Genomic DNA, 55620 nt, shown 5'->3' on the forward strand with positions numbered 1-55620 from the left:
GCGGCCCGAGACATAGGTGACATTTCGTACCGGACACATGGGTTACACTTTCCGCTTTTGTTCTGCGGGAGGTGTAGATGCCGTGGAAAGCGAGTTCGGTGATGGATGAGCGCCTGCGGTTTGTCGCCCGGCTGTTGGACGGCGAGGCAATGACGGACGTATGCCGGGAGTTCGGCATATCGCGGAAGACCGGCTACAAGATCTTTGGCCGGTACAAGGAACACGGGCTCGAGGCCCTGACGGACCGGTCGCGACGGCCGGTGCGCTACGCCAACCAGCTGCCGCAGCAGCTCGAAAGCGAGATCGTCCGCCTGAAGGCGGAGAAGCCACATTGGGGAGCCCGCAAGATCCGCGAGCTCCTGGTCCGGCGGCTGGATGGTGACGTCAGGGTGCCGGCCAAGAGCACCATCCATGCCGTGCTCGATCGCCACGGCCTGGTCAAGCGCGCCCGTGAACGGAACAACCGCGCGCAGGGCACGCGGTTGTCGGCCGCGGTTGCGCCCAATGACCTCTGGTGCGCCGACTTCAAGGGCGAGTTCAAGCTCGGCAACGGACGCTACTGCTACCCACTCACCGTGACCGATCAGGCTTCGCGGTTCTTGCTGATGTGCGAAGCCATGGAATCGACGCGAGAAGAACTGGCCGTGACGGCGTTCGAGCGGCTGTTTGCCGAACGCGGGCTGCCGCTGTCGATCCGCTCCGACAATGGCGTGCCGTTCGCCAGCCCCAATGCGCTGTTCAACCTGTCAAAACTCGCGGTCTGGTGGCTTCGCCTCGGCATCGCGATCGAGCGCATCAAGCCTGGCCATCCGCAGCAGAATGGCCGTCACGAGCGCATGCACCTGACGCTGAAGCAGGAGGCGACCCGGCCGCCAGGGGCGAACATCCTGCAGCAACAAGGCCGCTTCGATGCCTTCGTTCACGAGTTCAACACGGAAAGACCGCACGAGGCGCTCGGCATGAAGTGTCCGGCGGAATTGACCCATTCGGCCCGAAGCCCGTTACCGATGTCTCCGGTCCGACATCGTCGCTCTGACGCCACTCTTGCTCATTCTCGGCATGGCAGCTCCCTTGCTTGGCCGCGCTGAGCGGTCAACCCCCGAAGCCCGCAGGGGCGCGCCCCTTGGCGCGCGGGGTTGACGGCGATAGCGCGGGCCGAGCAAGAATAGGCCGTGCCATGAAGGCGTGGAGTGACCTGCAACCTTCGACAACCCGTTCGGCACGAGGTTGTCACCCATGTCTCAGGTACGATTCGTTACCTATGTGTCCGGGCTGGACAGCTGCGGGATGGCGGAGAGGGAGGGATTCGAACCCTCGATACAGCTTGAGACCGTATGACGCTTTAGCAAAGCGTTGCCTTCAGCCACTCGGCCACCTCTCCGGTGCGAGCCTTATGCATCTATTTGCTCGGGCTGGTCAATTTGGAAGCGCGTGTTTTCGCTCGAATATTCCCAGTGATTTGCGAAACGAAACGGGTTTGCGCTCGGACGAGGGCATGGCGCTGAATTTGCGAGGAAATTCAGAGGTGCGAGGAAGGCCTAGCACCTCTGCGTCCCGGCTCGCCGAGCTGTCCGGCCGATCATCCCCGCGGCCGTGACCTCCTTATAGAGAGTGAGAGAGAGCGTGACCCGGTGTCCGAGGCATTGCAGCCTAGCGTCAGATTGCGGCGGGGACGCGGTCGATGCCTGCCCATGAGTCTCCTTCTGATTCCACGATTCGAGCGCCTCAAAGCTGGTTCAAGGCGAGGTCTCGCGCCCCGCGCCTCATGTGGGGAACTTTGATGGCGGTTGGAACCGTCCAGAAAACATCAACGTAAACAACGTGTTACGAGAGCGGTTTGATCACATCTGCGTGTTATTTGTGCAACACCCATCGGAAAACACGCTTCACCGGCCCGTTTCGGAGCGTTCTCTTGTTGTGTGTGCAAGGACGTTCGGTAATTGTGACTGAGCGACGGAGGGGGGCATCCCGAGGTCGTCCCGTTTAGGTCGTTCGCTTAAGTCCCTCGCGTTCATGCGGGTGTGTCCGAAGGCGCGAAGGGGCCAAAGGCGGTGATTTAGAGGGGGTTTGGGGAATTGGCCGTCCGGTCAGTGACCTTCCCTGAAGAGCAACTTGGAGGTTTAACATGAAGTTGGTTAAGAGCCTTTTGCTCGGCTCAGCGGCGGGTCTGATCGCCGTGGGCGGAGCTCAGGCAGCCGATCTCCCCGTGAAGGCCAAGGCGGTCGAGTACGTGAAGATCTGCTCCCTGTACGGTGCTGGATTCTATTACATCCCGGGCACCGACACCTGCATCAAGCTCGGTGGCTACGTGCGCGCTGACTTGCTGCTCAACACGAACAGCGACTACGGCATTGGCCAGGGCGCTCCCGCCGGTGGCAACAACCGTCTGGACAACTACTACCAGACCCGCGCTCGTTTGGACTTCAACATCGATACGCGCACGGCGACCGAATATGGCGTGGTCCGCACTTACGCCGATACGGTCTTCACCTGGGATACGCAAAGCGTCACCGGCAGCAACCCGTCGACGCTTTCGGGCACGCCCAACACTTCGGCCACGCTCGGTCTGTACCATGCGTTCATCCAGTTCGCCGGCTTCACCTTCGGCCGCACGGTCTCGATCTTCGACGCACCGTGGCAGAGCTATCCGGCTGGCGGTCCCGACTTCCTTCCGGGCGGCAGCAACAACGTCACCGGTGTGAACCAGGTCGCCTACACGGCGGACTTCGGCCAGGGCGTCACCGCTTCGGTTGCATTGCAGGATCTGACGACCGCCGCTGGCGGCCAGTCGAACCTCTGGAACGTGTCGTCGGGCACGGCCGCTCAGTTCATCACTGGCGTCTATGGTGCCAACGATTGGGGTGGCACGCGTTCGCCCGACATCGTCGGTGCGGTTCGCGTCGACCAGGCTTGGGGTCTGGCCCAAGTGTCGGTCGCGGCGCACAACTTGCACACCGCCTACTATGGTACGACCGAGCTGACCGGACATCCCGACGACAAGTGGGGCTGGGCCGTGCAGGGCGCCTTGTCGATCAAGAACATCCCGACCGGCGCGGGTGACTCGATCAACTTGCAGGCCGTCTACACTGACGGTGCTTCGCGGTACAACTTCCAGAGCCTGTTCCCGCAGTCGATCTTCATCTACGGCGGCAGCGGCATCGCCTATCAGAGCATCGGCTTCGCCGGTATCGCTGATGGCGTGTTCGGTACCGCCACCGGCATCGACACGGTCAAGACCTGGGGCGTCCGTGGTGGTTACACCCACAACTGGTCCCCGAACTGGTCGTCGGGCATCTACGGTGCTTATGCTCAGCTGAAGTACGGCACCACGGGCAAGGCTCTGATCTGCGCCAACTTCGCTGCTGCTCTGGCGCCTTCGGCTGGTTCGACCTGTAACCCCGACTTCAACCTCGCGGTTATCGGCGGCAACGTGGTCTGGACTCCGGTCAAGGGTCTCGCCTTCACGGCTGACGTGAGCTACGTCTGGCTCGACCAGAAGTACTCGGGCACGATCGCGGCTCCGGCGAACCTCACTGTTGCCAAGCCCGCAGCGACCTACGAGCTGAAGGATCAGGGCAACCTCCAGATGCTCCTGCGCGCTCAGCGCAACTTCTAAGTTCAATCCTGAACTGACGCCAAGGACCCCCAGCGATTTCGCTGGGGGTCTATTTTTTTGCGTATTACATTGCCATCCTCGCCGCGCGAAGGATCGAAAGCCAAGCGAGGTGGCATCGCGCGCGAACTGGCAGACGCAGGTCATTTCGTGCCTTGCAGCGAGACGGCGCAGCCGTTGTTCTCTCCAGCAAAGGCGCCTAGAGTTTTTTCACCAGTTCACGAAAAGACCGGCCCTCGTCGGGGTGCAGAACCCAATCAGATGTCGCAGCAAAGCCGCAACAAGGGAGCCTCGGCTCCCTCTTCACCCCATCTGTCGGTTATTCTGGACCAGGCGATTGCGGCGCACCGTTCGGGCAATCTGGCGGAAGCAGAACGGGCCTACACAACCATCCTGAAGGGAAGCAAAACGCAACCTGTCGCGCTGCATATGCTGGGGCTATTGCACGTGCAGCGGGGTGATTTCGCGCACGCCGAGCCATTGCTCAAGAAGGCTGCCCGCATCAATCCCGGCGATCCCCACATTCTCTTCAACTATGCCAACGTGCTGCGCGCTTTGAACAAGACGGACGATGCGCTCGCTTGGTTTGCGAAGGCGATTGCCCTGTCGCCGAACATGGCCGATGCGCATCTCAATCGCGGAGCCATCCTGCTCGCACGGCGCGAGCTTCGGGAAGCTATCGCGGAATTCGACCGCGCCATTGCGATCGCGCCGTCGAGCGCAGCGTTCGCAAACCGAGGCAGCGCGTTTCGCGAGCTCAGTCAGCTCGATGAAGCGCTTGCCAGCTACCAACGTGCCGTCGAGCTTGCGCCGTCGAATCCACAGATGCATTTCGTCTTGTCTGAGGTCCTCACCCAAATGGGCCGACACGACGAAGCGATCGGAGCGCTCGAAAGAACTGTCGCGCTGAACAAGGCTTTCCCCTTCGCGTTGAGCAAGCTCGTTGATTCCAGGCGGCAGCGCGCCGACTGGCGCAGTTTCGAACGTGAACAGGCCGGCCTGGACGAGGCCGTCGAATCCGGCGTGGCGGTCGATCCCTTCACATTCCTTCATGCTTCGTCGTCTCCCGCACTCGAATTGGCCTGTGCGAAGGTATTTGTCGCCACCGTCGCTCCGGAGCGAGATCCCGCGAGACCCAGAACGCCGTCACCGGCTGCCCGGCTGCGCATCGCATACCTGTCTGCCGATTTTCGCAATCACGCCACCGCGAATTTGATGGCCGGAGTTTTCGAGGAGCACGACCGCGCGCGCTTCGACATCACCGCCATCTCCTACGGACCGGATGACGGCAGCAAGATGCGCGACCGCCTGAAGGCCGCATTCGAACGCTTCGAAGACGGCAGCCATCTGACCGACGAGGACGTGGTGAAGCTGATACGCCAGCTCGACATTGAGGTTCTCGTCGATCTCGGAGGCTTCACTGCAGGCGCGAGGCCGAAAATTCTTGCGCGTCGGGCGGCTCCCATCCAGGTCAACTATCTCGGCTTTCCCGGCACGATGGGCGCTTCCTATATCGACTACATCATGGCGGACCGGATCGTCATTCCCGAAGGCGAGCAGAAGCACTACGCCGAGAAGGTGATTTATCTCCCCCATACCTATCAGGCGACCGACGCGCGGCGGCCGCTCCCGGCAAATGGACCGCCCCGAAGTGAGGTCGGACTGCCGGACGATGCATTCGTCTACTGCGGGTTCAACAGAACTTCCAAGATCACGCCCCCACTGTTCGACGTCTGGATGAGGCTGCTTGCCAAAACCGCCGGCAGCGTTCTCTGGCTGCTCGACGGGGGCCCGATCGCCAGGGAGAACCTGAGGCGTGAAGCCGTTGCGCGCGGCATCGCCGCCGAGAGAATCGTGTTCGCCCCACAGGTCCCAGCCGACCAACACTTGGCGCGCCACCGGCTCGCGGATCTATTCCTGGACACATTGCCATACAATGCTCATACCGCGACCAGCGACGCCCTTTGGGCTGGCTTGCCAGTCCTGACTTGCCTCGGCACCGCCTTTCCGGGACGTGTTGCAGCCAGTCTCCTGAACGCGGTCGGCCTTCCCGAGCTGGTGACGCGATCGCTGGATGAATATGAGGGCTTGGCGCTTCGGATCGCGCATGATTCCGAACTTCGAACCGCACTCACGAGCAAGCTGGCGACGCATCGGTCCACTTGGCCTCTGTTCGATACCGTCGGCATGACGCGACACTTGGAAAAGGCCTTCGTTGAGATGTGGCGCCGGCATTGCGCCGGCGAAGCGCCGGCCTCGTTTGCCGTTTAGACATATCGTTATGAGGCCGCCTTGGCGCGACACCTCATGTCATTCCATCATGGTCTTCACTGCGCATGACTGACAACGAACCCGACCTTCTGAACAATCTCCTCCGGCCGGCACGGCTGACCTCGGTGATCGATGTCGGCGCCAATCCGATCGATGGCGAGCCGCCTTACAAGGCGATGCTGCAACGAAGACTTTGCACGGTCGTCGGCTTTGAACCGCAGGAGGAGGCGCTCGTAGAGCTCAACGCCCGCAAGAGCGACCTCGAGAGCTACTATCACTATGTCATCGGAAATGGGCACAAGGCAAAGCTGCGTCTCTGCCGGCTGCCAGGGATGACAAGCTTGCTGCTCCCGGATCAGAATGCGCTGTCGCATTTCGCGAAATTTTCCGAATGGGGCAGTGTGGTCAGCGAACATCCGGTCCAGACCCGCCGGCTTGACGATATTGCCGAAATCCGGCACCTGGATTTTCTGAAAATCGACGTTCAGGGCTCGGAACTCGCTGTGTTCGGGGGCGCGCGGCAAAAGCTGAAGCAGGCGGTCGTCGTCGAAACGGAGGTTTCGTTTCTTTGCCTCTACAAGGACCAGCCGACGTTCGGAGACATCGATGCCGAATTGCGCAAGCAGGGTTTCGTTCCCCACGCCTTTACGGCAGTCAAACAGCGCATGATCGCTCCATTGAGCGACCCGTCCAATCCTCATGCGGCTATGAACCAGCTACTCGAGGCCGATATCGTCTATGTACGAAACTTCATGCGGCCGGCTGACATGACGGTCGAGCAGCTCAAGCATCTGGCAATGATCTCTCATCATTGCTATCGCTCATTCGACCTTGCTGCGAACTGTATTCACCACCTGATTGCGCGCAAGTCGATCCCTGATCAGTCGATCCACGACTACATGGCGTCCATCCCGCTTCCGCGACGCTGACCTGAGCTGGTCGTGCCGGGGGTCAGAGGCATTCGGACCGGATCGCTGCTCCGGCCGTCGCTGCCGCTGCCAAGGCGGCTGCGGTGCATGGGCCAGAGGGGGCTCTATTCCACGCTGCCGGCGCCGCGGCGCAGATCGGCTTCGATCTGCAAGCGGGTGCCGCCGCCGAAACGGGCGCGGTAGACCTGAAGGTTCTCCATGATCCGCTGCACGTAGTTGCGTGTCTCGGAGAACGGGATCAGCTCGACCCAGTCGACGGCGTCGACCTTGGGGTCGCGCGGATCGCCGTAACGCTCGACCCACTTCTTCACGCTGCCGCGGCCGGCATTGTAGGCGGCGAAGGTCATGATGTAGGAGCCGCGGTAATCCTCGAGCAATCCGCCGAGCTCGGCCGAGCCGAGCGTGGCGTTGTAGACCGAATCGTTCTTCAGCCGCCCCAGGTCGTAGGTCGCGCCGTGGCGCTTGCAGACGTAGCGGGCGGCATCCGGCGTGACCTGCATCAGCCCGTAGGCCTGCGCCGGCGAGACCACCGAGGGGTTGAACGCGCTTTCCTGCCGCGCGATGGCGTAGATGATGCTGCGCTCGACCTCGGGACCGATCGGCGTGAAGTGCGGAATGCCGTTGACGGGGTAGGCGTAGAAGTCGAACGGCAGGCCGCGGTTGAGCGCGGCCTTGCCGAGCAGCAGCATGCCGCGCGCATCGCTGTAGCGCTGCGTCAGCTCGCCGAGGCCCGCAAGCGCTTCGGGATCGCCGTTCTCGCCCATGTCGGCGAGCATGGGCACCGCGAGCTCGCGCTCGTCGAGTTCGTAGAGCAGTTGCGCGGCGCGCACGATCTCGAGCCGCTCGGCGCCGCGCCCGCGCGGCTGGCTGTTGAGCTCGATCTGCGGCAGGCCGAGCTTTGCCCGCGCGAGCTGGCCGTAATAGCTGGTCGATTGCTCGGCCGCCCGCGCATAGGCGTTGCGTGCCTCCTGCTGCCGGCCCATCGCCTCCGCAGCGCGGCCCTGCCAATAGCCGGCACGCGCCAGCGTGGTCGGATTGACGCTGCCGACGCCGATGCGGGCGAAGTGCTGGGCGGCGGTCGCGGGATCGTTGAGGAAGCGCAGCGCGATCCACCCGGCGGTGAACTCCTGCTCGGTCTTGTAGATGTCGCGCGAGGGCAGGGCGGCGTCGCGCGCGATCAGATAGGCGCTGCGGAACTCCTCGGTGTCGATCATCTTGCGCGCCAGGAGGCGCCGCTCGATCCACCATTCGTCGAGATTGTGCAGGCGTCCCGGATCCTTCGGCGCGGACAGCATCAGCTGGGCGGCTTCAGCGAACTTCTCTTCGCGACGCAGCAGCTGGATCTTGCTGAAGATGAAGCCGGGATCGCTGTGCAGCTCGCGCGGCACCGCATCGAGCAGCGCCCGCGCGTTCGGCGCCTTCTTGACCGCGGCGATACGGGCCTTGGCGAGCGCGACATAGCCGGCGCCGAGACGCTTGGCGGCGCGCAATGCCGCCTCGTTCTCGCTGCCGTAGAGCAGGTTGTCCATCCGCGCTTTCTGGTCGCCCGGCGTGAGCAGGGCGCCGAACTGGTCGAGCGCGTTGTTCTCGGTGTCCTCCGACATCGGATCGCCGCGCCAGGCCTCGCGCACCAGCCGTTCGGCATTGGCGCGGTCGCCGCGCGCCAGCATCGCCCTGGCGAGCGTGAAGCGGCCCTTGGCGGAGATCGGAGACTCGTTCTCGAACCACGACCACGCGACCGACTCGTCGCGCCTGTCGTCCCACATCGCGGCCTCGAGGCGCCGGCGCAGGAAGGTCTGCGACGGCCAGCTCGGATTGGCGGAGAGGAAGGCGCGATAGCGCTCCACGGTCGCGCCGTTGTCCTCGCTGCGCAGGATGATCCATTCGGCGAGCTTGCGGGCGACCGGATCGGAGATGCCGGCCGCGGCATTGGTGGCGTCGCCGGCCTTGCGCTTGCGCACCAGCTCGATGACGCTCTCCAGCGTGTCCTTGTCGGCCTGCGAGGTCGAGGACGTCGCAGCGACGGCGGCCGGGATGACCGGCTTGCGCGGCGTTGCATGCTGCCGCGTTGCAGGCGCCAGCATGGGAGCTGCGGCCGGTCTGGCTGGGGCTGGCGCGGTCGGTTTGATGGTGGCGGTCGCGGCCGGGGCGGGGGCTGCCCTGGATGGCGCGCCGCTTGCAGTCGGCGCTGCCTTGGGTGCAACTGCAGGAGCTGCGGCCGCAGGCTTGGGCTTGTCTTTGGGCTTGTCCTTCGCCGGTTCCTTGCTGGCGTTCTTACCGGCGTCGGGCTTCTTCGCGGCGTCCTTGGCGGGGGTGCCGGGCGCACCCTTGCTCGCAGCCTTCGCAGCGTCCTTGCCGGTTCCCTTGGCTGTGTCCTTCGCTGGTTGCTTGGTCGCGCCCTTCGCCGTGTCCTTTACGGCCGGCTTGGCGTTATCCTTGGTCTCCGCGGCCGTCTCGTTGGACTTCTCGTTGGACTTGGCGAGGGCGGCGCAGCCCATCGACAGCCCTGCCATCAGGCACACGGCCATGCCGAGGGATCGCCACGCGGCAGGAGCAAAGGAGGTCACGGCGTTTCGTCGCCCCGAATCAGTGAAGTGGCTCAAGACCTAGCTGAATTTGCTTGAATATGCGGAGAAAATACCAACAGCCGCTTACCTCGGGCCGATTTGCACCAGCACCGCGGCAAAATCGCGGCCTAAACCCAGCCTCGCGCCGAGGCCGGGCCTTTTACCGGCGGGATAGACCCGATATGAAGGGGGCTTGCTCAAGAGATCGCCGCGTACGGAGGAAGTCCATGGCAGCCAAGACGAAATTCCGAGGGTCGTTCACCGCCTTGGTCACGCCGTTCAAGAACGGCGCGCTGGACGAGGCGGCGTTCCGCTCCCTGGTCAACTGGCAGATTTCCGAGGGCACCAACGGCCTCGTTCCGGTCGGCACCACCGGCGAGAGCCCGACGCTCAGCCATGACGAGCACAAGAAGGTCGTGGAATGGTGCATCGCGGAAGCCAAGGGCCGCGTGCCCGTCATCGCCGGCGCCGGCTCCAACTCGACCAAGGAAGCGATCGAGCTTTCCCAGCACGCCGAAAAGGCGGGCGCTGATGCCGTGCTGATCGTGACGCCCTATTACAACAAGCCGACGCAAGAAGGCATGTACCAGCACTTCAAGGCGATCAACGATGCGATCGGGATTCCGATCATCATCTACAACATCCCGCCGCGCTCGGTGATCGACATGTCGGTCGACACCATGAAGCGGCTGTGGGAGCTGAAGAACATCGCCGGGGTCAAGGACGCCACCGCCAGCATGGTCCGCGTGTCGCAGCAGCGCGCGGCGATGGGCGAGGATTTCAACCAGCTTTCGGGCGAGGACGCCACCATCATCGGCTACATGGCCCATGGCGGCCATGGCTGCATCTCGGTGACCTCGAACGTCGCGCCGCGCCTGTGCTCGGAGTTCCACGCCGCCTGGCAGAAGGGCGACACCAAGACGGCGCTCGCGATCCACGACAAGCTGATGCCGCTGCACAACAACCTCTTCATCGAGAGCAATCCGGCGCCGATCAAGTACGCGATGTCGCTGCTCGGCAAGCTGGACGAGACGCTGCGGCTGCCTATGGTTCCGATATCCGAGCCGACGCGGGTTGCCGTGCGCAGCGCGATGGTTCACGCCGGTCTGATCAACTGACGCATCAGCCGTTGGGGGAGCCTTATGAGCGTGGAGGAAAAGGGCGCGCGGATGCTCAAGGAGTTCCGCGAGTTCGCCATGAAGGGCAACGTCGTCGATCTCGCGGTCGGCGTCATCATCGGCGCGGCCTTCGGCGGCATCGTCACGTCGCTGGTCGGTGACATCATCATGCCGATCATCGGCGCCGTCACCGGTGGCCTCGACTTCTCGAACTACTTCATCCCCTTGTCGAAGGCGGTCAGCGCCACCAACTTAGCGGACGCCAAAAAGCAAGGCGCCGTACTTGCTTACGGCAGCTTCCTGACGCTGACGATCAACTTCATCATCGTCGCATTCGTGTTGTTCCTGGTGATCCGCGCCATGAACACGCTAAAGCGCAAGGAGGAGGCGGCGCCCGCCGCTCCGCCAAAGCCGTCGGCCGAGGTCGAGCTGCTGACCGAGATCCGCGATCTCCTCAAGAAGTGACGCGCCCACTTCATCCGAACTGTTAGAATCCGAGCGCATCTCGATCAGGTTTGCCCGTCATGGCCGATAAGAACGAACGTCCGATCAAGGTGATGGCGGAAAATCGCAAGGCGCGTTTCAACTACGCCATCGAGGACACGATCGAGGCGGGCATTGCGCTGACCGGCACCGAGGTCAAGTCGATCCGCAACGGCAAGAGCACGATCGCGGAATCCTATGCCGATTCCAAGGACGGCGAGATCTGGCTGATCAACGCCACCATTCCCGAATATCTGCAGGGCAACCGCTTCAACCATGAGCCCAAGCGGCCGCGAAAGCTGCTGCTCCACCGCCGACAGATCAACAAGCTGATCGGCGCGGTCGACCGCGAGGGCATGACGCTGATCCCGCTCAAGCTTTACTTCAACGAGCGCGGCCGGGCCAAGCTGCAGCTGGCGGTTGCGAAGGGCAAGAAGCTGCACGACAAGCGCGAGTCCGAGAAGAAGCGCGACTGGAGTCGAGAGAAGGGCCGGCTGCTGCGCGCGAGGGGATGACGAGATGAATCAACGGAACCTGCTCGAGGTCGACTGGAGCCAGATTCCCGCGCCTTCCGACGACGGCGCCGCTGCGCATCTTGAGGGCATGACGTTGCCGCCGATCGGCCTGCGCGCGACCGACGACACATCGGTCACGCTGTCGGCGCTGCGCGGCCGCACCGTGGTGTTTGCCTATCCCCGCACCGGCGAACCCGGCAAGATCGCGCTGGTCGACGATTGGGACATGATCCCGGGGGCGCGCGGCTGCACGCCCCAGACCTGCGCATTCCGCGATCTCTACGCCGAGCTGAAGGCCGCCGGCGCCGCGCACGTGTTCGGCCTCTCGACCCAGAGCAACGACTACCAGATCGAGATGGCTTCGCGCCTGCATCTGCCGTTCCCGGTGCTCTCGGACGAGAAGCTGGCGCTGACGCGCGCCCTAGATTTGCCGACCATGGAGGTCGCGGGCCTGACGCTGATCAAGCGCATCGCGCTGATCATCGATCACGCCAGGATCACGCACGTGTTCTATCCGGTGTTTCCGCCTGACCGGAACGCCGGCGACGTGCTGGCCTGGCTCAAGGCGAATCCCGTCAATAGCTAATCGAGATCCGCCTTCACCTTCGCGAACACGGATCTGAACATGTCCGGCGTCAGCACCCCAGTGTTCGTGTTGTAGCGGGAGCAGTGATAGCTGTCGTAGAGCCGGAACGCGCCGGCCTGATGCACTGCGCCGTGGCCGAAGGGGGCTTGCGAAGCCTTCAGGTTCAGCGGCTTGAGCACGCTATCGTGCGCAATCCGCCCGAGTGCGACGATCGCGCGTAGGTTCGGCATCGTCGCGAGATTGGCCACGAGGAACTGACGGCAGGTGCTGATCTCGATCGGCAGCGGCTTGTTCTGCGGCGGCACGCAATGCACGGCATTGGCGATCCGGCAATCGACAAGTTTCAGGCCGTCGTCGGGGCGGGCCTGATACGTGCCTCTGGCAAAGCCGTATTCGATCAGCGTGGCGTAGAGCAGGTCGCCGGCATAGTCGCCCGTGAACGGACGCCCCGTGCGGTTGGCGCCCTGCATTCCCGGGGCGAGGCCCACGATCAGGAGGCGGGCCTTGATATCGCCGAAGGGCGGAACCGGCGCATTGTGCCACGATGGCTCGCGCGCGCGGTTCGCCTCGCGGAAGGCGGCCAGGCGCGGACAGAGCGGGCAGTCACGGTCGGGAACGATTGTGGGAGGCTGGCGGCTTGACCGGGCCGCCTCACTCCTCGAAGTCGTCATCGCCCCTCGGCGCCATCGTGGTCGCGCGCTGGAGGAATTGCGGGGCGTGGTGACGTTCGCCGCGCTCGCCGCGGTCGCGCGGGGCGGGGCGCTCGGACGGATCGCGGCCGAGCTTGGACTGCAGCTCGACGAGGTCGGTGAAGACGTCGGCCTGGCGGCGCAGCTCGTCGGCGATCATCGGCGGCTGGCTGGCGATGGTGGAGACCACCGTGACCCGCACACCGCGGCGCTGGACGGCCTCGACCAGGGAGCGGAAGTCGCCGTCACCCGAGAACAGCACCATCTGGTCGATGTGCTCGGCGAGCTCCATGGCGTCGACGGCGAGCTCGATGTCCATGTTGCCCTTCACCTTGCGGCGGCCGGAGGCGTCGATGAATTCCTTGGTTGCCTTGGTGACGACGGTGTAGCCGTTGTAGTCCAGCCAGTCGATCAGCGGGCGGATCGAGGAGTATTCCTGGTCTTCGATGATGGCGGTGTAATAGAACGCCCGCAACAACGTGCCGCGGCTCTGAAACTCCTTCAGCAGGCGCTTGTAGTCGATGTCGAAGCCGAGGGTTTTCGCCGTCGCGTAGAGGTTGGCCCCGTCGATGAAGAGCGCGATCTTGTTGGTAGGAGAAGGTGACATTCAGTTTGCTCGCGTAGTGTTCGTGATTGATCGTTTTTTGTTGGCGCGGCGACAATAGGCCGCGCAGTTCTAGAGTGCCGCAGAGACCCGTCGAAACCGCAAATCCGGAAAAGTCGGGGCAATCAAGGTATAGTTATGGCGGACTTGCATACACCCGAGGCCGCCCCCAACGGCAGCCCGGAAAACCACCCGTCCCAGCCCCAATGTGGGGGTAGCAGAGCCGTTTGGCGAGGCCAAATCACAAAATGGTCTTGCGAAACCGTCCCGGCCCCTATAACTAGCCCCAATCATCCACATAGTTCGTCCCACCCACAACGGAGCGACAGTCCATGGCTCGCGTCACCGTAGAAGATTGTATCGACAAGGTCGACAACCGGTTTGACTTGGTCCTGCTGGCTGCCCACCGTGCCCGCATGATCTCGTCCGGTTCACAACTAACGGTTGACCGCGATAACGACAAGAACCCTGTTGTGTCTTTGCGCGAAATTGCGGAGACGACGATCTCGCCGGAGGACCTCCGCGAGGAGCTGGTCCACTCGCTCCAGAAGTTCGTCGAGGTGGACGAGCCCGAGCCGGATACCGTGCCGCTGATCGGTTCCGCGGGCGCAAGCGTCGATGCCGACGACACCGAGGTCGCGGTGGAACGCATGACCGAAGAGGAGCTGCTGAAGGGCCTGGAAGGCCTCGCCCCTCCCGAGGAGCAGCCCGAGGAAGACGAGTAATTCCTCCATCGCGATCATCTTCTTCTTGTGATCATATCAAAGGCCCGAACCGCTGTTCGGGCCTTTGCTTTTGTTGACCTTTTCGTGGTTACCATAGCGCTCCCGGTTGGCGCTACGAGCGCGACCGGAGTTAGGATGTATGCAACGGGCCGCCTCGAGCCCGTTTGAAGGCAGGACGGCATGGTATATCGGCGCCGCAGATCCACGCAGATGCAGGCCGCAACCGAATCGGTTGCCGTGGCCCCGACTGCGCCGGTCGCGCGCCCCGCCAGGCCCCGTGCCCGCATGATGCGTCAATATGACCTCGTCGAGCGCGTCAGGTCCTACAATCCCAACACCAACGAGGACCTGCTGAACCGGGCCTACGTCTACGCCATGAAGGCGCACGGCTCGCAGACCCGCGCCTCGGGCGATCCGTATTTCTCGCACCCGCTCGAAGTGGCGGCGATTCTCACCGACCTTAAGCTCGACGACGCCACCATCGTGGCCGCGCTGCTGCACGACACGATCGAGGATACCGAGGCGACGCGGGCCGAGATCGACCAGATCTTCGGACCCGAAATCGGCGCGCTGGTCGAGGGGCTGACCAAGCTGAAGCGGCTCGAGCTGGTCTCGCGCGAGGCCAAGCAGGCCGAGAACCTGCGCAAATTGTTGCTGGCCATTGCCGACGATGTCCGCGTGCTTCTGGTCAAGCTCGCCGACCGCCTGCACAACATGCGCACGCTGGATTTCGTGCCGACGGAATCGCGCCGGCGCATCGCCGAGGAGACGCTCGACATCTACGCGCCGCTGGCCGGGCGCATGGGCATGCAGGAAATGCGCGAGGAGCTGGAGGATCTGTCCTTCCGCACCCTCGATCCCGAAGCCTATTCGGTGGTGATGCAGCGTCTCGACGCGCTCGCCGAACGCAACCGCAACCTGATCGGCGAGATCGAGGACCAGCTCTCCAACAATCTGCGCCACCGGGGCTTGGGGGCGCGGGTCTATGGCCGGCGCAAGAAGCCGTTCTCGATCTGGACCAAGATGGAGCGCAAGTCGGTCGGCTTCGAGCAATTGTCCGACATCTTCGGCTTCCGCCTCGTCGTCAGCGATATCGAGGCCTGCTATCGCGCGCTCGGGATCGTCCACACCACCTGGCCGGTCGTGCCGGGACGCTTCAAGGACTACATCTCGACGCCGAAGCAGAACGACTACCGCTCGATCCACACCACCGTGATCGGCCCCGGTAACCAGCGCGTCGAGCTCCAGATCCGCACCGAGGCGATGGACCAGATCGCCGAGCGCGGCATCGCCGCGCACGTCTTCTACAAGGAGGGCGTGGGTTCGCCGACCGAATTCCTCAAGCGCGAGTCCAACGCGTTCGCCTGGCTGCGCCACACCATCGGCATCCTCTCGGAAAGCGCGAACCCGGAGGAATTCCTCGAGCACACCAAGCTCGAGCTGTTCCACGACCAGGTGTTCTGCTTCACCCCGAAAGGCAAACTGATCGCGCTGCCGCGCCATGCCAACGTGATCGACTTCGCCTATGCGGTGCACACCGACGTCGGCAACAGCGCGGTGGGCTGCAAAATCAACGGCAAGTTCGCGCCGCTGTCCTCGGAGCTTCAGAACGGCGACGAGGTCGAGGTGCTGACCTCGGAGGCGCAGTCGGCGCCGCCCTCGGCCTGGGAAACGCTGGCCGTCACCGGCAAGGCGCGCGCCGCGATCCGCCGCGCCACGCGCACCGCGGTGCGCGATCAATATGTCGGCCTCGGCCGGCGCATCGTCGAGCGCCTGTTCGAGCGCGCCAAGATCGAATACGCCGACGACAAGCTCAAGGGCGCGTTGCCGCGGCTCGCGCGCACCTCGATCGAGGACGTCATGGCGGCGGTGGGGCGCGGCGAGATCAAGGCCTCCCACGTCGCGCGCGCGATGTACCCGGACTACAAGGAAGAGCGCATCGCGCGCTACGGCGTCAAGAAGGGGCTTGCGGCCAAGCTCAAGGAGAAGGGGGTCTCCGAGCCGGCGCGCAGCCCGGTCGCGATCCCGATCCGCGGCATCAATTCCGACCTTCCGGTGAAGTTCGCGCCGAACGGCGGCGCCGTCCCCGGCGATCGCATCGTCGGCATCGTCACGCCGGGCGAAGGCATCACAATCTATCCGATCCAGGCGCCGGCCCTGAAGGATTTCGAGGAGGAGCCGGAGCGTTGGCTCGACGTCCGCTGGGACATCGAAGACTCCGCGCCGCAGCGCTTCCCCGCCCGCATCAAGGTCGAGAACGTCAACGAGCCCGGCGCGCTGGCGCAGATCGCGACCGTGATCGCCGAGCACGACGGCAATATCGACAACATCAGCATGCAGCGGCGCTCGCCTGATTTCACGGAGACGACGATCGATCTCGAAGTCTACGACTTGAAGCACCTGAGCGCGATCCTGGCCCAGCTGCGCGCGAAGGCGGTCGTCGCCAAAGTCGAACGTGTTAATGGATGATGCTTGTCGTTGCCGGCTTGACCCGGCAACCCCATCTCTTCAAAGAAGATGGATGCGCGGGTCGAGCCCGCGCATGACGAGTTAGGAAATGTCACTTCGCGAGTCTTGAAATGCCTGCACCTCCGCTCCGCCTCGGCGTCAATATCGATCACGTCGCAACCGTGCGTAACGCGCGCGGCGGCCGCCATCCCGATCCGGTGCGCGCCGCGCTGCTCGCGATCGAGGCCGGCGCCGACGGCATCACCGCACATTTGCGCGAGGACCGCCGGCACATTCGCGACGAGGATATGGCGCGCCTGAAGGCGGAGATCTCCAAGCCGCTCAATTTCGAGATGGCCGCAACGGACGACATGATGCGGATCTCGCTCGCCACCATGCCGCACGCGGTGTGCCTCGTGCCGGAGCGGCGCCAGGAGGTGACGACCGAAGGCGGGTTGGACGTGGTCGGCCAGCACAACGCGCTCGCGCCCTATATCGCGCGGCTGAGCGAGGCCGGCATCCGCGTCTCGCTGTTCATTGCGGCCGATCCCGCCCAGATCGAGATGGCGGCACGGCTGCGCGCGCCCGTGATCGAGATCCACACCGGCGCCTGGTGCGATGCCGTCGTCGACGGCCACGGCGACAAGGCCGAGGCGGAATGGCAGCGGATCGTGGCGGGGGCGAAGCTGGCGAAGGACGCGGGGCTCGAGGTTCACGCCGGTCACGGGCTGGACTATGCGACGGCGGAGAAGATCGCGGGCTTGCCGGAAGTCATGGAGCTGAACATCGGCTATTACATGATCGGCGAGGCGCTGTTCGTGGGGCTGGCGGAGACCGTGCGCAGCATGCGCGCGGCGATGGACCGCGGCCGGAGCCGGGCATGATCATCGGCGTCGGCTCCGACCTGATCGACATCACCCGCGTGGCCAAGGTGATCGAGCGCCATGGCGAGCGGTTCCTGGACCGCATCTTCACCGCGGCCGAGCGGGCCAAGGCGGAGCGGCGGGCCAAGAACGAGAAGATGGTGGTGGCGACCTACGCCAAGCGCTTCGCCGCCAAGGAGGCCTGCTCCAAGGCGCTCGGCACCGGCATCAGACGCGGCGTCTGGTGGCGCGATATGGGGGTGGTCAACCTGCCGGGCGGGCGGCCGACCATGCAGCTGACCGGCGGCGCCCTGGCCCGGCTCCAGGCCCTGACACCGGAGGGGTTCGAGGCGCGGATCGACGTTTCGATCACCGACGACTGGCCGCTGGCGCAGGCCTTTGTCATCATTTCAGCCGTGCCGCTGGCGAGGCTTTGACGCGATCCGGTCGATTTCATGATTCGCCTTTGAAATCAATGTCTTATTCAGTTTTGATGCGATCCTTGATTGCGTGGCCTCCGACAACCGTCTAAAAGTCCGCCGACGCAAATCAGCTTGGGCGAATTCGGCTTTACGCCGGAATTGGCCCTCACTATCAGAATCAGGACAATCTCCATGGGCCGCGAAGCAATGGGCTGTTCGCGCCAGGAGGGCGCTCTGTGACCGCCGGCCGGAATTGAGAGAGCAATGAGCGTGACTTCAGGAACCAAAACCGAGAGCGGCGTCGGCGAAACGATCCGGGTCGTCATTCATGCTCTCCTGATCGCGCTCGTGATCCGCACCTTCCTGTTCCAGCCCTTCAACATCCCGTCCGGCTCGATGAAGGCGACGCTGCTGGTCGGCGATTATCTGTTCGTCTCGAAATATTCCTACGGCTATAGCCACTATTCGATTCCGTTCTCGCCGCCGCTGTTCTCCGGGCGGATCTGGGGCTCGGACCCCGCTCGCGGCGACATCGTCGTGTTTCGCCTGCCGAAGGACGATTCCACCGATTACATCAAGCGGGTGATCGGCCTTCCCGGCGACCGTATCCAGATGCGGGACGGGCTGCTCTACATCAACGACACGCCGGTCGAGCGGCAGCGCATGAGCGAGTATGTCGGCGAGGAGCCCTGCGGCTCGGAAGGTGGCGGCATCTCCCGGGTGAAGCGCTGGAAGGAAACGCTGCCGAACGGCGTATCCTATGAGACGCTCGATTGCGCCGACAACGGCTACGTGGACAACACCAACGTCTACACCGTGCCGGCGGGCCACTTCTTCATGATGGGTGACAATCGCGACAACTCCACCGATAGCCGCTTTCTCGGCCAGGTCGGCTATGTCCCGCAGGAGAACTTGATCGGCCGCGCCCAGATGATCTTCTTCTCCATCGCTGAAGGCGAGCATGCCTGGATGTTCTGGCGCTGGCCATGGTCGGTGCGCTGGAATCGCTTTTTCAAAATCGTCCGATGAAAGACGAAGCCAAGGACATCGCGACCCAATCGATCGAGGCGCAGGCGGGCCCCGAACGGGGAGCCGCGACCAAGCCGCCTGCCAAGAAGAAGCGGGCGCGGAGCAGCAAGGCCAAGGGCACGGACGCGAACGCGGCGGTCGAGGCGCGCATCGGCCACAGCTTTGCCGACCCGAACCTGTTGATGCAGGCGATCACGCATGTCTCGGCCCTGAAGTCCGGGCGCAAGCGCGGCGACAGCTATCAGCGGCTGGAATTCCTCGGCGACCACGTGCTCGGGCTCGTCGTCTCCGACATGCTCTATCGCGCCTTCCCGAACGCCGACGAAGGCGAGCTGTCCAAGCGGCTTGCAGAGCTCGTGCGCAAGGAGAGCTGCGCGGACGTCGCCAAGTCGCTCGGTCTCGTCGACGACATCAAGCTGGGCTCGGTCGGCCCCAGCGCGGATGCCCGCCTGCGCAAGTCGGTGTTGGGCGACATCTGCGAGGCCGTGATCGGCGCCATCTACCTCGACGGCGGCCATGCGGCGGCAGCCGAATTCGTCAAGCGCAACTGGACCGAGCGCATGCACAAGCCGCGGCGTCCCTTGCGCGATCCGAAGACCGTGCTGCAGGAATGGGCGCAAGGCAAGGGACTGCCGACGCCTGTCTATCGCGAGGTCGAGCGCACAGGTCCGCATCACGATCCGCAGTTTCGTGTCGCGGTCGATCTGCCGGGGCTGGCGCCGGCCGAGGGCGTGGGCGGCAGCAAGCGCGCGGCAGAGAAGGTGGCTGCGTCAGTGATGATCGAACGCGAAGGCGTCGGCGGCGGCAATGACGGCTGAAGCAAGCGGCGAGGCACCGAGCGCGACGCGCTGCGGCTTCGTCGCGCTGATCGGCGCGCCGAATGTCGGCAAGTCGACGCTGGTCAACGCGCTGGTCGGCGCCAAGGTCACGATCGTCTCGCGCAAGGTGCAGACCACGCGCGCGCTGATCCGCGGCATCGTCATCGAGAACAACGCGCAAATCATCCTGATCGACACGCCCGGCATCTTCTCGCCCAAGCGCCGGCTCGACCGCGCCATGGTCTCGACCGCCTGGAGCGGGGCGCATGATGCCGATCTCGTCTGCGTGCTGCTCGATGCCAAGACCGGGATCGACGAGGAGGCGGAGGCGATCCTCGCCAAGGCGGCCAGCGTCAATCACGACAAGATCCTCGTCATCAACAAGGTCGACCTGGTCCAGCGCGAGAAGCTTTTGGCGCTGGCGCAGGCTGCCAACGCGCGCATGACGTTCGCAAGGACGTTCATGATCTCGGCTATCTCGGGCGACGGCGTCGACGACATCCGCAAGACGCTTGCGGACATGGTGCCGCCTGGCCCGTTCCTCTACCCCGAGGACCAGATGTCGGACGCGCCGATGCGGCAGCTGGCGGCCGAGATCACCCGCGAGAAGATCTATCAGAAGCTGCACCAGGAATTGCCCTACCAGTCCACGGTCGAGACCGACAAGTGGGAGGAGCGCAAGGATCATTCGGTGCGGATCGAGCAGACGATCTATGTCGAGCGCGAAAGCCAGCGCAAGATCGTGCTCGGCAAGGGCGGCGCCACGATCAAGTCGATCGGCGCCGACTCGCGGAAAGAACTGATGCAGATCCTGGACGTGCCCGTACACCTGTTCCTGTTCGTCAAGGTGCGCGAGAACTGGGGCGACGATCCCGATCGCTACCGCGAGATGGGCCTGGATTTCCCAAAAGAATAACCAAGAATAGAGCGGCATTCGATGAGCCTACCCGCCAATGTCCAGCGCTTCGAAGCGCTGCTCTATGCATCGTTGATGCTGGATGCCGTCTCGGTCGCCGTGCAGGACCGCACGCCCAATGCCGCGGTGACCGAGCAGATGATCATGACCGGGACGTTGCTCGCCGGAGGCATGATCCTCCTGCTGCTCTATTTCGTCCGGCTGGCCGCGCATCATCGCAAGAACTGGCCGCGCTGGGTGCTTGGGGCGGCCCTGGTGTTGTCGGTGATCTCGCTCGGCCAGATCATCGGGGAGAAGGGGCTGGAGCTCGACAGTGCCATCGAGATCGTCTCCTGCGCGCTGACGACCATGGGCCTGTACTTCTCCTTCAGCGGCGACGCGCAGGGCTGGTTCAACGCGTGATGGCCTCGTGTCCCGGACAAGGTGCAGTGCGTCAGCGCTGCGCCGCAGAGCCGGGACCCAGGAGCGCGCGGAGAGATGGGCCCCGGCTCGGCAACGCGTCGCTTGCGCGCCGCGTTTTGTCCGGGGCACGAGTGCGTGCGAGCGGCACCGGAATCCTGTAGACTCACGCCCCATGGAATGGACCGACGAAGGCATCGTGCTGGGCGTACGGCGGCATGGCGAGTCTAGCGCCATCGTCGAGCTGTTGACGCGCGCGCATGGCCGGCATCTCGGCCTCGTCCGCGGCGGGGCCGGCTCGCGGATGCGGCCGCTGCTGCAGCCGGGGAACAGCGTCAGTGCGGTGTGGCGGGCGCGGCTCGACGAGCATCTCGGTACCTATGCGATCGAGGGATTGAAGCTGCGCGCGGCGGCGCTGCTGGCATCGTCCCACGGCGTCTACGGCGTCACCCATCTGGCCTCGATCGCGCGGCTGTTGCCGGAGCGCGATCCGCACGAAGAGATCTTTGCGCTGCTCGAGCATTCGCTCGACGATTTCGACGACATCGGCAGCGCCGCCGTGCACCTGATCCATTTCGAGCTGGCGATGCTCGCCGAGCTGGGTTTTGGCCTGGCGCTGGACAATTGTGCAGTGACTGGCGAGACCACGGACCTGATCTACGTCTCGCCGAAATCCGGCGGCGCGGTATCGCGCGGCGCCGGCGAGCCGTGGCGCGACCGGCTGTTGCGCCTGCCGCCGTTCCTGCGCCAGGGCGAGACCGCGAGCGATCTCACCGAGCAGGATCTCCAGGACGGCTTTCGGCTCACCGGCCTGTTCCTGCTCCGCCACGTGCTGGAGCCGCGCGGCCAGGGCCATTCCGATGCGCGGGCCGGCTTCATCAACGCCTTGGTGCGGCAGCAGGCGAGGGCGGCAATTCCTGCGCCATGACGTAAGGGCCGCCCAGCCTTGCGCCCCGGTATGCGGTTCCCGGGAACAAAATCGGCCCGAGCGGATTTGGCGTTGAGTTCCACATCGGGGGACAGCCAAAATGTTGATCAGGGGATTCGCCTTGTCCGCGACGCTGCTTGCGTTCGCGCCCGACGCGATGGCCGGCGAGCCGCAGCCCAGGGTATTTCGCCGGGCCTCGTGCACGGTGGTGCGATACTATGTGGCGAAATATTCCGCTGCCGCCGCAGAGACATGGGCGCGGTCCCATGGCGCGACCGAGGCCGAGATCGAGGCCGCCCGCCGTTGCCTGACCAATGTGCCGGCGCCTGCGCAAACGCCTGGTCCAGCCCAAAACCAGACCGTCACAGCCGGCTGGGCAGGCTAGCAGGCCGCCCACAGGGAACCATTCGATCCTTGCCCGATTCGCTTCCACGGTTTAACCGGGCGGCATGGGAAAACGAATCGTTCCGCCGGAAGAACCGGCTGAAATCCACGAGGTGCCGCTGCGGGAGGCGCTGGAAGAGCGCTATCTCGCTTATGCCCTCTCCACCATCATGCACCGTGCGCTGCCGGACGCGCGCGACGGCCTGAAGCCGGTGCACCGGCGCATCCTCTACGGCATGCGCCTGCTCAGGCTCGACCCCGGCACCGCCTTCAAGAAATCGGCCAAGATCGTCGGCGACGTGATGGGCTCGTTCCATCCGCACGGCGACCAGGCGATCTACGACGCCATGGTCCGCCTCGCGCAGGATTTCTCCTCGCGCTATCCGCTGGTCGACGGCCAGGGCAATTTCGGCAATATCGACGGCGATAACCCCGCCGCCTACCGCTACACCGAAGCGCGCATGACCGACGTCGCGCGGCTTCTGCTCGAGGGCATCGACGAGGACGGCGTCGAATTCCGCGCCAATTACGACGGCCAGTCGAAAGAGCCCGTCGTGCTGCCCGGCGGCTTCCCGAACCTGCTCGCCAATGGTGCTCAGGGCATCGCAGTGGGCATGGCGACCTCGATCCCGCCGCACAACGCCGCCGAGCTGTGCGATGCCGCGCTGCATCTGATCGAGAAGCCCGATGCGAAATCCAAGGCGCTCTTGAAGTGGGTGAAGGGTCCGGATTTCCCGACCGGCGGCATCATCGTCGATTCCAAGCAGGCCATCGCCGAGGCCTACACCACCGGCCGCGGCTCGTTCCGCGTCCGTGCGCGGTGGACGCAGGAGGAGGGCGCGCGCGGGACGTGGGTCGTCGTCGTCACCGAGATTCCGTTCCTGGTGCAGAAGTCGCGCCTGATCGAGAAGGTCGCCGAGCTGCTGGACCAGAAGAAGCTGCCGCTGGTCGGCGACATCAGGGACGAGTCGGCCGAAGACGTCCGCATCGTGATCGAGCCGAAGTCGAAGAACGTCGATCCGGCCCTGATGATGGAATCGCTGTTCCGGCTCACCGAGCTCGAAAACAAGATTCCGCTGAACCTCAACGTGCTGATCAAGGGTCGCATCCCCAAGGTCGTGGGGCTCGCGGAAGCTTTGCGCGAATGGCTCGACCATCTGCGCGACGTCCTGATCCGCCGCACCAATTACCGCAAGGGCGAGATCGAGCACCGGCTCGAAATCCTCGGCGGTCTGCTGATCGCCTATCTCAACATCGACGAGGTGATCCGGATCATCCGCAACGAGGACGAGCCGAAGCCGGCCTTGATCAAGGCTTTCAAGCTCACCGAGTTGCAGGCCGACTCCATCCTCAACATGCGGCTGCGCAACCTGCGCAAGCTCGAGGAGATGGAGATCCGCACCGAGGACAAGGATCTGCGGAAGGAGCTGAAGGGTATCTTGGGCCTGTTGGCCTCCGAGCCTGAGCAGTGGAAGAAGGTCGGCGAGCAGGTCGGCAAGGTCCGCGACATGTTCGGACCGAAGACGCCGCTCGGCAAGCGCCGCACCACCTTTGCGGATGCGCCCGAGCACGACCTTGCCGCGATCGAGGAGGCGTTCGTCGAGCGCGAGCCGGTGACGGTGGTCGTCTCCGACAAGGGCTGGATCCGCACCATGAAAGGGCATGTCGAGGATCTCTCGGGCCTTTCCTTCAAGCAGGACGACAAGCTCGGCTTTGCCTTCTTCGCCGAGACGACCTCGAAGCTGCTGCTGTTCGCCACCAACGGCAAGTTCTACTCGCTCGACGTCGCGAAGCTGCCGGGCGGCCGTGGCCACGGCGAGCCGATCCGCCTGTTCATCGACCTCGAGCAGGAGGCCGCGCCGGTCGCGCTGTTCGTCAACAAGGGCGGCCGCAAATTCCTGGTCGCCAGCCACGAGGGCCAGGGCTTCGTCGTCAACGAGGACGATTGCGTCGGCACCACCAAGAAGGGCAAGCAGGTGCTCAACGTCGAGATGCCGAACGAGGCGCGCGCGATCGCCGAGGTGACGGGCGACACCGTCGCGGTGATCGGCGAGAACCGCAAGATGCTGGTCTTCCCGTTCGACCAGGTGCCGGAAATGGTGCGCGGCCGCGGCGTGCGCCTGCAGAAGTACAAGGACGGCGGCCTGTCCGACGTTGCGGTCTTCGACGCCAAGGCCGGCCTGACCTGGAAGGATTCCGCAGGACGCGAATTCTCCGCGACCATGAAGGAGCTCAGCGAGTGGCAGGGCACCCGCGCCGACGCCGGGCGCCTGCCGCCGAAGGGTTTCCCGAAGTCGAACAAGTTCGGCCGGGTGATCGGGTAGGGCTCTTTTGTCCCGGACGCGCTGCAGCGTGCAACGCTGCTGCGCAGAGCCGGGACCCATGCTGCACGGACCGCAAGATATGGGCCCCGGCTCAGCAGCGCACCGTCGAAGTGACGCTGCGCTGCGTCCGGGGCATGAGAACGTGTGTGGGGCACATCTGCTTCTCCATCGTCATTGCGAGCGCAGCGAAGCAATCCAGAATCCCGCCGCGGAAAGACCCTGGATTGCTTCGCTGCGCTCGCAATGACGAGCTGCGATAGCCTCGCTCTCCAACTCAAACGGTGTGCATCCCGCAAACGCGCGGCAGCTAGCCATGAGCGCATACGTGCGGGCACGAACATTGCTTTTTCCTGGCGACTGCAAACGGCTGGTCAAAAGGCGAAAACACTCCAATGTTCAAACTGAAGGCTTTTATTCCCGCGCTGTTCGGCCTTGCGCTGGTGGCGGCGCCCGCGCATGCGGCGGGCAATCTCGTCGCGGTGCTCGAGGCGGAGATCGTCACGCTCGATCCGCACTTCTCCACGGCCTATATTTCGCGCACGTTCGGCTACATGGTGTTCGACACGCTGTTTGCGAAGGATGCCAACGGCGACATCAAGCCGCAAATGGTGCAGGACTGGAAGGTCTCGCCTGACGGGCTGACCTATACGTTCACGCTGCGCGATGGCCTCAAATGGCATGACGGCCAGCCGGTCACATCAGCCGATTGCGTGGCGTCGCTGCGCCGCTGGGGCACCCGCAGCGCGCTCGGCCGCCGCATTTTCGCGATCACGGCTTCGCTCGAGCCGGCCGATGCGAAAACCTTCGTGCTGACGCTGAAGGAGCCGTCCGGCCTCGTCATCGACGCACTCGGCAATCCCGTCAGCCCGGTCGCTTTCATGATGCCCGAGCGCATCGCGAAGACGCCGGGCGACCAGCGCATCACCGAGATCGTCGGCTCCGGACCGTTCGTCTACAGCAAGGCCGACCACCGCACCGGCGACCGCATGATCCTGAAGAAGTTCGGCGACTATGTGCCGCGCCCCGAGCCCGCGGACTTCCTGGCCGGCGGCAAGCGCGTCAATGTCGACACGCTCGAGATCCGCGTCATTCCCGATGGCGCAACCGCCGCCTCTGCGCTGCAGGCCGGCGAGGTCGACTTCATGCAGTACGCGCCGTTCGATCTGTTGCCGCAGCTGGAGAAGAATACGCGCGTCAAGCTCGTCAACTTCACCGGCGGCAACATGTTCGCTGGCGCCTATCGTCTCAATGCGGCATCGAAGCCGTTCGATGATCCAGAAATCCGCCGCGTGCTGTGGAAGCTGGTCGACCAGCGCGAAGTGCTGGATGCGCTCGGGCTCGACGCCAAGTACGCCACTCCTTGCGCGACCTACTTCACCTGCGGCACCACATACGAGAGCAAGGCCGGCACGGAAGCGGCGGCCAAGCCCTCGATCGATGCGGCGAAGGCTGCGCTGAAGGCGACCAAATATGCCGGCGAGCCCGTCATCGTGATGCAGGCTAACGACCTCGAAGCCCCGCGCGTTTCGGCGCAGGTGCTCGCCGAGCGGCTGAAGGCTGCCGGCTTCAATGTCGATCTGCAGGTGATGGACTGGGCGAGCGTGCTGGCGCGCCGCGCCAAGAAGGAGGGCTGGAGCGTCTATGGCGTTCACGCCGGCGGCTTTGACCTGGGCTCGCCGCTGACCAATGTCATGGTCGCCTTCAACTGCGCCGACTTCACCGGCTGGCAATGCGATGCGCGCATTACCCCTCTGATGGAAGCCTTCGCCAAGGCGCCGGCCGAGGCGGACCGGAAGAAGATCGCGGGCGAGATTCAGAGCGTGATGTACGATCAGGCGCCCGCAATTCCGTGGGGCCAATTCGCGCAGCCTGCGGCCTATCGCGCCACTTTGCGCGGTCTGATACCGTCCGCCATCCCGGTGTTCTGGAACATTGAGAAGTAGCGCGATGTACGATGTCATTGTTGTCGGCGGCGGCTCCGCCGGCGCCGCCGTGGCCGCAGGGCTCTCCGAAGATCCCGCACGGCGCGTGCTGCTGTTAGAGGCGGGCCGCGACTGGCGCGCTGACGAGGCGCCCTGGGAGGTGAGGACGCCGAATCCGATCCCGATCATCCACAAGCGCGAGTATCAGGAGAAATGGCAATGGCCCGATCTTCTGACGCGCCGCGTCGCGGGGCAGGAGCCGCGCTTCTACTGGCGGGGCAAGGGGCTCGGCGGCTCGTCGATGATGAACGGCCAGATCGCGATCCGCGGCGTTGCCGATGCCTTCGACGAATGGGCGGCCAATGGCTGCACCGGCTGGTCGGCGAAAGAGGTGATGCCGCTGTTCTCGGTGATCGAGGACGATCTGGAATTCGGCGATGTCGACGGTCACGGGCGCGGCGGGCCGCTGCCGGTCTACCGCGCGCCTCTGGAAACGTGGGGCCCCATCGATCGGGGCTTGCGCGATGCGGCGTTGGCGAGCGGCTATCCCTGGTGCGCCGACGTCAATGGTCCGGACGGCGAGGGCGTTGCGTGCTACCCCATCAACAGCCGCAACTTGCGCCGCATCACCACCAACGAGGGCTATCTCGAGCCCGCGCGCGGGCGCGCCAACCTGGAGATCCGCGGGCATGCGCTGGTCGATCGCGTGCTGATCAGCGACGGACGGGCGACCGGCGTCCGCGTCCATATCCAGGGGCAGGGCACCCAAGAGATCAGCGCGCGCCAGATCGTGCTGTGCGCCGGCGCCATCCACAGTCCGGCGATCCTGCTGCGCTCGGGCATTGGGCCGGCCGAGGAGCTGAAGGCGATGGGGATCGCGGTCGAGCGCGATCTGCCGGTCGGCCGCCATTTCTTCGACCACCCGCTGTTTCGCGCCACGATCCAGCTCCGGGACGAGCTTCGTCCCACCGATCCCGATACGCGCCACACCAATTGCTGCGTGACCTATTCCTCGGGCCTCGCCAATGGCGGCAAGCGCGACATGATCCTGATCGCGTTCAATCACCGCGGCATCGGTAACCCCGGAGCGATTGGCGCGGGGTTGTTCAACGCCTATTCGCGCGGAACGCTCAAGCTCGCCTCGACCGATCCTGCCATCGATCCCGTCGTCGAGGAGAACATGCTGGCCGATCCGCGCGACATGCTGCGCATGATGGACGCGGTGAAGCGCCTCGCGGTCATCACGTCGCAGCCGGCGCTGTCAGGCATCGCCGACTGGATCCGGCTCGCCGACACGGATTTGACTCTGCCGCAGGCCGCCAGCCTGCCAGATCACGAGCTCGACGCGGTGCTGCGCCGCGAGACCGGCGACATCCAGCACGCCGCCGGCAGCTGCCGTATGAGCGGCGTGAACGACCCCGATGGCGTGGTCAACCCCGACGGCAGCGTGAAAGGGATCAGCGGCCTGCGCGTCGCCGACGCCTCGATCATGCCGTCCGATTGCCGCGCCAACACGCACTTCACCACGGTGGTGATCGGGGAAGCGATCGCGCGGATGATGATGCGGTAGAAGGGAGCCAACAACTGGAATCAATTCAACGTTGCGCGACATCGTTCCTGCGAATGTCGAAAGCCTCCGACGAATATCATCAGGAACGTTTGCGTGCGGCTTCGATTGGCATGTCATCGTCAATCGGAGTTTCAACAATGCGAAAGACAATCTTCTCAGTAGCCATGTGTGCGTTGCTTGCTGGCGCGTCGATCGGGTTCGCCCATGCGCAGGGAGCAGGAGGCGGTGGAGGCGCAGGTGGAGCGGGCGGCGCAGGTGCGGGCACCAGCGCCGGAGCTGGTGGAACCAGCAGCGGCTCGGATGGCGGAACGACCGGCGCGGCGGGTGGAACAGGGGCCGGTACTGCCGGCGCTGGTTCGGGATCGAGCGCGGGTAGCAGCAGTGGAAGTGGCGCGGGCACCGGCCAAGGCGGCGGCCCTCAGACCATCCGTCCTGGTGGGTCCAACGATCCAACCCGACGGTAACGACATCCCCGCCATGTAACTTCAAGAAGGGAAAGCTGCGGGTTCAACTCAGCAGCTTTCCCACGCATCGGCCGCGTCAATGGCCAGCCCTAGGTGGCAACAACTCTTATGGACTGAACAAGCTGCGGAGAAACCGCTCCTTTTCGCCGGGCGCGTAACCTTGAGAGGCGCCAAAATACGGCTCGGTGGCTCCGGAGTAACCCTCGGCCCCGTGCTGCGGAGGCGCGTAGGCGAAACCCGAAATGGGACCTGACGGGATCATGCCTGGATTGGAATGAACAATCGCGGGCCGCCGGTGCGTATGACGCACCTGTGCCGCCTCGGCAACGCCGCCCAAGGTGATCAGAAAACTCAAGGCCAGAATGAAACGCATCGCTGTTTCTCCAAACGCCCGCCTCCCTAGTTGGCGTTCAGCCGCAGCGTTCCAACACATCCTGGCCTCACGATTGGTCACATCCCTGGCATCAGATCACGCCCGCCAGCCGCAGCGCCACGCCCGCCGCGCAGCTGCCCGCCAGCACCATCAGCATGCCGAGCTTTAACCGGAAGATCGCGGTTGCCGCCGCGATCGCCAGCACCAGCGCCGGCACGTCGACGCTTCTCAGCACCGGCGTGTCGAAGTTCAGCGGGAACGCCTGCACCGGCACGGTCTCGCGGAACAGGGTGTGCAGCGCGAACCAGATCGAGAGGTTGAGGATCACGCCGACCACGGCGGCGGTGATCGCACTGAGCGCGCCGGCGAGGCCCGTGTTGCCGCGCAGGCGCTCGATATAGGGCGCGCCGACGAAGATCCAGAGGAAGCAGGGCGTGAAAGTGACCCAGGTCGCGAGCAGGCCGCCGAGCGTGGCCGCGAGCATCGGCGACAGGCCGCTCGGGTCGCGGTAGGCCGCCATGAAGCCCACGAATTGCAGCACCATGATCAGCGGGCCCGGCGTGGTCTCGGCCATGCCGAGGCCGTCGAGCATCTCCTGCGGCTTCAGCCAATGATAATGCTCGACCGCCTGCTGGGCGACGTAGGCCAGCACCGCGTAGGCGCCGCCGAAGGTAACCAGCGCCATCTTCGAGAAGAACAGCGCGATCTGGCTGAACACGTTGGCCTGACCGAAGGCCGCGAGCAGCGCGATCACCGGCACGAGCCAGAGCGCAAGCCACACCGCGCCGACGCGGATCGCGCGCCCGGTGTCTGGACGCACATGCTCGGGCACGGCTTCGCCGAGCATGCTGTCGATCGCGGCATTGCCGCCGCCGCGGCCGTGACCGGCCGGCGCGAATTCCGGACGGCCACTTCTGGCGCCGGCATAGCCGATCACGCCGGCGGCGATGATGATGATCGGGAAGGGCACCGCGAAGAAGAAGATCGCAACGAAGGCCGCGGCCGCGAGCGCGATCATGATGCGGTTCTTCAGCGCCCGCTTGCCGACCTTCACCACGGCCTCGACGACGATCGCGAGCACGGCGGCTTTCAGCCCGAAGAACAACGCCTCAATGAGGCTGACATTGCCGAAAGCCGCGTAGACATAGCTGAGGCCCATGATGGCGATGATGCCGGGCAGGATGAACAGCCCGCCCGCCATCAGCCCGCCGGCGGTGCGATGCATCAGCCAGCCGACATAGGTGGCGAGCTGCTGCGCCTCCGGTCCCGGCAGCAGCATGCAGTAGTTCAGCGCATGCAGGAAACGACCTTCGGAGATCCACTTCTTCTCCTCGACCAGGATGCGGTGCATCACCGCGATCTGGCCGGCGGGCCCGCCGAAGCTCAAGGACGCGACGCGGAGCCAGACGCGAAAGGCTTCCCCGAAGCTGACGCCGTGACCGGCGTCAGCTCCTGCTTGAACGTTACGGGTGTCCATTACGCCTTCACCTTGTTGGTCGGCCAGTTGTGGGTCTCGGTGGTGGCGTCGCGGCACCAGCGGTAGAAGGCATCATAGAGCAGCATGCCGGCCTCGAGCTGTTCGAGGTCGTCGTCATACATCCGCGACAGCCCGAGCGAGGCCGCGAGCAGGCCGGGCGCCTCTGGCGCCAGCTCAGGTCGCGCGGTGTCGGCGCCGCGCACCAGCGTCGCAAGCCGCAGCAGGGGCGCCGTCGCGATGCCGAACTCCTCGATCATCACGTCGAAGGTGCAGAGCTCGCCGCGGTGGCTCCAGAACACGTTTTCGATGTCGAAGGGGGCTGCGCCGAACCGCTCGCCGACGGCGACCACCTCGGACGGCGCGACATAGAGGAACACTGCCCCCGGATCGACGAAGCGGCGGATCAGCCACGGGCAGGCGATGCGGTCGACCTTCGGCCTCGCCCGCGTCACCCAGACGGTGCGCCCCTTGGCATCGCGCGGCGGCAGCTTGCGGGCGTCGACCAGCGGCAGCTTCGCCGCCTTCCAACCCTCGAAGCCGCCCTCCAGCGTTTCGGCCTGCACGCCGAGGTGGCGCAACCAGGCCGCGGTGCCTTGCGCGAGCTTCTCGCCGCGGAGGCAGGAGACGACGGCGCGGCGGCCCGCGAAGGCGCCGCCCCAGTCCGTCACATTGTCGTGGCTGAGCTTGATGGAGCCGGGAATCAGCCGCCGGTCGGCGGCGAAATCCTGCTCGGTGCGCACGTCGATCAGAACAGGCGCGTTCGCCGTGCCGATCAGCCGTGCCATTTTGTCGGATGAGATGGTCGTGAATGTAGACATGATGCGTCCTCGCAAGAACTCAACGGGACGCGATGCTTGGGCCTGTCGCCTCGTGGGGAGATCGCTCAAATCCCCATGGCGCAGATTACAGCGAAACTAAGAAGCACTGTCAATCCGCAGGCCGATTGGACCTTAGAAAATTGGTTCCCGCCGTCTATATTGCGCGCCGACAGACCTGAATCTTCGGGAGAATTCGATGCATTCCCATTCCATTGAACAATGGACCCATGACCACGCCTTCCTGGGCGAGAAGCACGACGAGAACGAGCGGCGCACGTGGTTCGTGGTCGTGCTGACGCTGGTCATGATGGTCGGCGAGATCGTGGCCGGCTCGCTGTTCGGTTCGATGGCGCTGCTCGCCGACGGCTGGCACATGGGCACCCATGCTGCGGCGCTTGGCATTGCCGCCTTCGCCTATCGCTTCGCGCGGCGGCATCTGGGGAATGCGCATTTCACCTTCGGCACCGGCAAGTTCGGCGATCTTGCCGCCTTCGCCAGCGCGATCATCCTCGGCCTGATCGCGGTCGAGATCGCCTATGAGAGCGTGTTGCGGCTGATCAATCCGGTGCCGATCGTCTATGGCGAGGCGATCGCGGTGGCCGCGCTCGGGCTGTGCGTCAACCTTGCCAGCGTGTGGCTGCTGCGCGACAGCCACGATCATCACCACGGTCACGGCCATGCGCATGATGACCACGACGAGCATGACCATGAGCACGATCATCACCACCATCACCACGACAACAACCTCCGCGCGGCCTATGTCCATGTCATGACCGATGCGGCAACCTCGGTGCTGGCGATCGCCGCGCTCGCCGTCGCGATGTATTCGGGCTGGGTCTGGGCCGATCCGGCGGTGGGCCTGATCGGCAGCGCCGTGATCGCGAGCTGGGCATTCGGCCTGATCAAGTCATCGGGTGCGGTGCTGCTCGACGTGCGCGCCGACGAGAAGCTGGAGCGAGTGATCCGCGCCCGCATGGAGGTCGGCGAGGATCGCGTGACCGACCTGCATCTCTGGCAGGTCGGCCCCGGCCATTGTGCCGTGCTGCTCTCGGTGGTGTCGGACAAGCCGAAGCAGCCGGCCGTCTACAAGCGGCGGCTCGCGGGGCTGAAGGGCCTCAGCCACGTCACGGTCGAGGTCGAGACCTGCCCGCATTGACGTGAGGGATCAGCCCTTCGGCGCGGTTGCCGTCGGTGGGCTCGGGTCCGGCGTCTTCTTCGGCTTCAGCGTGCCGGCGTAGAACGAGAGCAGCCAGACCAAGAGGACGGCGAGCAGATAAACGCCCCAGGCCTGTGGCGGCGTGGTCGCCCAGCGCAAAAGGCCCTTGAAGCTACGTGGCGGGCTGTTGTCGTCGCTCATGGCCCGCTTGTGCGCGAAAGCGTCGTTGCGGTCAATCCGGCCGCCCGGCGCGGATCAGGAACAGTGCTGCCAGCGCCGAGAGGCTGAGCGCGGATGAGACGATCAGCACCTTGGCACCCATGAGGTCGATGAGCAGGCCGAAGGCGAGCGGCGCCACCGCCTGCGCCATCCGTGCCGGTGCGCCGATGATGCCGAGGCGATAGCCGAAATCCTTCGGGCCGAAGATCGACAGCGGCAGGGTGCCCCGGGCGATGGTCAGAATGCCGTTGCCGGAGCCGTGGAACAACGCGAACGCGCTCGCCGCAGCGCCGCCGAAGATCGCAACGATCACGGCGCCGACCGGGTGGGTGAGGCTGGCGAGCCGCGTCGACCACAGCGGATGGAAGCGGCTGAGGAAGCCGGCCTCCAGCATGCGTGCACCGACTTGCGCCGGGCCGATCAAGGCGCCGGCCGCGATCGCCTCGGCGGGCGTAGCCCCCGTCGTCTCCAGGATGCGCGGGAAATGCGCGGCCATCGCGCCGGTGACGGTCCAGACCGCCGCGAAGATGAAGGCGAGCAAGAGCATGGTGCGGTCGAGCGGCACATGCGGCTTCGCGGCCGTTGCCGCCGCCTGCTTCGCGCCCTTGATCGCCGGCAGCATGAAGACATTGAGCGGCAGGCCGATCAGGATATTGGCAGCGGCCCAGGCAAAACAGGTTTCGCGCCAGCCGATATGGGCGAGGCCCCAGGCGGTGAGCGGCCAGCCGACGGTGGAGGCGAAGCCCGCCATCAGCGTGATGCCGGTGATCGGTCTGCGCGCCTCGGTGCCGTAGATGCGCCCCAAAGCGGCGAAGGCGGCATCGTAGAGCCCCATCGCCATGCCGATGCCGAGCACCAGCCAGGCGATCGACATCACCGTCACCGACTGCGAAAGGCCAAGCAGCACGAGCCCGGCGGCAATGGTCAGGTTGGAGGCCGACAGCACCTGACGGCCGCCGACGAGATCGATCTGCCGTCCGATGCGCGGGCCCAGCATTGCGGAGATCACCAGCGCGGCCGAAAACGCACCGAAGATCCAGTTGGAGGAGACACCGAGGTCGCGCCCCATGGGATCGGCGAGCAGCGCCGGCAGATAATAGCTGGAGGCCCAGGCGAGGGTCTGCGTGGTGCCGAGTGCCAGGATGATCGGAAGCTGGCGCTGGCTCATCCGCGCATGCTTCCGATTCTGGCCGACAACGTCATCATCGCGAAGCATTTGCCGCCCGCGCGGCGAGCGCGTCAACCGCGGCTGCGGCATATTCGACCTGCACGGGACGGGGAACCTTGCGCTCGGTCTACGCGTGGCTTGCGCCTTTCGCTCGTCACGAATGCACGCCATAATGGCGTATGCAAGTCACCTCGCGCCTCTCCCTGATGAACTGGATCGCCAGCCAGGGGCTTACGGGCCTGCCTGAACCCGAACTGCTCCGCGGCTTCTGCGAGCGCTGCTGCGCCGAAGGGCTCGGCCTGTCGCGCGGCCTGGTCTTCATCGACACGTTGCACCCGATCTATGAGGGCCGCGGCTTTCGCTGGACTGACCGGTCGAGCAACGAGACCGACATGTTCGAATACGGCTCGACCGCTGAGGGGGATCCGAACAAGAACTGGCGTCGGTCGGTGTTCTATCATCTGCTCGAGCACGGCGAGGACGAGATGGTGATCGATCTCGCCGAGGCCGCCACGCTCGATTTTTCGCAGATCGGCGACCTCGCGGAGAAGGGCCATCGGCATTTCCTCGCTTTCGTCCACCGCTTCGGCGAAAGCGGCGCGCTGGGACAGATGGACTGTCTCTACTCCTACTGGACGACACGGCGCGAGGACGGCTTCACGCAATCCGAGCTGGCTGCGCTGCGCGATCTCGTGCCCGTCCTCGGTCTTGCGATCAAGTCGGCACAGCAGGTCGACATCGCGCGCACGCTCGGCCGCGTCTATCTCGGCCGCGACGCCTCCGAGCAGGTGCTGCGCGGGCGCATCTCGCGCGGCGTCACCGAGCGCATCAACGCCGTGCTGTGGTATTCGGACCTGCGCGGCTCGACCGGGATCAGCGAGAGCATCGGTCCCGACGAGATCATCCCGTTCCTCAACGACTATGCGCAGGCCGTGATCGATCCGATCCACGAAGCCGGCGGCGACGTGCTGAAGCTGATCGGCGACGGCGTGCTCGCGATGTTCTGGGGCGAGGACATGGCGGATGCGCGGCGTGCCGCGCTCCGCGCCGAGCACCTGTTCCGCAAGAACGTCGCCGCGCTGAACGAGCGGCGGGCGGCGGAGGGCCGTCCGACCACGTCGGCCTATATCGGCCTGCATGTCGGCGAGGTCTTCTACGGCAATATCGGCAGCGAGGACCGGCTCGATTTCACCGTGGTCGGCCCGACCGTGAACGAGGTCAGCCGCATCGCCGCGATGAGCCGCTCGGTCGATCGCGAGCTCCTGGCCTCGTCCGAGTTCTACAAGGGCTTAGATGCCGCCGGCCGCCGCTACCTCGTCTCCACCGGCCGCTACGCCCTGCGCGGCATCGGCCGCGCGCAGGATCTCTATACGCTCGATCCGGAGGTCGACGCGAGCGAGCCGGTGATGGGGAGCTATGAGCGGTACCTGGCGGGTTAGGCCGGCGACGATGTGGTTAACACCGCGCCGCCGCTTCATCTCCCACCATGTCCGGCTGCCGGTCCAGGCCCACCGCCGGGGACAGAAGGATCACCAGCGCCTGCACGCCGAACAGGGCGGCGGCAAGATAGAGGCACGCTTCCGCGCTCCAGAAGCCCCCGACGATCGCGCCCAGCACTGAACCGAGCGGACGGGCGCCGTAGCTCATGATGTTGATGGCGGAGACGCGGCCGAGCAGGCGCGGCGGCGTCACGGACTGGCGCAGCGTCGTGGTCGAGATCACCCACAGGATCGGGCCGACGCCGAGCAGGAAGAAGCTCAAGCCCGCGAGCCAGGGCGAGGGGACCAGCACCGTCGATGCCATCACCAGGGCGGCGACGAAGCCCGTGACGGGACCGAGGCCGACGACCATGCCGAAGGCGATCCGCTGCATCACGCGCGTAGCGAGCAGCGCGCCGATCACCATGCCGACGCCGTACATCGTCAGCACCGTGCCGACACCGGCGGCGCTCAGGCCGAGATGGCGCACGGCGTAGGGCACGAACACCGCGATCTGCAGGAACCAGCCGGTGTTGAAGATGAACTGGGTGATGAAGACCGGCCGCAGCAGCGGATGGTGAAACACGAAGGCTGCGCCTTCGCGGATCTCCTGGAGCGGATGCCGCCGCGGCGCCGGCGCGCGCGCGGGCTCGTAGATGCCGGACAGCAGCACGACGGCGATGGCCGAGAGCGCCGCGGCAAAGCCGAACGCCGGGCTCGCGCCCCACCATCCCACCAGCGCACCGCCGAGTGCAGGGCCGCTGGCGAAGGCGATGGTGCGCGCGAGCTCGATGCGCGCATTCGCCGCCGGCAACAGGTCGGAGCTCACCAGCGAGGGCACCAGCGCCGGCGCCGCCACGCTATAGACCACGGTGCCGCACACCGCGGCGAAGCCGAGCAGGGCCAGCAGCGGCAGATTGAGGGCTCCCAGCGCCAGCAGCAGCACGACGGCCGCGAGCGCCGCCGCCCGCAGCGCCTCGGCGCCCGCCATCAGCCTGCGCCGCGAGATGCGGTCGGCAAGCACGCCGGCGGGAATGGCGAACAGGACGAAGGGCAGGGTGAGCGCGGTCTGCAGCAGGCCGGTCTGCCCTTCGGCCACCCCCAGCGTCAGAACGGCGACGATGGGCGCTGCCGCGAGCGCAATCTGCTCGGCCGACTGCGCCGCGAGATTCGACCAGGCGAGGCGGTTGAAGGTTTCAGGAAGGCGAGGGGGCGTTGACATGGCGCATATCCTGCAAAAGGCGAATGTGCGCCAATGTTCGTCCCCGGCGACCACCAAACCCACCCGCTTCCCGACAAGAGGCGATCTCCCGACGGTCCGCGGCAGGAATGCTTGCCGCTAGATGCAGTTGCAAATGAGTTGCAATAAGAACGAAGTTGGGTATTCTGCCGATATGGATGCCCGATCACCCCACATGACTTCCGATATCGCCGGCTGGCGCCCTGATGCGCCCGCCACCAGGAGCCTCGCTGAGGTCAATTCCACAGTCGCCATTCCGGCCGCGGGCCACTGGTCGCGGCGGTTGCTGGCCTTCGTCGGGCCGGGCTACCTCGTCTCGGTCGGCTACATGGACCCCGGCAATTGGGCGACCGATCTCGCCGGCGGGTCGAAGTTCGGCTACACGCTGCTCTCCGTCATCCTGCTCTCGAACTTGATGGCGATCCTGCTGCAGTCGCTGGCGGCGCGGCTCGGCATCGTCACCGACCGCGATCTCGCCCAGGCCTGCCGCGCCACCTATTCGCCGGCGGTGAACTTCCTGCTCTGGCTCGCCTGCGAGGCGGCCATCATCGCCTGCGATCTCGCCGAGGTGATCGGCACGGCGATCGCGCTGAAACTGCTGTTCGGAATTCCGCTGATCGGCGGCGCATTGCTCGCCGCGCTCGACGCCTTCCTGTTGCTGCTGCTGATGAACAGGGGCTTCCGCTTCCTGGAGGCTTTCGTCATCGCGCTGCTGGCGGTGATCGCGGTCTGCTTCGTGGTGCAGATCGCGGCGGCGGCGCCGCCAGTGGCGGAGGTCTTGCGCGGCTTCGTGCCCAAGAGCGAGATCTTCACCAATTCCGACATGCTCTACATCGCGATCGGCATCATCGGCGCGACCGTGATGCCGCACAATCTCTACCTGCATTCCTCGATCGTGCAGACGCGCGCCTATGAGCGCAACGACACCGGCCGGCGCGAAGCAATCAAATGGGCGACGACGGACTCGACGATCGCGCTGATGCTGGCGCTGTTCATCAACGCCGCGATCCTGGTCGTGGCCGCCGCGACCTTCCACAAGACCGGTCATGCGGATGTCGCGGAGATCGGCCAGGCTTTCGAGCTGCTGTCACCGCTGCTCGGTCTCGGTATCGCCTCGACGCTGTTCGCGGTGGCGCTGCTCGCCTCGGGCCTGAACTCGACGGTCACGGCGACGCTCGCCGGCCAAATCGTGATGGAGGGCTTTCTCGACCTGCGCCTGCCGAGCTGGGCGCGCCGCCTGCTGACGCGCGGCATTGCCATCATTCCCGTGATCATCGTCACGGCTGTTTACGGCGAGCGCGGCACGGCTGATCTGCTTGTGTTCAGCCAGGTCGTGCTGTCGATGCAGCTGCCTTTCGCGGTGATCCCGCTGGTCCGCTTCGTCTCCGACCGCCGCAAGATGGGCCAATTCGCGATCCCGACATCGGTCGCCGCGGTCGCCTGGATTGTCGCCGGCGTCATCGTGATTCTGAATCTGAAGCTGCTGGCCGATACATTTTTTGGGTGACGGAGATCGCTCCTGCGAACAGTTCGGCCGCGGAGCGCATTTCACATGAAGGGATTGGTGATTCGAAGGCCTTCCTTCAGAACCATTCCATGCTGGAAGTCTTCGGACAGCAATGTCTCGCATCCAGCGTGGAGTGCAGAGGCAGCGATGATCGCGTCGTAGGTCTGCATCCCGTAGCGCTCAGCAAGCCCAAGGCCGGTGTCATGGATATCCAGCGTGACAGGATAGATCGTAAGAAGCCCCCGCAACGAGTCCAGGAAGTTGTGCGTTTGCTGCCAGAACAATTGCGTCTTGCGACGGACTACATTGGCAAGCTCATTGAGCACCTGTACGCTGATCACGCCGCCGTCCGACAGTGCTTGCTCAGCTCGGTCAGCCTTCGCCGCATCGCTCGACACGAGATAGAAGAGGACGTTGGTGTCGAAGAAGTTAGCGGGCATTCGCTTCCTCTCTGTCGAACTTGAAGTCGACAGGAAGGCTGCCGCGAAGGGCACGAATACGCTTCAGCAACTCGGCGCGGTCCGGTTTGCGGGCGACGCCGAATTCCCGGTCTCCAGCAACGTGGATTTCGATCTCATCGCCTTCCTTCAGCTGAAGTGCTTCGACGACGGTAGCGGGAAGGCGGACTGCAAGGCTATTTCCCCACTTCGCGACCTGCATGTGGGCCTCCGATAGATATACATGGCTAAGCGTGTATATCTAACGCAGAGGATTCAAGCTCAATATCGGCAACCGTCCGGCATTGTTTGTTGCGGGGTGGCCGCCAGCAGCCCGCTCATATCGAGCAGGGGCAAAGCAGCATGGACGGCAAGCGTCTTCGTCCAGCGCACGACCCGCACAAGAGTGTACCCTAATCCTGCGGCTCGGACGCCACGTCCCCCTGCGCATCCACGCGCAGCCAGCCTGAGGGGGCGAGGCGCTGCTGCGGCAGGAAGCGGGCCTTGTAGTCCATCTTTTTGGAGCCTTCGATCCAGTAGCCGAGATAGACGTAAGGCAGCCCTTGCCGGCGGGCGCGTGCGATGTGGTCGAGGATCATGAAGGTGCCCATCGAGCGGCTGACCTGGCCAGGATCGAAGAACGAATACACCATCGACAGGCCATCGCTGAGGACGTCGGTGAGCGCCACCGCGATCAGCTCTTCGCCGCGCCCCGTGATGCCGCTGTCGGGGCCGCGCTTGCGGTATTCGATGATGCGGGTCTCGACATGGCTGTCCTCGACCATCATGGCGTAGTCGAGCACCGTCATGTCGGCCATGCCACCGTGGCGGTGGCGGGCGTCGAGATAGGCGCGGAACACCGAATATTGCTCGGAGGTCGGTACCGCGCTGCGCTGCTCGCCGATGATGTCGGCGTTGCGGGCCATGACTTTCCGGAAGCTGCGGGAGGGCCGGAACTCGTTGGCGATGACCCGGACCGAGACGCAGGCACGGCACTGGTCGCAGGCCGGCCGGTAGGCGATCGACTGGCTGCGGCGGAAGCCGCCATGGGTCAGGAGGTCGTTGAGGTCGCCGGCGCGGTCCCCGACCAGATGCGTGAACACCTTGCGCTCATGCCGGCCCGGCAAATAGGGGCACGGGGAGGGCGCCGTGAGGTAAAACTGTGGTGTATCGCGCGAGTGCTGGGTCAAGGGACGTCGTGGGCCTCCAAAACAGGCATCAGCATCGCGCTCCAGACGTCCCCGGTCAATCGATTAGCTCACCACGTCCGCGCCCCCTGGGCGGGTACGCGAACCGTATTGTTGATCACGACCGTTCCCAGCACGAAATCGTGCAGGAGGCGCCGGCGGGCGTTGAACAGGCCCACCAGCACCACGAACGGCGACAGGAACGAGACGGTCACCCAGAACAGCACGGCATGGGTGGCGCCGAGCACGAAATAGCCGGGCGCGCCGTACCAGGTGCGCAGCTCCAGGTCCATCAGGCGCATGCCGACGGTAGCGGAGGATGGGCCGCCGATGCTGGCGCCGTAATAGACGATGGCCCAGATCACGGAGGCCGGCCAGGCAATCCAGAACAGCGCCCAGCCGATGCCGAGGGTGACCACGCCGAACAAGGCGATGAAGACGTAGCCGAGGATCACCGGGACCGAGATCACGACCATGTCGATCAGGAAGGCGAACGCCCGCCGCGTCGCGACGCCCCGGAACAGCTCCGGATGAAGGTCGGGGTCGTAGGCGTGCGGTTGTACGGCGCCATCATTGCGCCAGGTGCCTGAATTGCCCGAATCGTACGACATAGTCCCGTTCTCCAGCGAAACCCACCGCAGCACATGGGAACAGCCGGGCCACACGCCAAGGCTGTCAGCCCACCACCACCGCAAAATATTCCGGCGATTCGGCGGCCGTGGCCGCTTGCGCGGTCCGCGATTTGCACCATTCTGGGGGGCGCGCGGATCCCTCACAGGAACAATTTTCAATGGATCGTCAGGTCGAATTGCGTTGCCGCTGTGGCGGGGTCCGCGCCGTCGTCACGAGCGTGTCGCGGCAGACTGTCAATCGAGTGGTCTGCTACTGCGACGACTGCCAGGCCTTTGCCCACCAGCTCGGGCGCGCCGATCTGCTGAATGCCAAAGGCGGCAGCGACATTGTCCAGGTCGCGCCATCGACGCTTACATTCGTGCAGGGGCAAGACTGGATCGCGGGGGTGCGGCTGACCGCGAAAGGCCTTTATCGGTGGTATGCAAGCTGCTGCAACACACCGGTCGGCAACACGCTTTCGCCGAGCGTTCCCTTCGTCGGCATCATCGCGCAGGCGTTCGAGGGCGGCACGCCGGCGCTCGACGAGGTCGCGGGAGCGCCGATCGGCGCCATTCTCGGCAAGTATGCGGTCGGCGAGCCACCGGCGGGCTCGACGGGACTTGATCTTGCTCTCATCCTGCGCGCGATCGGCAAGGTGCTGGCGTGGAAGCTGCGGGGGAAGACATGGCCGCATCCGTTCTTCAAGCGGGGGACGCGCGAGCCGATCTATCCAATCACTGTGCTGTCGCGCGAGCAACGCGAGGCGCTGCGTCCGTTATGCGGACCTCAGCCGAATGCGCAAGCCGCGGGTTGAGTGTTGCAGCGCAGCGGCAGGGGTGGGCGGGCAACTCCGCCCGCGCGCTTCGGACGAGCGCCGCGCAGAGCCGGGACCCGGACGCCCAAGTGGGATCAACCCTGCGCCCGCAGCTTCTCCGCGGCCTTCGGCGCAAAATAGCTCAGCACGCCGTCGGCGCCGGCGCGCTTGAAGGCGAGCAGGCTCTCCATCATCGCGCGCTCGCCGTCGAGCCAGCCGTTGTTGGCGGCGGCGGCGATCATCGCGTATTCGCCGGAGACCTGGTAGGCGAAGGTCGGCATCGCGAACGTGTCCTTCACGCGGCGGACCACGTCGAGATAGGGCATGCCGGGCTTCACCATCACCATGTCGGCGCCCTCGGCGATGTCGAGCTCGACCTCGCGCAGCGCCTCGTCGGTGTTGGCGCTGTCCATCTGATAGGTGCGCTTGTCGCCGGTGAGCGTCTTGGCGGAGCCGATGGCGTCGCGGAACGGGCCATAGAAGGCGGAGGCGTATTTCGCCGCATAGGACATGATCTGCATGTCGATCAGGCCGGCGCGGTCCAGCCCCTCGCGGATCGCGGCAACGCGCCCATCCATCATGTCGGAGGGCGCGATGATATCGCAGCCGGCTTCGGCCTGAACCAGGGCCTGACGCACCAGCACGGCCACCGTCTCGTCGTTCAGGATCTTGCCGTCGGAGATCAGGCCGTCATGGCCGTGGCTGGTGAAGGGATCGAGCGCGACGTCGCAGAGGATTCCGATCTCCGGAAACTCCTTCTTGATCGCGCGCACGGCCTGGCAGACCAGGTTGTTCGGGTTGGTGGCTTCCGAGCCTTCCTCGTCGCGCAAGGAGGGATCGGTGTAGGGAAACAGCGCGATGCAGGGAATGGTCAGCTTCATGGCGCGCTCGGCCTCGCGCACGGCCTCATCGACGCTGAGGCGGTCGACGCCCGGCATCGAGGCGACCTGCTCGCGCTTGTTGGTGCCGTCGATCAGGAACAGCGGCCAGATCAGGTCGTCGGTGGTGAGGACGTTCTCGCGCACCATGCGCCGGGCCCACTCGGCCTTGCGGTTGCGGCGCGGACGGACGGTCAGATCGAGGGCATGCGGCACCGCCGTGCTGTCCCGGCGCGAAACCTCGCGCAGTTCGATCGGACGTCCGTATTTGATCGCCATCACTCTTCCTCCGGCTGGAATTATTCTTATACCAGCTCGCACGGTTCCCGTCACCGCGGCTTGACCTGCCGCAAGGGATGGCAGCCGATTGATTTTGCGGGCCGAAGCAGCCAGAAGGGGCCATGTCCGAGATCTCCACCCGCGATGCTGCCCAGGGCGGCGCCAGTGCCAGGGACGCTGCCCGAGACACTGCCCGAGAGAGCGCGCTCTCGGTGGCGGCGATCTCGTCGGAGCGCTCGCAGTCCGCCGACAATGTCTGGACCCGCCGGCTGGTGCTGTTCCTGCGAGTGATGGCGCTGCTCTCGATCCTCAAAGGCCTCTATCACTGGGCGCAGGTCACCGGCTTCGTCGGCGGCGAGGACGAGGCGTTCGAGAACCAGTCGATGGCCTGGCAGGCCGCGACCGTCTACTTCGCCGTGATCGAACTCGTCGCGGCGGTCGGCCTCTGGCTCGCGACGCCCTGGGGTGCGGTGGTGTGGCTGACGACCGTGGTGTCGATGGCCGTGATCGAGCTGATGTTCCCGGGCATCTACGGCGGCAGCCTCGTCGTGGTCGGTGTCGAGGTCTTCATGCTTGCTGCCTATCTCGCGCTCGCCTGGATGGCCGCGCGCGAGCGGCCGCCGTAGCGATCGCAATCTCGTGCCCCGGACGCAATGCAGCACGCCGCACTCGCGGCGTGATGCGTTGCAGAGCCGGGGCCTACATCTTCCGAAATCTCGCTTTGAAACATCTGGGTCCCGGCTCTGCGCGCCGCTTCGCGGCGCTTGTCCGGGACACGGTTGTGCGCGCTTGGTTGACCGCTGGTTGCCTAAAATTCGCGGTAAGTTTTCATTGACCAGCCGGTTCCGCCACAGCCGTTACACGTGCGTTTCGAAACAGGGCGGGGCTGTTCTGGAATGCGACAACAGGTGCGGACGGAGGGTGAACAGGACCTTGCCAAGGTCAACAGAGGCTTTCGAAAAGTGCTTGTGGCACAGGCTTAATGCGCAATTCACTGTCTTAAATTCATGATCTCTTTATTCTCTTATTTAAGCCGATGTTCAAACGCGCCCCTTAAGTTGCACCTATCAGGCGGGACACAAGTTTCGTCGAATAAGTGTCGATAAAAACGACAACAGGGGAAGTGTCATGATGAAAGCCGTCGCAACTGCGGCAGATACCGCAGAGCGAGTCTCCGGCCAGCAGGGTTCGGTGCAGTCGCTCTATCTGGAAGCTTTGACTCTGGTGGAGCGGCTGCATCGCCGGCTCCTCGACGTGATCAAGGACGAATTCGATCGCCGCGGCCGTGCGGACATCAACTCGGTCCAGGCGCTCTTGCTCTACAACATCGGCGACAAGGAGTTGACCGCGGGCGAATTGCGCACGCGCGGTTACTATCTCGGCTCCAACGTCTCCTACAATCTGAAGAAGCTCGTCGAGCTCGGCTTCCTCGATCACCAGCGCTCGCGCGTCGATCGCCGCTCGGTGCGCATCCGCCTGACCCCGCAGGGCCAGGAAGTCCGCCGCATCGTCGATGCGCTCTACCAGAAGCATGTCAAGACGGTGGAGCAGGTCGGCGGTATCTCCGGCGACGAGTTCGCGACCCTCAACAAGTCGCTGCACCGTCTCGAGCGGTTCTGGACCGACCAGATCCTCTATCGGCTCTGAGTTTTTCAAGGGATCAGGGCCAAGCCGGCCCAAAACAAGACCGGCAACCCTCCCGAACGTGCCTGACTTCCCCAAACGCGCCGGCCCGGAGCTGCCCCCGGACCGGCGCGTTGATGTCTTTTGCACCTGCGAAAAATCCCCGGCTGGCAGGAACCAGTTCCGGGCTCGGTGCTTATCTCCTTCGGATCGGAGAAACGTCGATGCTGGTGGAGCGCGGGCTTCAGGTGGTGAACGTGGAACTCGTCAGCCAGGCCTATGCCATCGCCGCGAACTACCTTCGCCGCTCCGGCGCGATCCCCGACACTCTCGTTACCGACGAACGCCTGCTTCACCTGATCGTCAAGCTGCTCCAGCACGGCGAATTCAACAAGATCAGGCTGGCCAACAGGGCCATCGCCCGGTTCCAGGCGCAGACCGAGGCCAAAGCGGTTGCCTGATCAAAACCCCCAAAATCGCAACGAACCAGAGGATGCCATGGAAGCTGCCATCGACCGCATCATGCAGACCTATGACCTGCTCGCCAACCGCACCGCGGCGGCCAGCGCCGAGGCGCGTGAAAAGGTCACGAACTACCTCAACATCCTGATGGAAGCCGGCGAGACGGACAGCCACAGGTTGACCGTCTGCGGCCTGACCTACCTGCGCCAGCTCGACGGCAGCGTCGACCCGGTGAAGGCGGGGTATACGGGGCTGTAGCACGACCGCAAAGAATGAGGCCCAAAGCGGCCCCAGCCCGGATATTGACAGGGAGCGGTCTTGCAAAACCGCTCCCGGGCTGAAAACCTCCAATCCCACCATATCTTGCATAAATATCAGGCCCGACCCGCAAATGCTTGGCCTGTTGCGGGCGATGTGGTAGATCGCGCGTGCTCCCGACCGCCACACCAGACCCGCCCGTAGCCCGCCAAAAGGCTGCGGCGGTGGAGATATTCGCAAGATGACCGCACCCAAGACAGCCTCCGCGCCCGATTCGTTTTTCACCGCTTCGCTCGAGCAGGCCGATCCGGAAATCGCCGCCGCCATCAAGGGCGAGCTCGGCCGGCAGCGCCACGAGATCGAGTTGATCGCCTCCGAGAACATCGTCAGCCGGGCCGTGCTGGAAGCGCAGGGTTCGGTCATGACCAACAAATACGCGGAAGGTTATCCGGGCGCGCGCTATTACGGCGGTTGTGAGTGGGTCGACGTCGCCGAGAACCTTGCGATCGATCGCGCCAAGAAGCTGTTCGGGGCCAATTTCGCCAACGTGCAGCCGAACTCAGGCAGCCAGATGAACCAGGCGGTGTTCCTGGCGCTGCTGCAGCCCGGCGACACCTTCATGGGTCTCGATCTCGCCGCCGGCGGCCATCTCACCCATGGCTCGCCCGTCAACATGAGCGGCAAGTGGTTCAAGGCCGCGCACTACACCGTGCGCCGCGAGGACCAGATCATCGACATGGATGCGGTGGCCAAGCAGGCCGAAGAGGTCAAGCCGAAGCTGATCATCGCCGGCGGCTCGGCCTATTCGCGCGCCTGGGACTTCAAGCATTTCCGCGAGATCGCGGACAGCGTCGGCGCCTACCTCCTGGTCGACATGGCGCATTTCGCCGGGCTCGTCGCCGGCGGCGTGCATGCCTCCCCGGTGCCCTACGCGCACGTCACCACCACCACGACGCACAAGTCGCTGCGCGGTCCGCGCGGCGGCCTCATGCTGTGGAATGACGAGACGCTGACCAAGAAGCTGAACTCGGCGATCTTCCCGGGCCTGCAGGGCGGTCCCCTGATGCATGTGATTGCCGCGAAGGCGGTCGCCTTTGGCGAGGCGCTGCGTCCGGACTTCAAGGTCTATGCCAAGAACATCGTCGAGAACGCCAAGGCCTTGGCCGAGACCCTGAAGGGCCATGGCCTCGATATCGTCTCCGGCGGCACCGACAATCATCTGATGCTGGTCGATCTCCGGCCCAAGGGCCTCAAGGGCAACGTCTCGGAGAAGGCGCTGGTCCGCGCCGCCATCACCTGCAACAAGAACGGCATTCCGTTCGACCCGGAATCGCCCTTCGTCACCTCGGGCATTCGCCTCGGCACGCCGGCCGCGACCAGCCGCGGCTTCGGCGTGGCCGAATTCCAGCAGGTCGGCGGCATGATCGCCGAGGTCCTCAACGCGATCGCGCAATCCTCCGACGGCAAGGCGCCGCTGGTGGAAGCTGCGATCAAGGAACGGGTCAAGGCGCTCACCGACCGGTTCCCGATCTACCAGTAAGGCGCCGCATGATCCGGAAAAGTGGGTACCGGTTTTCCGAAAAGATCATGCGAAAATAAAGGTCTCGTTGGATGCGCTGCCCGAACTGCAACAGTCTCGATACGCAGGTAAAGGACTCGCGTCCGACCGAGGAGTCGTCCGTGATCCGCAGGCGGCGCGTGTGCGTCGCCTGCAATTTCCGCTTCACCACCTTCGAGCGCGTGCAGCTGCGCGAGCTCACGGTGATCAAGCGCAACGGCCGCCGCGTGCCGTTCGATCGCGACAAGCTGATGCGCTCGGTGCAGATCTCACTGCGCAAGCGGCAGGTCGAGCCGGAGCGCGTGGAGAAGATGGTCTCCACCATCGTGCGCGAGCTCGAGACCGGGGGCGAGGCCGAGATCTCCTCGGAGGTGATCGGCGAGACCGTGATGGAGCATCTGCGCACGCTCGACGACGTCGCCTATGTGCGCTTTGCCTCGGTGTACCGCAATTTCCGCGAGGCCAAGGATTTCGCCGACGTGCTCGGCGAGCTCTCCGGCGAGGAGGAAGCGCGGCTCGCCGCGATCCGCAAATGATCTTCCGCATCCTGGAAGACCAATTCGCGCAGAAGGCCCGCGAGGCCAAGGATGCCGATCGCCGTTTCATGGAGCTGGCGCTCGCGCTCGGTCGGCGCGGGCAGGGCCGGACCTGGCCCAACCCGGCCGTGGGCGCCGTCATCGTCAAGGACGGCGTCATCGTCGGCCGCGGCTGGACGCAACCGGGCGGACGGCCGCATGGCGAGCCCGAGGCCTTGCGCCGGGCGGGCGAAGCGGCGCGGGGCGCCACGCTCTATGTCACGCTGGAGCCGTGCTCGCATTTCGGCAAGTCGCCGCCTTGCGCCGATGCGGTGATCGCCGCCGGCATCAAGCGCGTGGTGGCGGCGATCGAGGACCCCAATCCGGAAGTTGCGGGCCAGGGCCATGCGCGCTTGCGCGCCGCCGGCATCGCCGTGGATGTCGGTCTCTGCGCGGCGGAGGCCGCGTTCGATCATGCCGGGCATTTCCGTCGCATCCGGGACCAGCGTCCGCATGTGATCCTGAAGCTCGCGGTCTCGCCCGACGGCAAGATCGGCGCGGCCGGCGGCAAGCCGCTTGCGATCACGGGGGAGGCCGTGCGCGATCGCGTGCATCTCTTGCGCGCGCAGAGCGATGCCATCCTGGTCGGGATCGGCACCGTGCTGGCGGACGATCCGCTTCTCACCTGCCGCCTGCCGGGCATGGCGGCGCGGTCGCCGGTACGCGTGGTGCTCGACCAGAGCCTGCGCATTCCCGCATCGAGCCAGCTCGTGCGCTCTGCGCGCGAGACGCCGCTCTGGGTGGTGGGTTCGGAGCTTGCTGAAGCCGCGGCTGCAACGCGGCTTGGGGCGGCCGGTGCGCAAGTGCTGCGCGTGTCGCCGGGTATTGTATCAGGCCTCGATCTGCCGGCCGTGCTGCATGCGTTGGCGGAGCAGGGCATCACGCGGCTGATGGTCGAGGGCGGCAGCCGTGTTGCCGCGTCCTTTGTCGCGGCCGATCTCGTCGACGAGATCTGGCTGTTCCGCGGCGCGGAAGCGGTCGGCGAAGGCGGCGTCGATGCGCTCGATGCATTGCCCCTGGCGAAAATCACGCAGTCGCCGGCCTACAAGGTTCATGCTAGCGAGACCTTCGGCAACGATACTCTCACCATCTACGAGCGCGCGTAATGTTCACCGGCATTGTCACCGATATCGGCGAGATCGTCAGCTTCACGCCAACGGCGCAGGGCCAGCTGCACCGGCTGCGCATCGCCTGTCGCTACGATCAGAGCACGATTGCGGACGGCGCCTCGATCGCCTGCAACGGCGTCTGCCTGACCGTGGTCGCCTCGGGCGTGGCGGACGACAGGGACTCTAAGCAAAGGACCTGGTTCGACGTCGATACCGCGGCCGAGACGCTGGCGCTGACGACGGCCAAGCACTGGAGGGTCGGCACCAGGCTCAATCTCGAGCGCGCGCTGAAGATCGGCGACGAGCTCGGCGGCCATATCGTCGCCGGCCACGCCGATGGCATTGCAACCATCGTCAGCCGCGAGGACTTGCCGGATATGGCGCGGTTCGTGCTCTCGACGACGCGGGAGCTGGCACGGTTCATCGCCACCAAGGGCTCGATCACGCTCGACGGCGTCTCGCTGACGATCAATACGGTTGCAGACGTGACCTTTTCGGTGCTGATCATTCCGCACACGTTGACGGTCACGACGATCGGCGGTTGGAAGGCGGGGGATGAGGTCAATATCGAAGTTGACCTGATGGCCCGCTACGCGGCGCGGCTGACGGAAATGACGTAACGGCGATTGAAGATCGTCATGCGCGGGCTTGACCCGCGCATCCATCCTCTTAAGAGGGGCTTGCCCGATGGATTGCCGGGTCAAGCCCGGCAATGACAGAATAGGTTAAACGATGGCAGACGCGCGGCGCGCACCCCTGAAGGACCAGACCGACATTTCCGGCGCGCGCGCGCTTGTAGTCGAGGCAAGGTTCTATGACGATCTCCAGGATGCGCTGCTGGACGGCGCGGTCGCCGAACTGAAGGCGGCCGGCCTGACCCATGACGTCATCACGGTTCCCGGAGCGCTGGAGATCCCCGCGGCAGTGGCCATCGCGGTCGATGCCGCGGCGGCGAACGGCAAGCCCTATGACGCGGTGATCGCACTTGGCTGCGTGATCCGCGGCGACACCATTCATTTCGAGATCGTCTCGCAGGAATCCTCGCGCGCGCTGATGGACCTCGCCGTGGCGCGAAAGCTGCCGCTCGGCAACGGCATCCTCACCGTCAACACCGAGGACCAGGCCTGGGCGCGGGCGCGCGCCAGCGAGCTCAACAAGGGCGGCGATGCCGCGCGCGCCGCGCTTGCGATGCTGCGCATCAAACGCCGCCTGGCGCAGGCCTGAGCCATGGCTGATATCAAGAAACCGGCGGCTGCGGAGAAGAAGGCGAACCGGCGCGGTGCGGCGCGGCTCGCGGCCGTGCAGGCGCTGTACCAGATGGACATCGCGGGTGCCGGCATCAACGACATCTTTGCCGAGTTCGAAAGTCATTGGCTCGGCAACGAGGTCGAGGGCGACACATATTTGCCGGCGGAAGCCGCCTTTTTCCGCGACGTCGTCTCCGGCGTCGTGCGCGACCAGAAGAAGCTCGACCCCCTGATCGACGAGGCGCTGTCGAAGGGCTGGCCGCTCAAGCGGATCGAAGCGATCCTGCGGGCGGTGCTGCGGGCAGGGGCCTATGAGCTCCAGCATCGCAAGGACGTGCCGGGCCGGGTGGTGGTCTCCGAATATGTCGACGTCGCCAATGCCTTCGTCGACCGCGAGGAGACCGGCATGGTGAACGCGGTGCTCGACCAGATCGGCCGGCAGTTTCGCGGCGACGAGTTCGGGCGGGGGTAGGATCGGTCGATGGCCCTTGCAGTAGCCGTCATCCTGAGGTGCCGTAGCGAAGCGAAGGCCTCGAAGGACGACGGCGTGGCACTGAAGGTGCAGCTCGGCCGTGCATCCTTCGAGGCTCGCAAGGGCTCGCACCTCAGGATGACGGGTCAGGCACCGTGACGCAGGATAAAAACGAAGTCTCCGGCGAAGACTCCCTCATCGCGCGCTATTTCAAGCCGCTGGCGACCGATCCCGGCGCGTTCGGGCTGGTCGATGACGCTGCGGTGCTGTCCTCGTCCGGCGAGGACATCGTCATCACCACTGACGCCGTGGTCGAGGGCGTGCACTATCTTGCCGGCGATCCGCCCGACACCATCGCGCGCAAGGTGCTGCGGGTGAACCTGTCCGATCTCGCTGCCAAGGGCGCGGTGCCCGCCGGCTTCGTGCTGACGCTCGCGCTGCGCAGCAAGGAGGACGCCTGGCTCCGTCCGTTTGCGGACGCGCTGGGCGAGGACGCCAAGACCTTCGCTTGTCCTCTGCTCGGTGGCGACACGGTGTCGACGCCGGGCCCGCAGATGATCTCGATCACCGCCTTCGGCCGTGTGCCTCGGGGGCGGATGATCGGCCGCACCGGCGCAAGGCCGGGCGATCGTATCCTGGTGACGGGGACGATCGGAGATGCCGCGCTCGGCCTCGACGTGCTCAAAGGCGGCGCTGCCGCCAGCGCGCTGACATCCGATCCGGCGGCACGGGATTTTCTGGTCTCGCGCTATCGGGTGCCGCAGCCGCGCAACGTGCTGGCGCCGGCCGTGCGCGATCATGCCACTGCGGCGATGGACGTCTCCGACGGCCTCGCCGGCGATCTGACCAAGCTCTGTGCCGCCTCCGGGGTCTCGGCTTCGATCGACGTGACGAGCGTGCCGCTCTCGGCCGCGGCGGCCGGCCTGCGCGCCCGCAACGTCGCTTCTGTCGAGACGCTGCTTGCGGGCGGCGACGACTACGAGGTGCTCTGCACCGTTCCTCCCGCGCGATGCGAGGCGCTGATTGCCGCTGGACGGGCCATGGGCATTGCGGTGACCGCGATCGGTACGATCGGGGAGGGGCAGAAGCCGCCGCGCTTCCTGGACGGGCAGGGCCAGGACCTGCATTTGACGCGGCTGTCCTACAGCCACTTCTAGGAATTGCTGCAAACCGGCATCCTGGTTCTCAGCACTTGGTCCTAAATACCTGCCGAGATCGGCCTTTTCGCGCTTTCCGTCGCCTACGCGATTTGGGCGACGTCTTCGGTCTTGGGCGCGGATGCGGGGTCGCTGCGCATGCAGGAGATCGCAGGGGCGGTGCGCGAAGGCGCACAGGCGTATCTGCGGCGCCAGTACACCACGATCGGTATCGTGGGCATCGTCATCTTCTTGCTGCTTGCCTATTTCCTCGGGCTCTATGTCGCGATCGGTTTCGCCATCGGCGCGATCCTGTCCGGCGCTGCGGGCTTCATCGGCATGAACGTTTCGGTTCGCGCCAATGTGCGCACCGCCCAGGCCGCGACGACGTCGCTGGCCGGCGGCCTCGAGCTCGCCTTCAAGGCGGGCGCCATCACCGGGCTTCTGGTCGCCGGTCTCGCGCTGCTGGGCGTGACGCTCTATTTCGGCTTCCTGGTCCACTCGCTGAAGCTCGCACCCGACAGCCGCACCGTCGTCGACGCCCTGGTGGCGCTCGGCTTCGGCGCCTCGCTGATCTCGATCTTCGCCCGTCTCGGCGGCGGCATCTTCACCAAGGGTGCGGACGTCGGCGGCGATCTCGTCGGCAAGGTCGAGGCCGGCATCCCCGAGGACGATCCGCGCAATCCCGCGACCATCGCCGACAATGTCGGCGACAACGTCGGCGACTGCGCCGGCATGGCCGCCGACCTGTTCGAGACCTATGCGGTGACCGCGGTCGCCACCATGGTCCTGGCGGCGATCTTCTTCGCCAAGACGCCGATCCTCGCCAACATGATGACGCTGCCGCTCGCGATCGGCGGCATCTGCATCATCACCTCGATCATCGGCACCTTCTTCGTCAAGCTCGGGCCGAGCCAGTCGATCATGGGCGCGCTCTACAAGGGCCTGATCGCGACCGGCATCCTGTCGCTGATCGGCATCGCCCTGGTGATCTACTACCTGATCGGCTTCGGCAAGCTCGACGGCGTCAACTACACCGGCATGGCGCTGTTCGAATGCGGCGTGGTCGGTCTCGTCGTCACCGCGCTGATCATCTGGATCACCGAATACTACACCGGCACCGACTACCGTCCGGTGAAGTCGATCGCCCAGGCCTCGGTCACCGGTCACGGCACCAACGTGATCCAGGGCCTTGCCGTCTCGATGGAAGCGACCGCGCTGCCCGCGATCGTGATCATTGCCGGCATCCTGGTCACCTACAGCCTCGCCGGGCTGTTCGGCATCGCGATCGCGACCGCCACCATGCTGGCGCTGGCCGGCATGATCGTCGCCCTCGACGCCTTCGGCCCCGTGACCGACAATGCCGGCGGCATTGCCGAAATGGCGGGACTGCCGAAGGAGGTGCGCAAGTCGACCGACGCGCTCGATGCGGTCGGCAACACCACCAAGGCGGTCACGAAAGGCTACGCGATCGGCTCGGCCGGTCTCGGCGCCCTCGTGCTGTTCGCGGCCTACAATGAAGATCTCAAGTTCTTCATCGCAGGCAAGAATGCTTACTTCCAGGGCGTCAATCCGGACTTCTCGCTGAACAACCCTTACGTTGTTGTGGGTCTGCTGTTCGGTGGTCTGTTGCCGTACCTGTTCGGCGCGCTGGGCATGACGGCGGTCGGCCGCGCGGCCGGCGCGATCGTCGAGGAGGTCCGCCGCCAGTTCCGCGAGAAGCCGGGCATCATGCAGGGCACCGACAAGCCGGACTACGGCAAGGCGGTCGACCTGCTGACCCGTGCCGCGATCAAGGAGATGATCATCCCTTCGCTGCTGCCGGTGCTGTCGCCGATCGTCGTCTACTTCCTGATGTATGCGATCGCGGGCGGTGGCGCGGCCGGCAAGTCGGCGGCATTCTCGGCCGTCGGCGCCATGCTGCTCGGCGTGATCGTGACGGGCCTGTTCGTCGCGATCTCGATGACCTCGGGCGGCGGCGCCTGGGACAATGCCAAGAAGTACATCGAGGACGGTCATTTCGGCGGCAAGGGCTCCGATGCCCACAAGTCGGCGGTGACCGGCGATACCGTCGGCGATCCCTACAAGGACACGGCGGGCCCCGCGGTGAACCCGATGATCAAGATCACCAACATCGTGGCGTTGCTGCTGCTGGCAATCCTGGCGCACTGAGCGGCGCAGCCGCGAAAGACAAAACCCCGCGGTGCAAACCGCGGGGTTTTTGTTTTGGTGCTATGCCGGTCTATGCCGGTCCTCGACAAGGCAGAATGAGATTGTTAGGTTCTCAACCTTTGAGATGAAGTTCTTTCGGGGACAACCTATGAATTTACCGGCAGTGGTACTTGTTGCTCTATTCTGCCTGTTGCTGACGGAAAGCGCGGCGCAGGCTGCAAACACCTCCGAGCTTATCGTCCTGGCCCGGATCAGCGAACGGCTGATCGTCGCAGCTTCGGGCGCTTTTTCGCTTTGGCTCGGCTACAGGCTCTTCGAAGCAATAACCGAGAAGCAAAGACAGGCTATTGAGAGTGTGGCCGCTTTGCCGACGAGCCCGGATGCCGTCGCAGCCGGCCGTGACGAGAGAAGGTCGGCGTTAGAAGCAAAATTGGGCGACGTGCTGAACATCAGAGTGTCCGATGTTGGACCGGGCGTTTTCTTTGCTCTCTTCGGATCGGTTCTGCTCGGCTATGTGATGTACTCATCCGTAGACCTAAAGTCTCCGGAGGTGATGTCTGCAAAGCCTTTCGAGGCTCCGAAGCAAGATGCAAAGGCCGTCGGTCCAAACATTCGATTTGAGAACCCAGATCTTCGGATCAGGATCGGTGACAGGGATAAGCTGCTTGAGTCCGTGAAGGCCGTTCGGACGCTCGAAACGTACCAGGTGACGGCCGATACGACGGAGGCCGGGAAGCAAAAAATCGCTGAAGCCCTTCGCTCGCTTTCTTCCGCGAAGGCAGCCCTGGTTGATCTCGGGTTCGGAGAGGGTAGTTTTGCGAAGTATCAATTGCTGAAGGTGAAGTCGCCGGATGAATTGGCCAAACAAACAAAGGAGGAACTGGACCGGTTCTACAGCATCGATGGGCTGATGAATGGAGGATTGTGATGCTCGGGCGGTTCTCACTCGGATTACTTTTTTGCTTTCTGATCTGTGCGCAGGCACCCGCCCAAGACGCCGCCTATCAGGACCACCTCGCGTCCAATACCCGTAAGTTGGTCACCAACCTTCGGCCGCTCCTGCGGCCGACGCTCCAAGCGTTCGAAGCCTCCATTCTCGACGACATTGATTTTCGCATCGTACCGGATCTCATCTATCAAGGGCTTGCCAGGCGCATCGGTGGCAAACGCGTTGTTATTATTTACTCCGGAATTCCTTTCATGATGGAGGTGCTCTCAAACTCGATGTTTGTCGGATTGCAAGGCAAGAGAGAGTGCTATGAGCGGCACCTTAAGAGTAGCTTGGAAACGTTTGTTTACAATTCAGACCCCAATCATCAGGCGAACAAGCGCCCAGTGTTTCATCCTGCGGCCTATGCCAATTTCGAGCTATCGTGTGCGGGAGCAGAGCAGATATTTGCAAACATGGATGCAAGACAGCGGCAGGTGGTTGCCGATTTCATCCAGACTTCTATTGCTGCCGTCATCCTGCACGAGATTGCCCACCATGTGCTTGGACACGTTGACAATCCTCCCGGCCCGGGAATGAGTCCTGCTGCGCTGGAGCGCTCTCGACAAGACGAAGATGCCGCCGATCGCTGGGCCATCCGCAAGCTTCTTGAAATGAAGATGTCGTTGCTTCCGACGATTCCGTACCTTCTTATGACGGCGGCGCTGACGGACTATACCTTGGAAGCGGAACGAGCATCTACTCATCCGTTAGGCGCGCGGCGAGCGCTGGGGCTGCTCGACAACATTGCAGTAGAGGTCAACAAGATCGACCCCGATTCGCCGGTTGTCGGACAGGTCAAAGATTTTCGAAAGGTCTTGAACAATATCACCAGTCCTCAGAACTGAGGCGCCCCTCAAGGCTGGGCCTTGCTGAGGAGGCCGTAGCGGGGCAGCGTTACACGCTGCGCCGCGTCGAGGACACGAAACCTACTGCACGTCCATCTGCAGGCCTTCCTTCTGGATGATGCCGGCGAATTTCTTCGTCTCGGCGTCCACGAAGGCGGCGAACTGCTCCGGCGTGCCGTAGTCGGCGCGGGCGCCCATCGCGGCGATCTGCTTCTTGACGTCCTCGCGCTCCAGCATCGCCTTGACCTGGAGATTGAGCGCATTGAGCACTTCGGGCGAGGCGCCCTTCGGCAGGAAGACGGCGAACCAGGAGGAGACGTCGAAGTTCGCCAGCTCCGGCGCGCTCTCGCGCATGGTCGGCAGGTCTTTCGCGAGGTCGCTGCGCTCGGGCGTGGTGACGCACAGACCGTTGAGCGTGCCGTTCTGCACCTGCGGCAGGCTCGGATAGAGGTTGTCGAACAGGATCTGGATGTCGCCGGCAAGGGCCGCCTGCAGCGCCGGGCCCGCGCCGCGGAACGGAATGTGCGTCATCTTCAGGCCGGTGAGCTGGAGGAACCAGGCGCCGGTGAGGTGAGGGCTCTGGCCGACGCCGGAGGAGGCGTAGCTGAGCTTGTCCGGATTGGCTTTCAGATACGCGATCAGCTCGGGAATCGTCTTGATGCCGGTCTTCGGATGCGCCGAGACGATGTTCGGGATCCTGATCATGTTCGAGACCGGCTGAAGCTGGTCCGGCTTGTAGCTGAGGTTCTTGAAGATGCTGTAGGCGATCGCGTTCGGGCCGGGGTTGCCGATCAGGATGGTGTGACCATCCGGCTTGGCGCGCACAGCCTCGGCGGTGCCGATCGTGCCGCCGCCGCCGGAGCGGTTCTCCACCACGGCCGACTGGCCCCAGGCGGTTTGCAGATGCGCGGCCAGGAGCCGGCCCATCACGTCGGTCGAGCC

Annotated in this window: 55 protein-coding genes and 1 tRNA gene (1 of these 56 only partly in view); 40 read left to right on the top strand and 16 right to left on the bottom strand. The window is 64.8% G+C overall.

Annotated features, from left to right (window positions below; translation table 11 throughout):
* Positions 1-77: 77 nt before the first annotated feature.
* Positions 78-1088, top strand: a complete 1011-nt coding sequence (locus tag HZZ13_RS08485; RefSeq protein WP_246504353.1) for an IS481 family transposase — start codon at positions 78-80, stop codon at positions 1086-1088.
* A 200-nt stretch (positions 1089-1288) separates the two neighbouring features.
* Here the strand turns inward: HZZ13_RS08485 and HZZ13_RS08490 are convergent.
* Positions 1289-1381, bottom strand: a tRNA-Ser gene (locus HZZ13_RS08490).
* Positions 1382-2125: 744 nt separating this feature from the next.
* Between HZZ13_RS08490 and HZZ13_RS08495 the strand changes: the two genes are divergently transcribed.
* The 3 genes from HZZ13_RS08495 (at position 2126) to HZZ13_RS08505 (ending at position 6813) form a co-directional block, all read left to right on the top strand.
* The gene (locus HZZ13_RS08495; RefSeq protein ID WP_197959194.1) at positions 2126-3616 is read left to right on the top strand and encodes a porin; all 1491 of its coding nucleotides are present in this window, start codon (positions 2126-2128) and stop codon (positions 3614-3616) included.
* A gap of 258 nt (positions 3617-3874) precedes the next feature.
* Positions 3875-5884, top strand: a complete 2010-nt coding sequence (locus tag HZZ13_RS08500; protein ID WP_197959195.1) for an O-linked N-acetylglucosamine transferase, SPINDLY family protein — start codon at positions 3875-3877, stop codon at positions 5882-5884.
* 65 nt (positions 5885-5949) lie between these two features.
* The gene (locus HZZ13_RS08505; protein ID WP_197959196.1) at positions 5950-6813 is read left to right on the top strand and encodes an FkbM family methyltransferase; all 864 of its coding nucleotides are present in this window, start codon (positions 5950-5952) and stop codon (positions 6811-6813) included.
* A 104-nt stretch (positions 6814-6917) separates the two neighbouring features.
* On the opposite strand, the gene HZZ13_RS08510 is transcribed toward HZZ13_RS08505, so the two are convergent.
* The gene (locus tag HZZ13_RS08510; protein ID WP_197959478.1) at positions 6918-9326 is read right to left on the bottom strand and encodes a lytic transglycosylase domain-containing protein; all 2409 of its coding nucleotides are present in this window, start codon (positions 9324-9326) and stop codon (positions 6918-6920) included.
* Between the two features lie 281 nt (positions 9327-9607).
* Between HZZ13_RS08510 and dapA the strand changes: the two genes are divergently transcribed.
* From dapA to HZZ13_RS08530, 4 genes are read left to right on the top strand one after another with little or no spacing between them, the layout of a single operon-like run.
* On the top strand, positions 9608-10498 hold the full coding sequence (gene dapA, locus HZZ13_RS08515) for a 4-hydroxy-tetrahydrodipicolinate synthase (protein WP_197959197.1): 891 nt from the start codon (positions 9608-9610) through the stop codon (positions 10496-10498).
* 51 nt (positions 10499-10549) lie between these two features.
* Positions 10550-10963 carry a large conductance mechanosensitive channel protein MscL gene (gene mscL, locus HZZ13_RS08520; RefSeq protein WP_197959479.1) on the top strand — a complete coding sequence of 138 codons (414 nt, stop codon included), beginning with the start codon at positions 10550-10552 and terminating at the stop codon, positions 10961-10963.
* A gap of 59 nt (positions 10964-11022) precedes the next feature.
* The gene (gene smpB / locus HZZ13_RS08525) at positions 11023-11496 is read left to right on the top strand and encodes an SsrA-binding protein SmpB (protein WP_197952839.1); all 474 of its coding nucleotides are present in this window, start codon (positions 11023-11025) and stop codon (positions 11494-11496) included.
* A 4-nt stretch (positions 11497-11500) separates the two neighbouring features.
* Positions 11501-12082, top strand: coding sequence for a peroxiredoxin (locus HZZ13_RS08530; protein WP_197959198.1), 582 nt, complete (start codon positions 11501-11503; stop codon positions 12080-12082).
* Here the strand turns inward: HZZ13_RS08530 and HZZ13_RS08535 are convergent.
* Positions 12079-12753: a uracil-DNA glycosylase gene (locus HZZ13_RS08535; RefSeq protein WP_197959199.1), complete on the bottom strand. Its 675-nt coding sequence runs from the start codon at positions 12751-12753 to the stop codon at positions 12079-12081. The two genes, HZZ13_RS08530 and HZZ13_RS08535, sit on opposite strands and share 4 nt — an antisense overlap.
* Complete coding sequence (locus HZZ13_RS08540; RefSeq protein ID WP_025036724.1) at positions 12734-13378, bottom strand: LabA-like NYN domain-containing protein; 645 nt, start codon at positions 13376-13378, stop codon at positions 12734-12736. Before HZZ13_RS08540 ends, HZZ13_RS08535 begins: the two co-directional genes overlap by 20 nt.
* 329 nt (positions 13379-13707) lie before the next feature.
* On the opposite strand from HZZ13_RS08540, the gene rpoZ reads away from it, so the two are divergent.
* From rpoZ to HZZ13_RS08605, 13 genes are all read left to right on the top strand, one after another.
* The gene (gene rpoZ / locus HZZ13_RS08545) at positions 13708-14100 is read left to right on the top strand and encodes a DNA-directed RNA polymerase subunit omega (protein WP_007603391.1); all 393 of its coding nucleotides are present in this window, start codon (positions 13708-13710) and stop codon (positions 14098-14100) included.
* Between the two features lie 180 nt (positions 14101-14280).
* Positions 14281-16569 (top strand): RelA/SpoT family protein, encoded by a 2289-nt coding sequence (locus tag HZZ13_RS08550; RefSeq protein ID WP_197959200.1) that lies wholly within the window; start codon positions 14281-14283, stop codon positions 16567-16569.
* Between the two features lie 110 nt (positions 16570-16679).
* A complete protein-coding gene (locus HZZ13_RS08555; RefSeq protein ID WP_197959201.1) occupies positions 16680-17432 on the top strand; it encodes a pyridoxine 5'-phosphate synthase in 753 nt (250 codons plus the stop codon).
* Positions 17429-17848, top strand: coding sequence for a holo-ACP synthase (gene acpS, locus HZZ13_RS08560; RefSeq protein WP_197959202.1), 420 nt, complete (start codon positions 17429-17431; stop codon positions 17846-17848). Before HZZ13_RS08555 ends, acpS begins: the two co-directional genes overlap by 4 nt.
* A gap of 249 nt (positions 17849-18097) precedes the next feature.
* A complete protein-coding gene (lepB, locus tag HZZ13_RS08565; protein WP_197959203.1) occupies positions 18098-18862 on the top strand; it encodes a signal peptidase I in 765 nt (254 codons plus the stop codon).
* Positions 18859-19680, top strand: a complete 822-nt coding sequence (rnc, locus tag HZZ13_RS08570) for a ribonuclease III (protein ID WP_197959204.1) — start codon at positions 18859-18861, stop codon at positions 19678-19680. The genes lepB and rnc overlap by 4 nt, the downstream gene beginning before the upstream one ends.
* Positions 19670-20596 carry a GTPase Era gene (gene era / locus HZZ13_RS08575; RefSeq protein ID WP_197959205.1) on the top strand — a complete coding sequence of 309 codons (927 nt, stop codon included), beginning with the start codon at positions 19670-19672 and terminating at the stop codon, positions 20594-20596. The genes rnc and era overlap by 11 nt, the downstream gene beginning before the upstream one ends.
* Before the next feature lie 21 nt (positions 20597-20617).
* Positions 20618-20998 carry a hypothetical protein gene (locus HZZ13_RS08580; protein WP_197959206.1) on the top strand — a complete coding sequence of 127 codons (381 nt, stop codon included), beginning with the start codon at positions 20618-20620 and terminating at the stop codon, positions 20996-20998.
* A gap of 172 nt (positions 20999-21170) precedes the next feature.
* Complete coding sequence (recO, locus tag HZZ13_RS08585; RefSeq protein ID WP_197959207.1) at positions 21171-21923, top strand: DNA repair protein RecO; 753 nt, start codon at positions 21171-21173, stop codon at positions 21921-21923.
* Positions 21924-22023: 100 nt separating this feature from the next.
* On the top strand, positions 22024-22308 hold the full coding sequence (locus HZZ13_RS08590; RefSeq protein WP_197959208.1) for a hypothetical protein: 285 nt from the start codon (positions 22024-22026) through the stop codon (positions 22306-22308).
* A 64-nt stretch (positions 22309-22372) separates the two neighbouring features.
* Entirely contained in the window at positions 22373-24631 is a 2259-nt protein-coding gene (parC, locus tag HZZ13_RS08595; RefSeq protein WP_197959209.1) for a DNA topoisomerase IV subunit A, read from the top strand.
* A 392-nt stretch (positions 24632-25023) separates the two neighbouring features.
* Positions 25024-26574, top strand: a complete 1551-nt coding sequence (locus HZZ13_RS08600) for an ABC transporter substrate-binding protein (RefSeq protein ID WP_197959210.1) — start codon at positions 25024-25026, stop codon at positions 26572-26574.
* A gap of 4 nt (positions 26575-26578) precedes the next feature.
* A complete protein-coding gene (locus HZZ13_RS08605; RefSeq protein ID WP_197959211.1) occupies positions 26579-28123 on the top strand; it encodes a GMC family oxidoreductase in 1545 nt (514 codons plus the stop codon).
* A 570-nt stretch (positions 28124-28693) separates the two neighbouring features.
* Here the strand turns inward: HZZ13_RS08605 and HZZ13_RS08610 are convergent.
* From HZZ13_RS08610 to HZZ13_RS08620, 3 genes are all read right to left on the bottom strand, one after another.
* Positions 28694-28960: a hypothetical protein gene (locus HZZ13_RS08610; RefSeq protein WP_197959212.1), complete on the bottom strand. Its 267-nt coding sequence runs from the start codon at positions 28958-28960 to the stop codon at positions 28694-28696.
* A 91-nt stretch (positions 28961-29051) separates the two neighbouring features.
* Entirely contained in the window at positions 29052-30437 is a 1386-nt protein-coding gene (chrA, locus tag HZZ13_RS08615) for a chromate efflux transporter (RefSeq protein WP_197959213.1), read from the bottom strand.
* Entirely contained in the window at positions 30437-31255 is an 819-nt protein-coding gene (locus HZZ13_RS08620; RefSeq protein ID WP_197959214.1) for a chromate resistance protein ChrB domain-containing protein, read from the bottom strand. The genes chrA and HZZ13_RS08620 overlap by 1 nt, the downstream gene beginning before the upstream one ends.
* 196 nt (positions 31256-31451) lie before the next feature.
* On the opposite strand from HZZ13_RS08620, the gene dmeF reads away from it, so the two are divergent.
* Positions 31452-32411: a CDF family Co(II)/Ni(II) efflux transporter DmeF gene (gene dmeF / locus HZZ13_RS08625; protein ID WP_197959215.1), complete on the top strand. Its 960-nt coding sequence runs from the start codon at positions 31452-31454 to the stop codon at positions 32409-32411.
* Between the two features lie 9 nt (positions 32412-32420).
* Here dmeF and HZZ13_RS08630 read toward each other — a convergent pair whose 3' ends face one another.
* Positions 32421-32612 carry a hypothetical protein gene (locus HZZ13_RS08630; RefSeq protein WP_197959216.1) on the bottom strand — a complete coding sequence of 64 codons (192 nt, stop codon included), beginning with the start codon at positions 32610-32612 and terminating at the stop codon, positions 32421-32423.
* Positions 32613-32643: 31 nt separating this feature from the next.
* On the bottom strand, positions 32644-33798 hold the full coding sequence (locus HZZ13_RS08635) for an MFS transporter (protein ID WP_197959217.1): 1155 nt from the start codon (positions 33796-33798) through the stop codon (positions 32644-32646).
* Positions 33799-33977: 179 nt separating this feature from the next.
* Between HZZ13_RS08635 and HZZ13_RS08640 the strand changes: the two genes are divergently transcribed.
* Positions 33978-35237 carry an adenylate/guanylate cyclase domain-containing protein gene (locus HZZ13_RS08640; RefSeq protein WP_197959218.1) on the top strand — a complete coding sequence of 420 codons (1260 nt, stop codon included), beginning with the start codon at positions 33978-33980 and terminating at the stop codon, positions 35235-35237.
* Positions 35238-35253: 16 nt separating this feature from the next.
* Here the strand turns inward: HZZ13_RS08640 and HZZ13_RS08645 are convergent, their stop codons facing one another.
* Positions 35254-36498, bottom strand: coding sequence for an MFS transporter (locus tag HZZ13_RS08645; protein WP_197959219.1), 1245 nt, complete (start codon positions 36496-36498; stop codon positions 35254-35256).
* A gap of 172 nt (positions 36499-36670) precedes the next feature.
* Between HZZ13_RS08645 and HZZ13_RS08650 the strand changes: the two genes are divergently transcribed.
* The gene (locus HZZ13_RS08650) at positions 36671-38023 is read left to right on the top strand and encodes an Nramp family divalent metal transporter (protein WP_197959220.1); all 1353 of its coding nucleotides are present in this window, start codon (positions 36671-36673) and stop codon (positions 38021-38023) included.
* Positions 38024-38064: 41 nt separating this feature from the next.
* Here the strand turns inward: HZZ13_RS08650 and HZZ13_RS08655 are convergent, their stop codons facing one another.
* From HZZ13_RS08655 to HZZ13_RS08670, 4 genes are all read right to left on the bottom strand, one after another.
* Positions 38065-38463 carry a PIN domain-containing protein gene (locus tag HZZ13_RS08655; protein WP_197959221.1) on the bottom strand — a complete coding sequence of 133 codons (399 nt, stop codon included), beginning with the start codon at positions 38461-38463 and terminating at the stop codon, positions 38065-38067.
* Positions 38453-38683, bottom strand: a complete 231-nt coding sequence (locus HZZ13_RS08660) for an AbrB/MazE/SpoVT family DNA-binding domain-containing protein (protein ID WP_197952864.1) — start codon at positions 38681-38683, stop codon at positions 38453-38455. The genes HZZ13_RS08655 and HZZ13_RS08660 overlap by 11 nt, the downstream gene beginning before the upstream one ends.
* 190 nt (positions 38684-38873) lie before the next feature.
* Positions 38874-39650, bottom strand: coding sequence for an arginyltransferase (locus HZZ13_RS08665; RefSeq protein WP_197959222.1), 777 nt, complete (start codon positions 39648-39650; stop codon positions 38874-38876).
* 68 nt (positions 39651-39718) lie between these two features.
* Positions 39719-40258, bottom strand: a complete 540-nt coding sequence (locus tag HZZ13_RS08670) for an RDD family protein (RefSeq protein WP_197959223.1) — start codon at positions 40256-40258, stop codon at positions 39719-39721.
* Positions 40259-40437: 179 nt separating this feature from the next.
* Between HZZ13_RS08670 and HZZ13_RS08675 the strand changes: the two genes are divergently transcribed.
* Entirely contained in the window at positions 40438-41073 is a 636-nt protein-coding gene (locus HZZ13_RS08675) for a DUF6151 family protein (RefSeq protein ID WP_197959224.1), read from the top strand.
* Positions 41074-41168: 95 nt separating this feature from the next.
* Here HZZ13_RS08675 and hemB read toward each other — a convergent pair whose 3' ends face one another.
* Entirely contained in the window at positions 41169-42230 is a 1062-nt protein-coding gene (gene hemB, locus HZZ13_RS08680; RefSeq protein WP_197959225.1) for a porphobilinogen synthase, read from the bottom strand.
* Positions 42231-42352: 122 nt separating this feature from the next.
* Here hemB and HZZ13_RS08685 point away from each other — a divergent pair, with 122 nt between their 5' ends.
* The 15 genes from HZZ13_RS08685 (at position 42353) to HZZ13_RS08755 (ending at position 54678) form a co-directional block, all read left to right on the top strand.
* A complete protein-coding gene (locus HZZ13_RS08685; RefSeq protein WP_197959226.1) occupies positions 42353-42856 on the top strand; it encodes a DUF6163 family protein in 504 nt (167 codons plus the stop codon).
* Between the two features lie 502 nt (positions 42857-43358).
* Positions 43359-43877, top strand: coding sequence for a transcriptional regulator LdtR (ldtR, locus tag HZZ13_RS08690; protein WP_025036696.1), 519 nt, complete (start codon positions 43359-43361; stop codon positions 43875-43877).
* 200 nt (positions 43878-44077) lie between these two features.
* The gene (locus tag HZZ13_RS08695) at positions 44078-44314 is read left to right on the top strand and encodes a hypothetical protein (RefSeq protein ID WP_197959227.1); all 237 of its coding nucleotides are present in this window, start codon (positions 44078-44080) and stop codon (positions 44312-44314) included.
* A 37-nt stretch (positions 44315-44351) separates the two neighbouring features.
* Positions 44352-44573: a hypothetical protein gene (locus tag HZZ13_RS08700; protein WP_128265268.1), complete on the top strand. Its 222-nt coding sequence runs from the start codon at positions 44352-44354 to the stop codon at positions 44571-44573.
* Positions 44574-44814: 241 nt separating this feature from the next.
* A complete protein-coding gene (glyA, locus tag HZZ13_RS08705; RefSeq protein ID WP_197959228.1) occupies positions 44815-46113 on the top strand; it encodes a serine hydroxymethyltransferase in 1299 nt (432 codons plus the stop codon).
* A gap of 71 nt (positions 46114-46184) precedes the next feature.
* Positions 46185-46667, top strand: a complete 483-nt coding sequence (gene nrdR / locus HZZ13_RS08710) for a transcriptional regulator NrdR (protein WP_197959229.1) — start codon at positions 46185-46187, stop codon at positions 46665-46667.
* A complete protein-coding gene (gene ribD, locus HZZ13_RS08715; RefSeq protein WP_197959230.1) occupies positions 46664-47812 on the top strand; it encodes a bifunctional diaminohydroxyphosphoribosylaminopyrimidine deaminase/5-amino-6-(5-phosphoribosylamino)uracil reductase RibD in 1149 nt (382 codons plus the stop codon). Before nrdR ends, ribD begins: the two co-directional genes overlap by 4 nt.
* Entirely contained in the window at positions 47812-48435 is a 624-nt protein-coding gene (locus tag HZZ13_RS08720; protein WP_197959231.1) for a riboflavin synthase, read from the top strand. The genes ribD and HZZ13_RS08720 overlap by 1 nt, the downstream gene beginning before the upstream one ends.
* Before the next feature lie 112 nt (positions 48436-48547).
* A complete protein-coding gene (gene ribH / locus HZZ13_RS08725) occupies positions 48548-49039 on the top strand; it encodes a 6,7-dimethyl-8-ribityllumazine synthase (RefSeq protein ID WP_197959232.1) in 492 nt (163 codons plus the stop codon).
* A 3-nt stretch (positions 49040-49042) separates the two neighbouring features.
* The gene (gene nusB / locus HZZ13_RS08730) at positions 49043-49534 is read left to right on the top strand and encodes a transcription antitermination factor NusB (protein ID WP_197959233.1); all 492 of its coding nucleotides are present in this window, start codon (positions 49043-49045) and stop codon (positions 49532-49534) included.
* A 9-nt stretch (positions 49535-49543) separates the two neighbouring features.
* Positions 49544-49693: a hypothetical protein gene (locus tag HZZ13_RS08735; RefSeq protein ID WP_197959234.1), complete on the top strand. Its 150-nt coding sequence runs from the start codon at positions 49544-49546 to the stop codon at positions 49691-49693.
* Positions 49690-50691, top strand: coding sequence for a thiamine-phosphate kinase (thiL, locus tag HZZ13_RS08740; RefSeq protein WP_197959235.1), 1002 nt, complete (start codon positions 49690-49692; stop codon positions 50689-50691). The genes HZZ13_RS08735 and thiL overlap by 4 nt, the downstream gene beginning before the upstream one ends.
* 45 nt (positions 50692-50736) lie before the next feature.
* Positions 50737-52842 (top strand): sodium-translocating pyrophosphatase, encoded by a 2106-nt coding sequence (locus HZZ13_RS08745; RefSeq protein ID WP_197959480.1) that lies wholly within the window; start codon positions 50737-50739, stop codon positions 52840-52842.
* A 148-nt stretch (positions 52843-52990) separates the two neighbouring features.
* Positions 52991-53770: a hypothetical protein gene (locus tag HZZ13_RS08750; RefSeq protein ID WP_197959236.1), complete on the top strand. Its 780-nt coding sequence runs from the start codon at positions 52991-52993 to the stop codon at positions 53768-53770.
* Entirely contained in the window at positions 53770-54678 is a 909-nt protein-coding gene (locus tag HZZ13_RS08755) for a phage exclusion protein Lit family protein (protein WP_197959237.1), read from the top strand. The genes HZZ13_RS08750 and HZZ13_RS08755 overlap by 1 nt, the downstream gene beginning before the upstream one ends.
* Before the next feature lie 81 nt (positions 54679-54759).
* On the opposite strand, the gene HZZ13_RS08760 is transcribed toward HZZ13_RS08755, so the two are convergent.
* Positions 54760-55620 carry the 3' portion of a Bug family tripartite tricarboxylate transporter substrate binding protein gene (locus HZZ13_RS08760; protein WP_311972613.1) on the bottom strand. It continues 165 nt past the right edge of the window, so the window shows 861 of its 1026 coding nt (coding positions 166-1026); the start codon falls outside the window, past its right edge; its stop codon occupies positions 54760-54762.

The sequence above is a fragment of the Bradyrhizobium agreste genome (assembly GCF_016031625.1).
In the GTDB taxonomy this organism is placed as follows: domain Bacteria; phylum Pseudomonadota; class Alphaproteobacteria; order Rhizobiales; family Xanthobacteraceae; genus Bradyrhizobium; species Bradyrhizobium agreste.

Bases quoted from the DNA above. Each gene is read 5' to 3' on its own strand.
- HZZ13_RS08485 (WP_246504353.1), top strand. From the start codon at position 78: ATGCCGTGGAAAGCGAGTTCGGTGATGGATGAGCGCCTGCGGTTTGTC.
- HZZ13_RS08495 (WP_197959194.1), top strand. From the start codon at position 2,126: ATGAAGTTGGTTAAGAGCCTTTTGCTCGGCTCAGCGGCGGGTCTGATC.
- HZZ13_RS08500 (WP_197959195.1), top strand. From the start codon at position 3,875: ATGTCGCAGCAAAGCCGCAACAAGGGAGCCTCGGCTCCCTCTTCACCC.
- HZZ13_RS08505 (WP_197959196.1), top strand. From the start codon at position 5,950: ATGACTGACAACGAACCCGACCTTCTGAACAATCTCCTCCGGCCGGCA.
- HZZ13_RS08510 (WP_197959478.1), bottom strand. From the start codon at position 9,326: ATGGCAGGGCTGTCGATGGGCTGCGCCGCCCTCGCCAAGTCCAACGAG.
- dapA (WP_197959197.1), top strand. From the start codon at position 9,608: ATGGCAGCCAAGACGAAATTCCGAGGGTCGTTCACCGCCTTGGTCACG.
- mscL (WP_197959479.1), top strand. From the start codon at position 10,550: ATGCTCAAGGAGTTCCGCGAGTTCGCCATGAAGGGCAACGTCGTCGAT.
- smpB (WP_197952839.1), top strand. From the start codon at position 11,023: ATGGCCGATAAGAACGAACGTCCGATCAAGGTGATGGCGGAAAATCGC.
- HZZ13_RS08530 (WP_197959198.1), top strand. From the start codon at position 11,501: ATGAATCAACGGAACCTGCTCGAGGTCGACTGGAGCCAGATTCCCGCG.
- HZZ13_RS08535 (WP_197959199.1), bottom strand. From the start codon at position 12,753: ATGACGACTTCGAGGAGTGAGGCGGCCCGGTCAAGCCGCCAGCCTCCC.
- HZZ13_RS08540 (WP_025036724.1), bottom strand. From the start codon at position 13,378: ATGTCACCTTCTCCTACCAACAAGATCGCGCTCTTCATCGACGGGGCC.
- rpoZ (WP_007603391.1), top strand. From the start codon at position 13,708: ATGGCTCGCGTCACCGTAGAAGATTGTATCGACAAGGTCGACAACCGG.
- HZZ13_RS08550 (WP_197959200.1), top strand. From the start codon at position 14,281: ATGGTATATCGGCGCCGCAGATCCACGCAGATGCAGGCCGCAACCGAA.
- HZZ13_RS08555 (WP_197959201.1), top strand. From the start codon at position 16,680: ATGCCTGCACCTCCGCTCCGCCTCGGCGTCAATATCGATCACGTCGCA.
- acpS (WP_197959202.1), top strand. From the start codon at position 17,429: ATGATCATCGGCGTCGGCTCCGACCTGATCGACATCACCCGCGTGGCC.
- lepB (WP_197959203.1), top strand. From the start codon at position 18,098: ATGAGCGTGACTTCAGGAACCAAAACCGAGAGCGGCGTCGGCGAAACG.
- rnc (WP_197959204.1), top strand. From the start codon at position 18,859: ATGAAAGACGAAGCCAAGGACATCGCGACCCAATCGATCGAGGCGCAG.
- era (WP_197959205.1), top strand. From the start codon at position 19,670: ATGACGGCTGAAGCAAGCGGCGAGGCACCGAGCGCGACGCGCTGCGGC.
- HZZ13_RS08580 (WP_197959206.1), top strand. From the start codon at position 20,618: ATGAGCCTACCCGCCAATGTCCAGCGCTTCGAAGCGCTGCTCTATGCA.
- recO (WP_197959207.1), top strand. From the start codon at position 21,171: ATGGAATGGACCGACGAAGGCATCGTGCTGGGCGTACGGCGGCATGGC.
- HZZ13_RS08590 (WP_197959208.1), top strand. From the start codon at position 22,024: ATGTTGATCAGGGGATTCGCCTTGTCCGCGACGCTGCTTGCGTTCGCG.
- parC (WP_197959209.1), top strand. From the start codon at position 22,373: ATGGGAAAACGAATCGTTCCGCCGGAAGAACCGGCTGAAATCCACGAG.
- HZZ13_RS08600 (WP_197959210.1), top strand. From the start codon at position 25,024: ATGTTCAAACTGAAGGCTTTTATTCCCGCGCTGTTCGGCCTTGCGCTG.
- HZZ13_RS08605 (WP_197959211.1), top strand. From the start codon at position 26,579: ATGTACGATGTCATTGTTGTCGGCGGCGGCTCCGCCGGCGCCGCCGTG.
- HZZ13_RS08610 (WP_197959212.1), bottom strand. From the start codon at position 28,960: ATGCGTTTCATTCTGGCCTTGAGTTTTCTGATCACCTTGGGCGGCGTT.
- chrA (WP_197959213.1), bottom strand. From the start codon at position 30,437: ATGGACACCCGTAACGTTCAAGCAGGAGCTGACGCCGGTCACGGCGTC.
- HZZ13_RS08620 (WP_197959214.1), bottom strand. From the start codon at position 31,255: ATGTCTACATTCACGACCATCTCATCCGACAAAATGGCACGGCTGATC.
- dmeF (WP_197959215.1), top strand. From the start codon at position 31,452: ATGCATTCCCATTCCATTGAACAATGGACCCATGACCACGCCTTCCTG.
- HZZ13_RS08630 (WP_197959216.1), bottom strand. From the start codon at position 32,612: ATGAGCGACGACAACAGCCCGCCACGTAGCTTCAAGGGCCTTTTGCGC.
- HZZ13_RS08635 (WP_197959217.1), bottom strand. From the start codon at position 33,798: ATGAGCCAGCGCCAGCTTCCGATCATCCTGGCACTCGGCACCACGCAG.
- HZZ13_RS08640 (WP_197959218.1), top strand. From the start codon at position 33,978: ATGCAAGTCACCTCGCGCCTCTCCCTGATGAACTGGATCGCCAGCCAG.
- HZZ13_RS08645 (WP_197959219.1), bottom strand. From the start codon at position 36,498: ATGTCAACGCCCCCTCGCCTTCCTGAAACCTTCAACCGCCTCGCCTGG.
- HZZ13_RS08650 (WP_197959220.1), top strand. From the start codon at position 36,671: ATGGATGCCCGATCACCCCACATGACTTCCGATATCGCCGGCTGGCGC.
- HZZ13_RS08655 (WP_197959221.1), bottom strand. From the start codon at position 38,463: ATGCCCGCTAACTTCTTCGACACCAACGTCCTCTTCTATCTCGTGTCG.
- HZZ13_RS08660 (WP_197952864.1), bottom strand. From the start codon at position 38,683: ATGCAGGTCGCGAAGTGGGGAAATAGCCTTGCAGTCCGCCTTCCCGCT.
- HZZ13_RS08670 (WP_197959223.1), bottom strand. From the start codon at position 40,258: ATGTCGTACGATTCGGGCAATTCAGGCACCTGGCGCAATGATGGCGCC.
- HZZ13_RS08675 (WP_197959224.1), top strand. From the start codon at position 40,438: ATGGATCGTCAGGTCGAATTGCGTTGCCGCTGTGGCGGGGTCCGCGCC.
- hemB (WP_197959225.1), bottom strand. From the start codon at position 42,230: ATGGCGATCAAATACGGACGTCCGATCGAACTGCGCGAGGTTTCGCGC.
- HZZ13_RS08685 (WP_197959226.1), top strand. From the start codon at position 42,353: ATGTCCGAGATCTCCACCCGCGATGCTGCCCAGGGCGGCGCCAGTGCC.
- ldtR (WP_025036696.1), top strand. From the start codon at position 43,359: ATGATGAAAGCCGTCGCAACTGCGGCAGATACCGCAGAGCGAGTCTCC.
- HZZ13_RS08695 (WP_197959227.1), top strand. From the start codon at position 44,078: ATGCTGGTGGAGCGCGGGCTTCAGGTGGTGAACGTGGAACTCGTCAGC.
- HZZ13_RS08700 (WP_128265268.1), top strand. From the start codon at position 44,352: ATGGAAGCTGCCATCGACCGCATCATGCAGACCTATGACCTGCTCGCC.
- glyA (WP_197959228.1), top strand. From the start codon at position 44,815: ATGACCGCACCCAAGACAGCCTCCGCGCCCGATTCGTTTTTCACCGCT.
- nrdR (WP_197959229.1), top strand. From the start codon at position 46,185: ATGCGCTGCCCGAACTGCAACAGTCTCGATACGCAGGTAAAGGACTCG.
- ribD (WP_197959230.1), top strand. From the start codon at position 46,664: ATGATCTTCCGCATCCTGGAAGACCAATTCGCGCAGAAGGCCCGCGAG.
- HZZ13_RS08720 (WP_197959231.1), top strand. From the start codon at position 47,812: ATGTTCACCGGCATTGTCACCGATATCGGCGAGATCGTCAGCTTCACG.
- ribH (WP_197959232.1), top strand. From the start codon at position 48,548: ATGGCAGACGCGCGGCGCGCACCCCTGAAGGACCAGACCGACATTTCC.
- nusB (WP_197959233.1), top strand. From the start codon at position 49,043: ATGGCTGATATCAAGAAACCGGCGGCTGCGGAGAAGAAGGCGAACCGG.
- HZZ13_RS08735 (WP_197959234.1), top strand. From the start codon at position 49,544: ATGGCCCTTGCAGTAGCCGTCATCCTGAGGTGCCGTAGCGAAGCGAAG.
- HZZ13_RS08750 (WP_197959236.1), top strand. From the start codon at position 52,991: ATGAATTTACCGGCAGTGGTACTTGTTGCTCTATTCTGCCTGTTGCTG.
- HZZ13_RS08755 (WP_197959237.1), top strand. From the start codon at position 53,770: ATGCTCGGGCGGTTCTCACTCGGATTACTTTTTTGCTTTCTGATCTGT.